This window comes from Pseudomonas fluorescens group sp., from assembly GCF_020093335.1.
GTDB lineage: Bacteria > Pseudomonadota > Gammaproteobacteria > Pseudomonadales > Pseudomonadaceae > Aquipseudomonas > Aquipseudomonas petroselini.
The window spans coordinates 1-57,671 of record NZ_JAIOKW010000036.1; the positions used below are offsets into that span (position 1 = coordinate 1).

The following is a 57,671-nucleotide window of genomic DNA, read 5'->3' on the forward strand; positions in this document are numbered from 1 at the left end:
CACCCCCGCCTCTCCGCCGCCGCCGTGCTCGGCCTTGCCGTGGGCCTCCTGGCGCCGGCCGACACCCTCGTCAGCAAAATCCTCATCGGCTGGAACGCCGGGGTCTGGACTTATCTGGTGCTGATGCTGTGGCTGACCCGCCGCGCCAAGGCCGAGGACGTGAAGCGCATCGCCGAGGTCGAAGATGAAAACGCCGGGCTGGTGCTGTTCACGGTGTGCATCGCGGCCATCGCCAGCCTGGCGACCATCACCTTCGAACTGGTCGGCAGCAAAGACCTGGCCACCTCCGAACGCCTGCTGCACTACGGCTTTACCGGGCTGACGGTGATCGGTTCATGGCTGCTGATCGGGGTGATTTTCAGCGTGCATTACGCCCGCCTGTATTACACCTGGGACGGCAAGGAGCCGGCGCTGCGCTTCGCCGAAGGGCTGCTGACCCCCAACTATTGGGACTTCCTGTACTTCTCCTTCACCATTGGCGTGGCGGTGCAGACCTCGGATGTAGGCGTGGCCACCCGGGGCATGCGCAAGGTGGTGCTGGGGCAATCGCTGATCGGGTTTCTGTTCAACACGGCGATCCTGGGTTTCTCGATCAATATCGCCGCCGGGCTGTTCGGCTGATGCTGCACAAACCTTCTAGACGCCCACCCAGCGCTGGGCGCTAATAGCCTCACGTATTTCGCCTCGGTGAATCATGGCCGCGCACAATTGGATCGATCTGTCCCAAGACGCCGACACCGGCATCGAGACCCTGCGCGCGCATTTTGAGGGTCATGCCTACGACCCCCATTGGCATGACAGCTACCTGATCGGCGTCACCGAACAAGGCGTGCAGCAATTCAATTGCCGCCGCACCCGCCACCACAGCGTGCCCGGCCAGGTGTTCCTGGTGGAACCCGGCGAACTGCATGACGGCGATGCGCCCACCGCTGGCGGCTTTACCTACCACATGCTCTACCTCGACCCACACTGGCTGGCGCGGGAAGTAAGCGCAGTGTTCGAAGAAGCACCGCAGGGCAGCCAGCTGAGTTTCACCAGCACCTTGACCAGCGACCCGCGCCTGGCCCTGGCCACCAGCCAGGCCTTCCGGACCCTGCACAGCGGCGAACTGCGCATCGTGCGCCAGCGCGCCATGGACCAATTGCTGGAACGCCTCACCGGCCAACTCTACTGGCGCACCCGCTACCGCGAAGACCCACGTCTGCCGCTGGTGGCGCACAAGGCCCGGGAATACCTGCATGCCCATCTGCAGGTTGACGTGGGCATGGACGAACTGGCCCTGGCCTGCGGCGTCGACCGCTTCCGCCTGACCCGCGCATTCAAAAGCGCGTTCGGCCTGCCGCCGCACGCCTACCTAGTACAGCTGCGCCTGGCGCGTGCCCGGCACTTGCTGGCCAGGGGTGAGCAACCGGCGGAGGTGGCGATTGCCCTGGGGTTTGCTGATCAAAGCCATTTAGGACGCTGGTTTGTGCGTGCCTACGGCCTCACGCCCGCCGCGTACCGCAAGCGCTGCTCAAATCTTCCAGACAGATGACACGCCGGGCAGTGAAGATCGACTCCATCGATTGGTTTTTCGGAGTCACCTGCCATGTTGTCATTTATGTTGTTCGCCTTTGTCGCCTCCATCACTCCCGGCCCTACCAATATCCTGGTGCTGAGTAACAGCGCGCGGTATGGATTGAAAGCCACGCTGCCCATCATTCTCGGCGCCTGCTTCGGGGCGGCGGGCCTTGTATTGCTGGTGGGGACCGGCTTGGGCCAGTCACTGGCGCACTGGCCCAACGTGCAAATGGCGCTGCAATGGATGGGGGTCGCCTGGCTGAGCTACCTGGCCTGCCAGATCTTCAGAGCGCCCGCACAGGCCATCGAAGTGGCTGCAAGCGAAAAGCCTCTTGGCCTGATCGGCGGCGCCAGCCTGCAGTTGATCAACCCGAAAACCTGGATGATGGCGCTCGCGGTGGTGAGTGTATTTGCCGGCCACGGTGCCGAGCACCAGAGCCAGGTGGTGTACTTATCCCTGGTGTTTTGCCTGATATCGATGCCCTGCCTGGGGACGTGGGCGCTGTTGGGTGCAGGCGCCTCGCGGGTGTTCCGGTCGGCCACCGCCATGCAACGTCTCAACCAAGGCATGGCCTTGCTGCTGTTAGTCGCGACTTGGTTGAGTGTGCTGGTCTGAACATACCGGTCATCTGGCATTGCCCTTCGTCTTCTTGACGACTTTCCTCATTTAATGGTCTCCTGAAACCGGTTTCAGTCATTCCAATAAAAAATAGAAGGTCGATGACCGTGAACAACTTTTCCGCCGCCCAGCGCAGCCGCGTGACCATGCTCGACGTCGCCGAGCACGCGGGCGTGTCCAAAGCCAGCGTGTCGCGCTTTATCGGCGATGACCGCGCCCTGCTCTCCGACGCCATCGCCCTGCGTATCGAACACGCCATCGAAGAACTTGGCTACCGCCCCAACCAGATGGCCCGTGGCTTGAAGCGCGGCCGCACCCGCCTGATCGGCATGCTGGTGGCCGATATCCGCAACCCCTATTCCATTGCCGTGATGCACGGCGTCGAAACCGCCTGCCGCCAGCACGGCTACAGCCTGGTGGTGTGCAACACCGACCGTGATGACGAGCAAGAGCGCCAGCACCTCGCCGCGTTGCGTTCGTACAACATCGAAGGGCTGATCGTGAACACCCTCGGCCATCACCTCGACCAACTGTTGGAACTGCAACGGGAAATGCCCCTGGTGCTGGTGGACCGCAAGGTCGAGCCGCTGCACAGCGACCTTGTCGGCCTGGACAACCCGGCAGCAGTGCGTATGGCGGTGGATCACCTGGAGCAACAGGGTTATCGCCATGTGCTGCTGGTGAGCGAAGCCCCCGATGGCACCAGCTCGCGGTTGGAGCGCCTGGACAGTTTCAAGGCCGAGATTGCCCGCCGCCCGGCACTGACTGGTGCGGTGCTGGAACTGGATGGCGAATTGGAAAATCGTCTGGAAACCTTTCTCGCCAACGCCGGCCCCAAGGCCCTGTTTTGCGCCAACGGCGTGGCGGCGCTGACCTGCACCCGAGCCCTGAAAAACCTGGGCTGCAACCTGTTCGAGGATGTCGGCCTGATCGCCCTGGATGACCTTGATTGGTACCCGTTGGTAGGCAATGGCATCACCGCCCTCGCCCAGCCGACCGAGGCCATCGGCGCCACCGCGTTCGACTGTTTGCTCAAGCGCTTGCGCGGCGACACTGAGCCGACCCGCACCTTGGATTTCTTGCCACGACTCATCATCCGAGGCTCAACCCAACTCCCCGTGGAAGTCGGGCTTGCTCGCGATGACGGTGCTTCAGGCAAGCACCTGGCCACCTGACACACCGCCATCGCGGGTAGGCCCAGCGCCCACTTGTTAATTTTGCGCACAAAAATGAAACCGGTTTCAGAGGTAAACAACAATGCATAAGTACCCCGTCTCCATCAGCCTTTCCAGCTACGGCGCCGACCTTGTCCGCCAGCAGGGCCAATTGAGTTTTGTCGCGCTGCTGACGGCCGCCGGCGCCCAACGTATCGAATGGCGTGAAGAATTGCTGACCGTCGAACACCCCCACGAACTGGCCCAGGCCGCTGCTGAGCAGGGTCTGGAGTCGGTGTTCTCATCGCCCCTGGAACTGTGGGTCGCCGGCCGCGCCCAACCGAATGCCGAGCTGGGCGCGACCCTGGACCGCGCGCAGGCCTTTGGTGCGCGCTGGCTCAAGGTGTCCCTCGGTTATTTCACCGACACCAATGACCTGGAAAGCCTGCACGCCCTGCTCAACCGCCACCCGGTCCGACTGCTGGTGGAAAACGACCAGACTTTGCACGGCGGTCGGATCGAGCCGATGCAGCGTTTCTTCACCGCAGTCGAGCGCCTCGGTTTACCGGTGAAGATGACCTTCGATATCGGCAACTGGCAGTGGCAGGACCAGTCCGCCCTCACCGCCGCGCGCCTGCTGGGCCGGCATGTGGATTACCTGCACTGCAAGGCCGTGGCGCGCCGCGCGGACGGCAAGCTGGTGGCCCTGCCGCCTGGCGCCACCGACCTGCATCTGTGGGAACAACTGCTCAAACACATGACTCAAGGTATTACCCGGGCGGTGGAATTTCCGTTGCAGGGCGATGACCTGGTCGCGGTCACCGCGCAGCAAGTTGCCGCCCTCGCCCTGCTGGGCCAACCCCGTGCGGAGAATGCGCATGTCTGAGATCGATATCCTCTCGTTTGGTGAAACCATGGCGATGTTCGTCGCCGAGCACACCGGCGACCTCGCCCAGGTCGGGCAGTTTCACAAACGCATTGCCGGGGCCGACAGCAACGTCGCCATCGGCCTGTCACGCCTGGGCTTCAACGTGGCCTGGCTGAGCCGGGTGGGCAATGACTCCCTCGGGCGTTTTGTGGTCGACACCCTGAGCAAGGAAGGCCTGGATTGCCGGCATGTGGCGGTCGACCCGTTGCACCCCACAGGCTTTCAGCTCAAATCCCGCGAAGACGCCGGAGACGATCCCCAGGTGGAGTATTTCCGCAAGGGTTCGGCGGCCAGCCACTTGTCCGTTGCCGCGATCAGCCCAGCCTTGCTGAAAGCCCGCCACCTGCACGCCACGGGCATTCCGCCGGCGTTGTCCGAAGCGACACGCGAATTGTCCGTCGAGCTCATGACGCAGATGCGCAAGGCCGGGCACAGCGTATCGTTCGACCCCAACCTGCGGCCATCGCTGTGGGCCAACCAGCAGACAATGATCCGCGAAATCAACGCCCTCGCCGGCCTGGCCGACTGGGTCCTGCCGGGGCTGGGCGAAGGCCGTTTGCTCACTGGTCTCGATGACCCGGCCGACATCGCCGCGTTCTACCTCGACCAGGGCGCCGAAGCCGTGGCGATCAAGCTCGGCCCGGACGGCGCCTACTACCGCACCCAGATGGACCAAGGCTTTGTCGCCGCCGTACGCGTGGAAAACGTGGTGGACACGGTCGGCGCCGGCGACGGTTTTGCCGTGGGCATGATCAGCGCCCTGCTGGAAAACCTCAGCTTCCGCGAAGCGGTACAGCGCGGCAACTGGATCGGCAGCCGCGCCGTGCAGAGCCGCGGCGACATGGAAGGCCTGCCCAAGCGTTCAGAGTTACCCAGTCGATCCGTTGCATAACTCACACCCTGTTGCCACAACTACAACAAGCTCAGGAGCAACCCCATGGACACCGTGAAACTCGCCACCCGCCGTTGGTGGTACATCATGCCCATCGTTTTTATCACCTACAGCCTGGCGTACCTGGACCGCGCCAACTACGGCTTCGCCGCCGCCTCCGGGATGGCCGAAGACCTGATGATCACCCCCGGCATGTCGTCGTTGCTGGGGGCCCTGTTTTTCCTCGGTTACTTTTTCTTCCAGGTGCCGGGGGCGATCTACGCGCAAAAGCGCAGCGTGAAAAAGCTGATTTTCGTCAGCCTGATCCTCTGGGGCGGCCTGGCCACCCTGACCGGTGTGGTCTCCAACGCCTACATGCTGATCGTGATTCGCTTCATGCTCGGCGTGGTCGAAGCCGCGGTGATGCCGGCGATGCTGGTGTACCTGTGCCACTGGTTCACGCGTGCCGAACGTTCGCGCGCCAATACCTTCCTGATCCTCGGGAACCCGGTGACCATGCTGTGGATGTCGGTGGTCTCGGGCTACCTGGTGCAGCATTTCAGCTGGCGCTGGATGTTCATCATCGAAGGCCTGCCGGCGGTGCTGTGGGCGTTTATCTGGTGGAAGCTGGCCGATGAGCGTCCAAAGGATGCCAAGTGGCTCAGTGACAGCGAAAAGCACAACCTGGAAACCGCCCTGGCCGCCGAACAGGTGGGCATCAAGGCGGTCAAGAACTACGCCGAAGCCTTCCGCTCGCCCAAGGTCATCATCCTGGCGCTGCAGTTCTTTTGCTGGAGCATCGGCGTGTATGGCTTTGTGCTGTGGCTGCCGTCGATCCTCAAGGCCGGCTTGCAGATGGACATGGTCGAAGCCGGCTGGCTGTCGGCGCTGCCTTACCTGGCGGCGGTGATCGGCATGCTGCTGGTGTCGTGGGGCTCGGACAAGCTGCAAAAACGCAAACGCTTTGTGTGGCCGCCGCTGCTGATCGCCTCCATCGCGTTCTATGCCTCCTACGCGCTCGGCGCCGAACACTTCTGGTGGTCCTACACCTTGCTGGTGATTGCCGGCGCGTGCATGTACGCGCCTTACGGGCCGTTTTTCGCGATTGTCCCGGAAATCCTGCCGGCCAACGTCGCCGGGGGCGCCATGGCGCTGATCAACAGCATGGGCGCCCTCGGGTCGTTCGGCGGTTCGTACCTGGTGGGTTACCTCAATAGCAGCACCGGCTCGCCCGGCGCTTCGTACCTGCTGATGAGCGGCGCGTTGATGCTGTCGGTGGTGCTGACGATTTTTCTCAAGCCCGGCGCCAGTGACCGCACGCCGGAGCCAAACCTGAAATTGAAGGTAAAGACCGCATGAAAAAGTCTGTCGTGTTGTACAAAAAACTCTCCGCGCCGCTGATGGCCCGCCTGCATGAGCAGGCCGAGGTCACGCTGATCGAAGCGCTGGACGACACCGGCCTGGCCAAACTGCGCGATGCCCTGCCTTACGCCCACGGGTTGCTGGGTGCGAGCCTACGCCTGGATGCGCAACTGCTGGACCTGGCACCGCAACTCGAAGCGATCGCCAGCGTGTCGGTGGGCGTCGACAACTACGCTATCGACTACCTGACGGCACGCGGCATCCTGCTCAGCAACACCCCGGACGTGCTCACCGAAACCACCGCCGACACCGGCTTTGCCTTGATCCTGGCCACTGCCCGCCGCGTGGTCGAACTGGCCGATATGGTGCGCGCCGGCCAGTGGAGCAAGAACATCGGCCCGGCGCATTTCGGCAGCGACGTGCACGGCAAGACCCTGGGCATCATCGGCATGGGCCGCATCGGCGAAGCCCTGGCCCAACGCGGGCATTTCGGATTTGGCATGCCGGTGATCTACCACAGCCATTCACCCAAACCGGCGGTGGAGGCCCGTTTTGGCGCGCAGTACCGCAGCTTGAACGACCTGTTGCAACAGGCCGACTTTGTCTGTCTGACGCTGCCGCTCACCGCGCAGACCGAGAAGCTGATTGGCGCCGATGAGTTCGCGCGGATGGGCCCGGAAACGATCTTTATCAATATCTCGCGGGGCAAGGTGGTGGATGAAGCTGCGCTGGTAGAGGCGTTGCAACAGCGCACGATCCGGGCGGCGGGGTTGGATGTGTTTGAGAAGGAACCACTGGATCACGATTCGCCGTTGTTGCGCTTGAACAATGTGGTGGCCACGCCGCATATCGGCTCGGCCACCCATGAGACGCGCGAAGCGATGGCCACGTGTGCGGTGGATAATCTGTTGCAGGCGTTGGCCGGGGAAAAACCGAAGAATCTGGTCAATCCAGGGGCCTGGGAGCAGTAGCGCTGACACAACACAGAGCAAATGTGGGAGGGGGCTTGCCCCCGATGGCGGTGTATCAGTCAACCAATGTCTAGCTGACACATTGCGATCGGGGGCAAGCCCCCTCCCACATTTTGACCCTATTTCGGGTCAGATAACGAACCTGGCCACCATCCCATTCAAATCCACCGCCAGCCGCGACAGCTCATGGCTGGCCGCGCTGGTCTGGTTGGCACCCGCCGCCGACTGAGTCGCCAGGTCGCGGATGTTCACCAGGTTGCGGTCAACTTCACGGGAAACCTGGGCCTGTTCTTCCGACGCGCTGGCAATCACCAGGTTGCGTTCGTTGATCAGGCTGATGGACTGCGTGATCTGCTCCAAGGCGACGCCGGCGGCGCGGGCCATTTCCAGGGTGCCCTGGGTGCGCTGGTTGCTCTGCTGCATGGACTGCACGGCTTCACCGGTGCCGTTCTGGATACCGGCGACCATTTTCTCGATCTCCTGGGTCGACTGCGCGGTGCGATGGGCCAGGGCCCGCACTTCGTCGGCGACCACCGCAAACCCACGCCCGGCTTCACCGGCACGTGCCGCTTCAATGGCGGCGTTGAGCGCCAGCAGGTTGGTTTGCTCGGCAATCGCGCGGATCACGTCCAGCACTTTGCCGATGTCACGGCCTTGGGTGGCCAGGCCTTCGATCATCGCCGCCGTGTTCTGCACGTCCAGGGTCATGGTCTGGATCGCGCCGACGGTTTCCATCACGCGGTCGCGGCCTTCGCGCGCAGCTTGGTTGGACTGCCCGGACGCTTCGGAAGTCGACACCGCATTGCGTGCCACCTCCTCCACGGCCGCCGTCATCTCGTTGACCGCCGTGGCCGCCTGGTCGATTTCATTGTTCTGTTGCTGCAAGCCTTTGGAGGCCTCTTCGGTGACCGCGCTCAGCTCTTCAGCCGCAGACGCCAACTGGGTGGCCGATCCGGCGATGTGCTGGATGGTCTGGCGCAAGTTGGCTTGCATGGTGGACAAGGCACTGAGCAACCGCGCCGGTTCGTCCTTGCCGTCGTCTTCGATGATTTTGCTCAGGTTGCCACCGGCGATGGTTTCGGCCACTTCCACGGCTTTGCGCAGTGGGGTGACGATGCTGCGGGTGAGCAACCAGGCCAGCAACACGGTGAGCAATGCGGCGGCCACCGAGACCACGATGACGCCGGTGATGGCGCCCTGGTAACTCTGCCCGGCTTCAGCGTCGGCTTGCTTGGCATCCGCCGCATTGAGGGCGATCAGTTTGTTCAACTGCTCGCCCATCTGGTCGGTGCCGTCCTTGATCCGTGTATTGATCAAGGCGCGCATTTCATCCACCTTGCCTTGCTTGGACAGCACCAGCATATCGGCCTGGGCCTTGAGGTAGTTGTCCAGGGTGGTGACAAACGTCTTGTACAGCGCCGCCTCCTCCGTCCCCATAGGCAACGCCGCATAGCCGGCCTGGGCGGTTTTCACCTTGTCCGCCAGCACGCCGATGCGGGTTTCGGCTTCCTGCAGGCCGGCGGGTTCGCGGTTGACCAGTACACGGAACGACAGGATGCGCAGGCGTAATACGTTTTCCGTGATGTTGCCGAGGAAGGTCACGCTAGGCAGTTGCGTGGCGCTCATGTCCACCGAGGACTGACGGATCTGCGTCATGCGGTTGACCGCAAACACCCCCAGTAAAATCACTAACAACGCAATGAAGGCGAAACCGAGAAACGCTCGAGGGGCAATATTCAGCTGACGGAGGGACATAGGCGGGGTGCTCTCAGAAATTGTGTTTGCGAGCGTCCCTGCCGCGAAACGATCCGTCAGCGTCAACGCGCTGCCCAGACCTTGGTCACCACTGTTGTCATTGGAATGTGGGCCTATAAGCGTTATCGGCCGGGCCTTGGATTTTGCGCAGGGGGTTTATAAATATTTATTTACACTTCTGAGCATAGGCAGTTTCTGGCATCCTGCGCCTCCCTTTTCTGACCCGAGCCCGCATTTTGTCTGACGCTCAAGCCCCCCGCCCGCGCTATAAATCCGACTTGATCTACGGCCTGGAAGACCGCCCGCACTTCACCGCAGCGGTTTTTGCCGCGTTGCAGCATGTGCTGGCCAGTTTTGTCGGCATCATCACCCCCACGCTGATCGTCGGTGGCGTGCTCGGCCTGGAAAGCGAAGTGCCGTACCTGGTGAGCATGGCGCTGTTTGTGTCGGGGCTCGGCACCTTCGTGCAGGCGCGCACGTTCGGTCCGATCGGCTCCGGGCTGTTGTGCCTGCAGGGCACCAGTTTTTCCTTTATCAGTGTGATTCTCAGCGCGGGCTTCATGGTCAAGGCCCGCGGCGGCGGCACCGATGAGATCCTCTCGACGATTTTCGGCATCTGCTTTTTCGCCGCCTTTATCGAAGTGGCGCTCAGCCAGTTCATCGGCAAGCTGCGCAAGCTGATCACCCCGGTGGTCACCGGCACCATCATTACCTTGATGGGCTTGTCGTTGATCAAGGTGGCGGTCACCGACATGGCCGGCGGCTTTGGCGCCAGCGACCTCGGCGCCGCGAGCAATATGGGGCTGGCGGCGCTGGTGCTGCTGACGATCGTGGTGCTCAACCGCTTCAACAACCCGTTCCTGCGCCTGGGTTCAATCGTGATTGGCCTGACGTTGGGCTTTGTTGTGGCCTGGCTGTTGGGCCGTGTGGACATGGCGGCGTTGCCCCAGGTGCCATTGATCAGCGTGCCGGTGCCGTTCAAGTACGGTTTCTCGTTCGACTGGGTGGCGTTTATCCCGGTGGCGGTGATCTTCCTGATCTCGCCCCTGGAAGCGGCCGGTGACCTGACCGCCAACTCGATGATTTCGCAGCAGCCGGTCAAGGGCCCGCTGTACATCAAGCGCATCAAGTCCGGCCTGCTGGCCGACGGCCTCAACTCGGCGATGGCCGCCACCTTCAACAGCCTGCCGATGGTGACCTTCGCCCAGAACAACGGCGTGATCCAGTTGACCGGCGTGGCCAGCCGCTACGTGGCGTACTTTATCGCCGGTCTGCTGGTGCTGCTGGGCCTGTTCCCGATGATCGGCGCGGTGTTGCAACTGATGCCCAAGCCGGTGCTGGGCGGCGCCACGTTGATCATGTTCGGCACCGTGGCCGTGGCCGGGATCAAGATCCTCGCCGAAGCCGGGCTGCACCGGCGCAATGTGCTGATCGTGGCGATCTCCCTCGGCATGGGCCTGGGTGTCGCCGCCGTGCCGGAAGTGCTGCGCGAGCTGCCCAAGGCGCTGCATAACATCTTTGAATCGCCGATCACCGTGGGCGCGTTCTGTGCAATCCTGCTGAACATTTTCCTGCCGGAAGAGTTCATAGAGCTGGAAGAAGATGAATTTGATCCGGAGTCCTCTACCCTCAAAGTCATGCAGGACCCGGACGTCACGAAATAGGAGCACTTTTAGATGCGCAAGCTCATGGTTCTATCGCTGTTGCTGCTGACCCTGAGCGCCTGCGCCCTGTTCCCCAACCGCGACCCGGTGAATATCAACGTGGTGGGCATCGAGCCCCTGCAAAGCCAGGACTTGGAAGTGCGCTTCGCCGTGAAGCTGCGGGTGCAGAACCCCAATGAAACGGCAATCGACTACAACGGCGTGGCCCTGGACCTGGAGGTCAATGGCCGGCCGCTGGCGTCAGGTGTGAGTGATCAGAGCGGCTCCATTCCACGCTTTTCCGAGACGGTTCTGACGGTGCCGGTCAGTGTTTCGGCATTCTCCGTGTTACGTCAGACCCTGGGCCTGAGCCAGACCCAAAGCTTGAACAACCTGCCCTACGTGCTGCGAGGCAAACTGGCGGGCGGGCTGTTCGGTACGATGCGCTTCGTCGACCGTGGGACGCTGGACCTGCCGAACACCGCGACGTGGTAAAGCCGCCTGAAATCGATCTTGTGTAACCTGTGGCGAGGGAGCTTGCTCCCGTTGGGCCGCGAAGCGGCCCCGGCTCTTTACTTGAAAGACTGGGACTGCTGCGCAGTCCAACGGGAGCAAGCTCCCTCGCCACAGGTACACTATTCGCCCTTAAGTGACTGGCATCAGGGCTTACCCCCCTCCCACATTTCGACCGTGTGTCAGTCAGTGACAAAGCGCACGCCCGGCTTGGCGCGCTCGTCCACGACCAACTCGAACACATCCGGCCGGGCGTAGTGGCCCACCACGTCATAGTCGTAACGCGCACGCACCAGGTCGTCCGTGTTGATCTGTGCCGTCAGCAGCCCGGCTTCGCCCTGCAACGGTCCGGCGAGGATGTCGCCCATGGGGCCGATGATCACGCTGCCACCAGCGATCAACGGGCGCTCAGCCGGCCAGTTGGCAACCTCGACGCCCAACGCCTGCGGCGATGCCTGCACCTGGCACGCACTCACCACAAAACAGCGGCCTTCATGAGCGACATGGCGCATGCTCACTTGCCACATCTCGCGCTCGTCCACGGTCGGCGCGCACCAGACCTCTACGCCCTTGGCGTACATTGCCGTGCGCAGCAGCGGCATCATGTTTTCCCAGCACACCGCACCGCCGATACGCCCCACCGCCGCGTCGATCACCGGCAACGTCGAGCCATCGCCCTTGCCCCAGATCAACCGCTCGGTGCCGGTGGGCATCAGCTTGCGGTGCTTGGCCACCAAGCCACCGATGGGTTCGAAGTACAACACCGTGCAGTAGAGGGTGCTGCCGCTGCGCTCGATCACGCCGAGTACCAGGCTGGCGCCGGTACGGGCGGAAAAACCGGCCAGCGCCTCGGTCTCCACGCCGGGTACGTCGATCGCGTTGGCAAAGTAGCGCGCATAGGCTTCGCGGCCTTCGGGCAGGCGATAACCCAGTTGCGTGCCGAAGCTTTCGCCTTTGGGATAGCCACCGAGCAGCGCCTCGGGCATCACCACCAATTGCGCGCCACTGCGCAGGATCTCCGCCTCGTAGCCAAGGATTTGCGCCAAGGTCTCGGCTTTGCCACCCGGCAACGCGCCTATCTGTAAAGCGGCCACAGTAGAAACAGGCATCACACACACTCCGAATAATAGGGTTGCCCATTCTCCGGCCAGCCTCGATCATGAATAAAGCCCACTTCAATGCTGAATGATATGAGCCACATGAATATCGCAAACGTTGACCTGAACTTACTGAAAACCTTCGAGGCCCTGCACGATGAGTCCAGCGCCAGTCGTGCGGCGCTGCGCCTGGGTGTGACGCAATCGGCGATCAGTGCCGGCCTGCGGCGTTTGCGCGATGTGTATGGCGACCCGCTGTTTGTGCGCACCGGCCGGGGCCTGGCGCCGACCTTGCGCGCCAATCAGTTGAAACCGGTGATCAGCGAAGCGCTGGACCGTTGTCGGCAAAGCCTGGCGATGATCGATCCACAGACCCCGCACTATCAGGGCCGCGCCGTGGTGGTGGGGTTGTCGGATGATTTCGAGATCGCTTACGGCCGCCGACTGATGGAGGCCATCGCGCAGCGCCTGCCGAAACTGCGGGTGATTTTCCGTCAGACCCACAGCCAGATCGTCGGCAACGCCCTGCTTGATCGCAGCCTGGATATGGCGATCACGGCGGGAGGTTTTGCCGAACGCCGGCTGAGTCGGCGGGTGCTGGGAGAAGGCGATTACGCTTGCCTGGTCGACCCCAACAGCCTGGCGCCGGGCCAGCAAGGCATCAGCCTGCACGAGTTCGTGACACGCGAGCATGTGCTGGTGTCGTCAGGCGGGTTTGTCGGGATTACCGATGAGGGGCTCGCGGCGCTGGGGCTGAGCCGCCAGGTGTGTGCGTCGACCAGCCACTTTGCCGCGCTGGCATTTCTGCTCAAGGGCAGCCAGGCAGTGGCGACCATTCCGGGGCATGCCGCCGAGGCCATCGCCAGCCTGACAGGCTTGCGCACACTGCCCTGCCCGCTGGCACTGCCGCGTTACCCGGTGGAACTGGGGTGGCTGACCCAGGCCCAACTGGATCCGATGCTGCTCAAAGTGCGCGAGGCGATTGTCGCCAGCTTTACTTCGCCGCCGCCATCAACTTGTTGACCTCACTGCGCACCATGTTGGAGAACTCCGGCGGCGACATGCCGTCCAGCTCCGCACGGACCCATTCGGCCCACTTGCCCTTGCGTTTGGCACGCTCGCCGAACAACCGCGCCGCCTCACCCTTGGCCTTGCCCAAGTTGGTTTGCCACAGGTCGTAGAGACGGGACTTTTCATCTTCCAGCTCGGCGCGTTCGGCGAGGGTCTTGTTGGCCAGATTGAAGCTCATGTTGAATTACCTGCTGCACAAATAGGCGACATCTTACACTGTAGGTCGAAATTTCTTGATTCGGATTGCAGCTGAAAAGGCTGCCGGGCAAAAAAACTGCAACTTTTGCCTCAGCCCGAGACTCCATTGTTCACTGCCACCTTTACCTGCAAGGAGTCACACAATGGCCCGTAAATCTGCCGCGCAAGCCGTCGAAGAACAAATCAAGGATCAAGCGTTCAGTGAGCTGACTGCACTGATCGAGGAATCGGACAAACTGCTCAAAAGCAGCGCCTCCCTGGTGGGCGAAGAAGGCGAAACCCTTCGCGAGCAGGTCGCCATCAAGCTCAAGCAAGCCCTGGACTCGGTGTCCAATGTGCGCGAGCGCAGCAAGCCTGTGGTCGATGCGACCGAAACCTACATCGGTGGCCATCCATGGCAGACCGTGGCCATTTCTGCAGGCTTTGGCCTAGTGGTCGGCCTGTTGTTGGGCCGCCGTAACTGATCCACGTTTGCCCGCGAGGGTGCCGCCCGGCGCCCTCGCGATCATGTGCATCATTCCCCCGCCAATCGGTACAAGTTCGCCACGTCTTCGGCGCCAATGGCGATCCCGTTTTCCTTGGATTTTTCTCGCTGGCGATGACGTCGGTCACCCGGCAGACGCTTGAGCCCCACGCCGTGCATCTGGCGCACCAATTCCTGGCTGCGTTCGGCAAAGCCCTGCCCGGCCGATTTGCTGGGGTCGATCAGAATCACCAGCTGTCCGGTCCACGGCGTCCTGGCGCCTGGGTGGCCTGACCAATCAAACTCGAACGAAAAATTACCCCCGGTCAGCGCTGCAGCCAGCAGTTCGACCATCATCGACAACGCTGAGCCTTTGTGCCCGCCGAAGGGCAGCAAGGCGCCCCCCTCAAGGATGGCTTTCGGGTCTTGGGTGGGCTGGCCGAGGCTGTCCACGCCCATGCCCAGTGGCAAACGTTCACCCTTGCGCGCGGCAATCTGCACGTCGCCGTGGGCGATTGCGCTGGTGGCCAGGTCGAACACCAACGGTGGCCCGTCGGCACGGGGCGCAGCGAATGCAATCGGGTTGGTGCCAAACAGCGGCCGGTCGGCGCCATGCGGCACCACGCAGGTCATGCTGTTGACCACGCTGAGCGCGACAAGGCCTTCTTCGGCAAACGGCTCGACATCCGGCCAAAGGGCGGCGAAGTGATGGGAGTTTCGGATCGCCAGCACCGCAATCCCGGCGCTGCGTGCCTTGTCCACCAGCAGCGCGCGCGCGGCGTGCAGCGCCGGCTGTGCAAAACCATTGGCAGCATCGACCCGCACAAACCCACTGGCGACGTCTTCAACGATGGGCACCGCCTTGCCGTTGACCCAACCACTGTCCAGCGTCGACACATAACCGGGGATGCGGAACACCCCATGGCTATGGGCACCGTCGCGCTCGGCGTTGGCGCAGTTTTCGGCCAATACCTGGGCCACTGTTTCAGAGGTGCCGTGGCGGATAAAGATCCGCCGCAACAGCTGGGTCAACTGCGCACTGCTGAGCCGCGTGAGCGAAGGTTCTTGATCCAAAGGCGATGCTGACATCTGTAGCTCCCGTTTAATTATTGGAATCGGCAACTGCGTACGAACAATCGGCACCCTCGATTAAACAGGGTTTCCCTCGCGGCTGTCGACCACCGCGCGCCGCGCGCACCAGACATATCTACTGCCGGGCCGCTGTACCGCGCTTTAGCCTCAAGACTCACCGGACGGGGCCGTCGCACCGTCTGAACGTCTTTAAGGAACGCCTCATGAGCCAGGTACAACCGCCTTACTTTTTTACCGAAGCCTTGCGCACAGGCTGGAAGGAACGCGAACGCGAACGGCACTTCAGCATCACCGCCAAGGACATCGGGTTTCTGCGCAACCTGTCATTCGCCACCGACGCCACGCGACGCGCGCAAGAACCGCCGATGATCGCCCAAGCCCTCTGGCTGAACAAAAACACCCCGTCGGCGCTGGAGCTGGCGGGCAGCTTCATGATGAGTTCGACAGGCGACTACACCCCGGCGTTTCTCTATACGCCCTACGGAGGTTTGGAGAAGTTCGATAACCGTGCACGCTTGCTCGTCGAGCTGACCGAACGACTCAGGGACGCCACACAAGCGGATGACCTGTTGCAGTTCATCGCGTTGGGCACACGCGCCGGCTTGATCCTGGACAACCGCCTGGTGCTGACGGCCGAGGATATTGCACAGGATGTTTTCCAGGCGCAAAAAAAAGCCCTGGACCACCAGCAAACGCTCAACCTGCAGGCGGTGCTCGCCGAGCTGGTTAAACTGCCCAGCCTGGAGACGATGCTTCAGGACCTGCTCAAAAGCGTGTTTCGCCCACTCCTGCCCACGCTCGATCCCAGCCGCGCGCGGGTCAACTTTTTCAAGGTGGGGCCCACCGACGGTGAACCTCGACAATGGGTCAATTCGCTGCCGATCACCGATGCACTGCTGTTGCGCTATCGTCAGCAGGCTTGGCCCGTGGGGCAGACACGTGAGTTTTTCCATCCCCAATACACCCCCGTATCCAAAGCACTGACCCCGTGGGAAAACGGCCTGGAACAGGCGTCACGGCAGTTGTCGTCGTTCTTGCAAAACACCTTGGAGACTTTCTGGAATACCGACACGCCACACGGCACCTCGCGTCGCACATTCCTGGCACAAACGATGGCGCACAAGGCCCGGATCGATCTACTGCTCAAACGCCAGGACGCGATCATCACCCCTGAAGAAGCGGATGAACTGGCCGCCCTGTTCCTCCCTGACGGTGTTCCGCGCGCCCAGGCCAGTGGCGGGCTGCGCTGGGAGACCGTGCGGTTCTGGGAACACGCGGCGCATGGTGTCGAGTTGACCAGCTGCGTGATGATTGGCAACGCCCACACCTGGTTTTACTCGCCGCCCAAAGGGCTGCAAGTGCTGGCCGACCACGCCGACCTGATCCAGACCTTGAAGGCGATGGTGAAGGCGCCCGCCTATGAAGACGATGTCTACAACTTTATGTCCCTGGAGGAGCGCCTGCTGTTTATCGGCTTTACCGAGCCTCAGGTCACCGGCAATCTCATCGTCGGCAACGTGTTCGAACACTTGATGGAACGCATCATTGATAAGCAGGTAAACAACCTGATCTATGTGCTCGGCCAGTTCCGTCGCGAACGCGGCGATATCAACCTCTCGGCGCTGCTGGACCATGCCCTGGACGTGCGCTTCATGGTCGACGACCGGCTTCTGGCGCTGGACAGCGCACAGCGCTGGACCACTCACTCCGTATTGGCCGACCCCACGCGGCCGGTGTCGGCCGCCGCCAAGCGCGCAGAACGGCTGTACAAACAACTGATTGATATCCCAAAGGCACTGGAAGACCTGATGAAGCCATTGCCCTCGGTCATGGACCCGCTGATCGATAACTTGAGACAGCGTGAGCGCCAACAGCTCGATCCGGCACGGGTATTCATCAATCGCTACGCTGACAGCGCCGACCAGCGTGCCGTGGCGTTGCCTCTGGAAAGCCAAAGCCTGGAGGATCACTTCATCGGCCGCCTGGCCGAAGGTCTCGGACCGGTTCCCGAGACCCGTCATTACGGCGTTTATCAGCCACGCAACGGCAATCATGCCGAGAAACTGTCCAACCTGGACGTCAAGGCCCTCAATCGGATGGTCGAGGGCGTGCTGACTCATTTTAAACACCAGGACATCGGCGACATTCCCCGTGCACGCCTTGAAAGCCTGTTGCCGCTGATGGGCGACATGATGTCCAAGGCAATATTGAGCCAGGCGCACCTGCGGCGCCTGAACAAGAGCTTGGACGCCAGGGACGAGTCGATCATTCAGGCCGTTTTTGACAGCGACACTCCCGACCGCCGTCGACGGGAGGACCTCCAAGGGTTCATCCCGGATGTCTACTGCGTCACCGTCGAACGTGAAGGGCAAAGCCTGCGCCACCGCTTGGCCAATTGCCTGATGCTCACCGAACGCGGCGGCCTGGACCACCATCACTCGGGCCGCGCGATTCTCTGGACCCCGGCGTGGGGCCTGGAAAGCTTCGCGTCCCCGTCGCTAGCGAAAGAACAACTCAAGGCGCGGCTGGAAGATCCCGACGCACGCCTGGCGCTCCTGGAAAACCTTGACCCGCGCCAACGCCTGCCCCATGCCAGATATACCTTGGGGGCGTTCTGGCTGATCACCGAGCCCATCAGTGAAAACCGCCAGCAGTCGTGGATCGACCACTACATCGCACAAAGGGCGCATTGGCTAACACAGAAGCCGACCGGCAAGGCATTCTTGAATCGTTTAGCCGTGCTTCCCGCGTCGCCCCTGGAGGGCGCCGCGCAGCTCGCGCATTATTTTGTCACGCAACGCTCGCTGCCGGCCTGGTTGGGCATGGCGCCACCTGAAGAGCAGCGCCACCATGCCGAGTTGCTGGAACAATACCGACGCAACACCCTGGATGAGAAAGACTACCTGTATGAGCTGTTCTCGTTGCGCCAGCATGTCCACGACACGCTCAGCGACATGCTGGTGGACTACACCCTTTACCCCGAAGACGTGTTTATAACGCCAACACTTGCGTTGGGGGGGCAGCGGCAGAACCTCGTCGATTACGCCCTGGCGCACATCAACGAGCAGGCGAGTTCCTTCACCGTGGAATCGGGCGCCAAGACCCTGACCGAATCGACTGTCCGCCAACTCCTCGCGAACTTGAAGATTGCCAAGGACGGTCAGGACCGTCTCAAGGAAAAAATGGAAACCGACCAACCGGGCGCCCAGGCGCGTGAGCGGCGTTTCGTCCAGCAATTGCCGTGGCAGCTGTTGCAACACGCCCATGCGCTGAAACTGCAGGAGCAGTTATCGGACGCCGGCTACACCCTGATTCGCCAGGTATTCGACATGCCGGACGCCATCGCGCGAGCCGCCGTCGACGGTGCCACGGCGAGTATTCGCCCCCTTGAAATGATTGCGACACCTCGCGCCAGCATCGCCAAGGCGCTGGGCCTTTATCTGATCAGTGCCGGCACCACAGGCCCGTTGATTCTCTATGCGCCGTACTACCCAAGCCACTGTTTCAAGGAGTTCGAGAGCACGGCGCAGTTTCTCAACCAACTGAATGTACCCGGCAGGCTGCAAGACTGGATCGTTGCCCACCTGCTGGGTGCGCACAAGGCCACGTATAAAAACCTGCTGGCGGGTACCAAAGGTGCGACATCGGAAATCACCTTGGCCAATCAGCCGATCAAGGGCCACGCCATCAAACAGCTGTACCAGGACAACCGGCAGGTGATGGGACGCATGCTTGAGCATCAGCTTGACCCTGATGGCCAAGACTTCTGGGACACCATCAAGCACCTGTTGAGCAGCGGCGTGCAGCGCGCGGCAAGGTTCTTACCGGGCAAACTGCAGCTACCCTTGCTGATCTGGCAGAGCTACACCCTGTTCAAGGACTCGGCCGAGGCACTGCAACAGCACCATTGGCAGGATGCACTGCGCTCGTTCATCTTCGGTGTTGCGCGAATGGCGACGGTGGAGCAATTAGTGCGCACGCCGGTGCCCAAGGCGCAACCGCCGGTGTTCAACGAGGTGGATGAACGCGACCTGAAAACCCCTGCAGCCCCGATCGCGCCAACGCTCACGGACATCGACGTGACAGACCCCAGGCGTACGCGCCTGCAATCCTACGAAGTCAACGATGTGGCCTTGGCGGACTTGCACATACAGCCGAAAACCGGGCTCTACGCCACCTCCGATGGCAAAGCGCTCTACGGCGCAGTGGAAGGTAAGGTCTACCCGATCAAACACGCCAAGCGACTGCGAATAGCCGGCAAAGCCCCCGGCAGCGACGGCCCTCTGGTGTCCAGTACCCGTCTGCAGCGTCTGGTCCTGGAGCCGCACAATCACAGGCTGCAATACGGCAAGGCGCTTTCGCGACTGGGTAATCGCTACGTGACCCGCTTTAACGCAAAGATGTTCTTGAACATCGAAGCGACGGGTATGGAAGAGATTCGCCGCCTGTATCCCACCAAGGCCATGCAGATCATCGAAGCGCTGGATCTGGCGCGTTTCTATGCGTTCAACGCCATGCACAACCTGGTGCAACTCAAGCAGCTGACACCCGGTACCCGCCTGGAGGGGTTCCTGAGGCAATTGTTCGACGCCGACAACATCGACGAAAGCATGCTGAAAAAAATGAGAAAAGTCCTGATCCCGGTGTGCAAAGCCCTGGTGGACCCCAGCCTTGATCTGTTGAACAGCTCACGGTTCGTGGTGGGCACCGGCAGTGATCCCTCTGAAGGCGTGATAGCGTTCGTCATCGCCAAAGACCAGAGCAAGCAAGTGTTTTTCACCGAACGGTTTTTTGATCAACAACTGCACCAATACACCCATTTATTGACCGAACCGTTCGACATTGACGGCCATGCGCGAGCGGCCACGCTGATTCACGAGTTCGCCCATCTCTACACGCCCGCCCACGATATCAGCACGGCTGAATCACGCCGGCCGTTCTCGGACCTGATCGAAATCTTGACCGTGACCGGCAGGCTCGCCCGCGACAGTTTGCAGCAGATACAGCGCGAAGCCCTGTCATTGGCCACCCCGCGTCACCAGCTGTTCTCACGCTGGAACGACTTCTCGGGCATGTGGGAGAGCTTCGACTCTACGGACTCCGATGACCCCATCTTCAAAGCCGTCCAAAAGTCCACGGGCAGTACGACTGTGGAAGATGCGCGCGACGCGTTTCTGGACAGCACATCACCGGACGCCCGCATTGACACGATTCTGTGCAACGCCGACTCCATCGCCCGTCTTATCTGTGAGATGGGACGCCATCTCGACCCTATACCGACGACACCTTGAACCTAGGAGACTGGACACGCCAATTAATGAGAATAAGTGCTATATGGCAGGTTTCAACCGCTGTCTCGCCTAAATTCGTTCAACATTGATGTGCAATCGCCATGACCGCTGTTCTCGTCACGGGCCCGTGAAGTTAGAATGTGGGAAATCAGGATGGGTCAATGCGCGAACAGTCTCTATCAGAAGCCGAATATGACGCGATCACCGATGCCGCTGCGCATTGGTGCATGCGCATGCACGCCGTTGACTGCACGGAGGGCGAACGTCAGGCGTTTACCCAATGGCACGATGCCCATCCGCTGCATGCCTTTGAATATGCGGCCATGCTCGAAATCTGGGACGTCGCCGACCACCTGCCACGCCAAGAACCTGCGCCAGTGGTGGTGCCCTTCAAGCCCCGCAGCCGGGCGCGTACCTACGCAGTGGCAGCGGCGATTTGCCTGGTCGCCCTGCCCCTCGCCGCTTTTACCGGCTGGGAAGCCGGTTGGTTGCCCAGTTCCTATGAGCGCTTCGACGCCACCACGGGTTTACGCCAGGTCACCCTGGGCGATGGCAGCCAGGTGGAGCTCAACCTCGGCACCGAGCTGGTCTACAGCAACTACAAGGACCAGCGCCGGGTCACGCTGAACAAGGGCGAGGCGTTCTTCAAGGTCAGCCATGACAACGCCCACCCGTTTATCGTGCGCGCCGGCAATGGCCAGGTACGCGTCACGGGTACCCAGTTCAACGTGTGGAAATACGAAGACCAGGTACGGGTGATGCTGCTCGAAGGCTCGGTACAAATCGCCAGCGACGCAGTACACGGCAGCGTGCCCCTCACGCCCGGCATGCAGGCCAGCTATCAGCAGGGTGACGCCACGCCTCGCGTGCAGCCGATCAACCCGGACGACACCGCACTGGCCTGGCGCCAGGGCAAGCTGATCCTCGACAACCTGGCCCTGGCCGATGCGTTGCCGCTGATCAATCGTTACCTGAGCAAACCGGTGATGCTGGCCGACGCCAGCACCGGGGCGATCCGCATCGGCGGCATCTACAACATCAACGAGGTCAACAACCTCGTGCCCTCCCTGCCCAAGGTGCTGCCGGTCTACCTGACCCAGAACCAAGACGGCAACCCCGTACTCAATTCCATCCCGCGTAAAGCCCCTAAAGGCTGAGTCTTCGCCCTCCGGCGTAGGCTTGCGCGCGCCCGAAGTGTCCGTTTTTTTTACACCTGCATGCCCTGAACCGCCCACGGTGAGCGCGTTCATCGTTTTGTCATGCGCGGTGTTTCAACGCTGATACAGGGAGGTGAAGCGGTTGTGCAGTGGCTGGGTAGCCTGGGCTTTAAGGGTCGCTGTCTCACGGCTGATACAGTGCGGCCATCATTTTGCCTCGCATTAAACGCAACCCATTGAATAACCAAGATAAATAAAAAGCGGCACGGCTTCTGCTCTCTCCCTTACAACGCTGTTTAGGGTCAGCGTGAAGAATAAGGAATGCCGCCGTGATCACACTCACTCAAGGTTCGATGAACGTACTGCTGGTCAGCTGTGTACTCAGCGCCAGCATCAGTCTTCCGACCCTGGCAGCTGACGGCGTGATCGTGACCGGCCGCGACGTACAAGGGCACATGTACGGTCGACCTTCATTCGGTAAAGACCCCTACCCCACCACCGCCAACGCCAATCCAAGCCACGAGATCCTTGGTTCCACGGGTGAGCTCAGTGACATGGACATCGGTGGCATCGCCAGCGGCTCGGGCATTACCCGCGCCATCCTGCCCAACGGAAACATTCCGGGCCTGAACAACACCCAAAACAGTGTCTCAACACTCGGTTCCGGCTCAGCCGCCGGTCACGGTGCCGGGGCTTCCGTGGGTGGGCAGATCAGCGATTCGATCCAGCGTGGCATGGCGCCCTTGAACAACATCGGCAGCATGATGGGGGGCAAATAATGAACCGTTCCCTGCTCCTTCTGGCCCTGCTGGGCAGTGCCTCGGCGATGGCCGACAACACCGCGGTGATCAACAACAGCGGCCAAGCCTACAACGGCAACGTGATGATCAACCAGGCGGCGGGCAACCAGCAGCAAACCGCCAACAACCGCGCCGTCGCACTCGGTGGTCAGGGCACCACCCGCAATATCCAGAACATGAACGGCAAGGTCGACCCCTCTCTGGCCGCCAAGGCAGCGATCGAGGGCACCTCTTTTACCAATGGCAACGGCATGTTGGGCATCAACCAGTCAGCCGGGGCCAATAACCAATCAGTCAATGCCGTGCGGATCAGCATCAACCCTGGTCCGCAAGCCATAGACGACAGCGTCCTGTTGCAACAGAACACGACGACGCTGGCAACCGACTCAGGGCTCACCCCCACCACTGGCAGCCGCCAGGTCGTGACAAGCGACCAGGCCTTCACAGGCAGCCGAGGAGTGATTCAGGTGAACCAGAGTGCTGGGGTGGGGAACCGAGTGGCTAACACCCTGGGCATCACTATCAAGTAACAGCTTGGTAGCACTGGCTAGACCGTACCAACACTTAACCAACTAATTAGAAGCAAGGAGAAACACCATGAAACCTCAAATGGCCCTGAAACCACTGGTTTTCGCTCTCGCCGCCCTGATGGCTGCTGCTGCTCAAGCAGGTGGTGGCTGGCATCCTGCGCCTCAACCAACCGGTGTGGTTGCCTCCGTGGTCACGGATGTACAAAACAGCGTCGGCAACAAGTTTGACGACACCAAAACCGAAAACAACGCCTCTGCCGATGGCTCGGTGACCGGCAATAGCGGTAACGTCGGTGTGAACGTTCAAGCCGGCAGCGGCAACCAAGCCGACAACTCTGGCGCGATTTCCAGCGCCAAAGGCGACTTCGCCACCGTATTTGCCGTGGTCGATGTGAATCAAAACAGCGGGCTGAACAACTTCGTCAACAAAGGCACGCAAAACAACGCCTCCCTGGACAACTCGGCTAACGGTAACTCCGGCAACCTGGGCTACAACGGCCAGGCCGGTCAAGGCAACCAAGGCAAAAACAACCTGGCGATCACCACGGCTGATGGCAAAAACATCGCAGCGGCCGCCAACACCGAGCAAAACTCGCTCGCCAACAACTACCTCAATACCGCGGCTACCGGGTACGGCCATCACGGCGGCAAACCTCAGTACGTGTCCAACAACTCCAGCCTCGACAACTCGGTTAACCGCAACTCCGGCAACGTGGGTGTGAACCTGCAATCCGGTGCCGGCAACCAAGGCAGCAACAGCCTGTCGATCGGCCAGGGTTGCAGCGTCTGCGCCAGCGGCGTGCGCTTCTGATCCAAAGGGGCCTTGGCAACAAGGCCCTTTTTTACTCCCTGTTTTTTATATCAGTAGCCAGCAGGTCACACGATCATGCGCCTCGCGACCCTCACCCTCCTGATGTTGCTCACCGGCCCTACATGGGCAGGCACCATGGCGATCTCCGCCATGCCTGGCGGTGCAGTCATCTACAAGAAGGTCGAGAGTATCCGTGAGCGCCGGTTCGCCAACCTGGTGGAACAGAAAACCGATTTCAGCTGCGGTGCTGCGGCACTCGCCACCATTCTGCGCCAGGGCTATTGGCTGGACGTAGACGAAGACCACGTCATCAAAGGCATGCTGGTCAATGCGGACCAGGACCTGGTACGCACCCAGGGCTTTTCCATGCTGGACATGAAGCGCTACCTCGAAAGCATCGGCATGCGTGCCCGGGGCTACAAGATCGGGCCAGACACCCTGGTGACCGTGAAGATCCCTGTGGTGGTGCTGCTGGAAATTCGTGGCTACAAGCACTTCGTGGTATTGCAGCGCGCGGACAAGGACTGGGTCTATATCGGCGACCCCGTGCTGGGCCATAAGCGCTATTCACACGACGACTTCGTCAAGGGCTGGAATGGCATCGTTTTCGCCGTGCTGGGTGAAGGCTACGACAAGGCCAATGCCTTGCTCGACCCGCCCACGCCACTGACCGCCAAGAACCAGTTGAATGAGTTCAGGCCCGTAGGCGATGCCGAGCTGATGGATTTCGGTTTCATCCAGAGCGACTTCTTCTAAAGAAGCGCAATAAGGGGCAGGACGCTCCAGGAGCGAAAGATGAACACTTCCCGTTGGCTGACGGTCTTGTGTCTGGCAGCCTCAATGCCCGCTTATGCTTCATCAGGGTTCAAACCGATCGAACTCAAGGATTCGGAAATGGCCGAGCTGCGCGGCCGCTACGTGATGCCGGGGCGGATCATCAGCTTCGGCATTGTCATGAGCAGCACCTGGACCAATGCCGTGGGTGACACCATCACCGGCAAAGCCAGCATGCAAGTCGATTCATCGACCATTACCCCCCAGTTTTATGTGCAGACCACCGGCTCGGCAGGCACAGGTACGAACCAGAATACCGGCACCGGCAACGTCACCGGAGGCGCTGGCCTGGGCACTGGCACCGGCGTGACACAAAGCGTGCGCACCGCCGGCGACGGCAACACGGCGTACAACAATGTCGGTATCAACGTCACTGAAAACGGCTTTGCGCCTTCCAATATTGTGCAATCGGGGCAAGTCTTGGTGGCCGGCGGTACGGTTACCGGCGACAGCGCGGCGGGCCGCGTAAGCGTATCGGCCAACAATGGCGGCTTGCAGATGGCGATCCAGGCCAACCATAACCAAGGCAATAGCCTCCAGCAGATTGGCGGCGGCCAAGTGCTGCAAGGCACGGTGTTGACCGGGAATACCAACTTCGTCAACAACATGACCCAGCTCAACGTGGTAATGGGCAATAACGGACTGAACAACCCGGCGTTGAACTGCAATTTGGATCAACTTAAAGGCCTACGCACTCTCGGTTATTGAACTACGCTGACCCTCGACACTTTCGCATTAGAAAAGGACGGCTTATTTCATGCATCGATCGTTATCGTTACGTGCGGTGGTCTGTTTAAGTACGCTCTTGCCAGCATCCATGCTGTATGCCGCGCCAGACGCCGATATCGAGACCCTCAAACAAGAACTCCTGGAACTCAAGCAGCGGTACGAAGTGCAGCAAAAAGCCCTGGCGGTATTGGAGCAAAGGGTACGCCAGGTTGAGGATCAACCGGCGACACCGGCGCCCAAGCGCCTGGCGAAATCCCCGGCAGACTTCCAGAAGGCCAGCGGTGCAACCGTCGCCGGTACCGGCGCTGCGGCCGCCTCGGGTGGTGCAGGCGGCGGCGGCAGTTCCTATGGTCAGTCTCTCAAGGACGATTCGGCGCCTGCGCAAAGCGTCAGTAACCTCTATAACGAGGCCAGCGGCTTTTTCGGCAATGGCAAGTTCAGCTTTGAAACCGGTGTCACTTATGCGCGTTACGACGCCCGCCAGTTGACGCTTAACGGCTTCCTGGCGCTGGACTCGATCTTCCTCGGCAATATCAACCTGGACCGGATCAAGTCGGACAACTGGACCCTTGACCTGACCGGTCGCTACAACCTCGATAACCGCTGGCAGTTTGATGTGAACGTACCGGTGATCTACCGCGAATCGACCTACCAGTCGGGCGGTGCCGGTAACAATGGCAACGCCACATCGGAAGAGTCGGTGACCCGCGACCCGACCATCGGCGACGTCAACTTCGGCGTGGCGTACAAATTCCTGGATGAAACCCCCACCCTGCCGGATGCGGTGGTGTCGGTACGCGTCAAGGCGCCAACCGGTAAAGAGCCCTTTGGCATCAAGCTGGTCAGGTCTACCGCCAACGACAACCTGTATGTCCCGGAAAACCTGCCTACGGGTAACGGTGTCTGGTCGATTACTCCCGGCATATCCCTGGTCAAGACGTTCGACCCGGCCGTGCTGTTTGGTTCGCTGTCCTACACCCACAACTTCGAAGAGTCATTCGATGACATCAGCAGTGACGTCAACCAGAAAGTCGGCGGCAAGGTCAGCCTTGGCGACAGCTTCCAGGTCGGCATGGGCGTTGCCTTCGCGCTGAACGAGAAGATGAGTATGTCGTTCTCAGTCTCCGACCTGATACAGCGCAAGAGCAAGCTCAAACCTAATGGCGGGGATTGGCAATCGGTGGTGTCCAGCGACGCCAACGCCGGCTACTTCAACGTCGGGATGACGATTGCCGCATCGGACAACCTGACGATAGTGCCGAACCTGGCGATCGGGATGACGGATGATGCGCCGGACTTTACGTTCAGCCTGAAGTTTCCGTATTACTTTTGATTGAGGAGGGGCTGCTTCGCCGCCCAACGCGGGCGGTGCGACAAGCCCGTTTACCACAACAAAGGAAAAGCCCCGCAACGATAAGGGTCGTTGCGGGGCTTTTCGGTTTACCCGCCCTAGCGGATCTGGTGTTTGTGCAGCAACCGGTAGAACGTGGGCCGGGACACCCCCAGCACGCGGGCGGCGACACTCAGGTTGTCACTGTGCCGGTTGAGCACATCGCACAGTGCCTGGCGTTCGGCGCGGTGCTTGTAGTCTTCCAGTGTAGCCATGGGCGGCGAAATTGCCTGCCGGCCCTGCAATCCCAGATCAACGGCTTCGATTTGGCGCCCTTCGGCCAGTACCAGGCCGCGGCGCACGCGGTTGGCCAACTCGCGGACATTGCCCGGCCAGGCGTGCTCGCCCATGGCGATCAGGGCGTCGTCACTGAAGCTGCGGGGGCGGCGGCCGGTTTCCTGGCTGTAGAACCGTGAAAAGTGGTTGGCCAACATCGCGACGTCGCCATGGCGTTCGCGTAATGGCGCGGTGACCACTTGCAAGACGTTGAGGCGGTAATACAAGTCTTCGCGGAAGGTGCCCTTCTCCACCGCGGCCTCGAGATCGACGTGAGTCGCCGCCAGTACGCGCACATCCACGGGAATCGGTTGGCTGCCGCCCACGCGTTCGATCTGCTTTTCCTGCAGAAAACGCAACAGATTGGCTTGCAGTTCCATCGGCAGATCGCCGATTTCATCGAGAAACAGCGTGCCGCCGTTCGCGGCTTCAATACGTCCGACCTTGCGCTGATGGGCACCGGTGAATGCCCCCTTTTCATGCCCAAACAGTTCGGATTGGATCAAGTGTTCCGGGATCGCCCCGCAGTTGATCGCCACAAACGGTTTGGCGTGGCGCTGGGATTGACGATGCAGGGTCTTGGCCACCAGCTCTTTGCCGGTACCACTGTCGCCACGGATCAACACCGGGGATTCGGTGGGCGCCAGCTTGGAGAGCAATTTGCGCAGTTCGCGGATCGGCCGACTGTCTCCCAGCAGTTCATGCTCGGGTTCGTCCACCGGCGTCTGACCCTTGCCCCGTAAGCGTGCCATGCCGAACGCGCGTCCCAGGGTCACCTGTACGCGGGCAACGTCGAAGGGCAAAGTATGGAAGTCGAAAAACCACTCGCAGACGAAGTCACCGACGTTCTGCAGGCGCAACACGTCCTGGCTGAGTACGGCGATCCATTCCGTGCCGCTGCGGCCGATCAGCTCCTTGACCGCTTCCGGACGCTCCAGATGGTAGGGCTGCAGGCGCAACAGGCCGACATCACAGGATCGGTCACCCACCGCTTCCAACGTACAGCTGTCGACGGCCCACCCCGCCGTCCGCAAACCGGGCAACAGACCGTGGCAGTCGTCACAGGGGTCAACCACTAGCAATCGACGTTGAACGGGGGGTCCACCCATGACTGTTCCTTGGCGTCAAAATTGTTAAAGTTATTTAGAAACAACAGTTTGTGACGTCTGCTGCTAACCCTAGCAAGGTCTTGACGCGGGGCTTGTACCGTTTCGCTATAAGTCTGGGCAAAAAGCCACTTTCGCGCGTTTACGCCAAAAAAGTTAGGCACTGCCAGAACTTTCATTCAGCTTTCAAAACAGCCGCTTACATGACGCCCATCACTAAAAGTTGAAAATAGTTGCTCTAACATGTGACCCGTACCCCGCCATCGTGCATCAGTACAAGTAACCCGCCGCACGGTCAGCCCAACCGCCGGCACTCACTTGAATGGGCAATGAGAGAGAACCCACATGAACGCCCCGCTCCGCATCAACGAAGCTCTTTTGATCGCAGACCGTGCTTTCCAACCCTTTCAGTGCGTGGCCTGGCACGATGGCAACGGCGCCCTGAGCCTGAGCGTCATCGACCGTACCAATAACCGTATCGGCAGCAAACAACTGTCGTCGAGTGCCTATACCGACCCGGCGCAACTGGAAAACTTGCTGTTGCAAGCGCGTGCCGAACTCGACAAAGATGGCCACCAGTTGCAGTCCTGGGTAATGCCAAAGTAAGTCGACCGTGTAACTTGCGCGCCATGTGTTAACGGCGCGCAAGTTCAGAGTTAGAACACGCGTCGCTTAAGGTGCCGCGAGAATAAACCGTTCGATTGCTTCGGCGGCGCCATCTTCGATGTTGCTGCCCGTCACCACACTGGCCTGGCGCTTGACGGTTTCTTCCGCCTGCCCCATGGCAATCGACAACCCGGCCACCTGAAACATCGCCGGGTCATTGCCACCATCGCCAATCGCCGCCGTTTGCTCCATGGGCACACCCAGGTGTGCCGCCAAGGTCTTCAAGGCCTCGCCCTTGTTGGCCAGCATCGCGGTCACGTCCAAGTACACCGGTTGCGAACGCGACACCTGGGCCAGCCCCTGCACCTTGGGTTGCAATCGCGCCTCCAGCTCTACCAATAATTGCGTGTTGTGACTCGCGGCGACGATCTTGTCGACCCGGTCCAGGTAGGGCTCGAAACTCTCCACCACCACCGGCCCATAGCCCAGGCCATTCGCCTCGCGCGGCTCCATCGGCCCTGACGGGTCACGGCGCAGCCAGTCGCCATCGGCAAACACCCACACTTCCACCTCCGGCTCCGCTGAAAACAGCGCCAGGGTAACCAGCGCCGCTTCCGCCGGCAGATGATGGGCAACCAGGATGCTGCCATCCGGGTTGATCAAGGTACCGCCATTGAAGCCCGCCACCGGCACATCGATCCCAAAGGTTTCGATCAGGTGCAGCATGGCCTTGGGCGGGCGCCCGCTGGCCAGGCTGAACAACACTCCGGCTTCGCGCAAGGCGCGCACCGCGTCGGCGGTGCGTTGGCTGAGGCTATGATCGGGATGCAGCAAGGTGCCGTCCACGTCACTGAGGATAAAACGGATGGGATGAATCGCTGCGTCACTCATCCGAGGCTGTGCCAGCTGCGGCCATCACGGGCCAGCAAAGCGTCAGCAGCGGCCGGGCCATCCTCACCCGCCTTGTAGGCCTGGATCCCGTCATCTTCCTTCCACGCATCGAGGAATGGCTGCACCGCACGCCAGCCGTTCTCGATGTTGTCGGCACGCTGGAACAAGGTCTGGTCGCCGGTCATGCAGTCGTAGATCAGGGTTTCGTACCCGGTAGACGGTTGCATCTCGAAGAAGTCCTTATAGGCAAAGCCCAACTGGATATTGGCCATGTCCAGGGTCGGCCCCGGCTTTTTCGCCAGCAGGTCGAACCACATGCCCTCATTCGGTTGGATCTGGATCTTCAAGTAGGTCGGCTTGAGCTCATCGACCTCGGTGTCGCGAAACTGCGCATACGGCGCGGGCTTGAAGCAGATGACGATTTCGGTGTCGCGCACGCTCATGCGCTTGCCGGTGCGCAGGTAGAACGGCACGCCGACCCAACGCCAGTTGTCGATCATCACCTTGAGGGCGACGAAGGTCTCGGTGCTGCTGTCAGGCGCCACGTTGGCTTCTTCGCGATAGCCCGGCAATTGTTTACCGCCAATTTCGCCGGCGGTGTACTGCCCGCGTACCGAGTTGGCCCGCGCATCCTCCAGGGACCAAGGGCGTACGGCGCCAATCACCTTGGCTTTCTCGCCGCGCACGGCGTCGGCGCCAAAGGCTGCAGGCGGCTCCATGGCCACCATCGCCAGCAGTTGGAACAGGTGATTGGGCACCATGTCGCGCAACGTGCCGGTTTTTTCGAAGAAATTGCCCCGTGTTTCTACGCCGACGGTTTCGGCGGCGGTGATTTGCACGTGGTCAATGTAATGGTTGTTCCAGAACGCTTCGAACAGCACGTTGGAGAAACGGCTGATCAGGATGTTCTGCACCGTTTCCTTGCCCAGGTAATGGTCGATGCGATAGATCTGCTTCTCGCTCATCACCTTGAGCAGGCTGGCGTTCAGCGCTTCGGCGGTGGCCAGGTCGGAGCCGAAGGGCTTCTCGATGACCACGCGACGGAAACTGTCGTCGGTCTCCGTCAGCAGGCCGGCACTGCCCAGGCGCTGCACCACGTCGCTGAAGAAGCGCGGTGCGGTTGCCAGGTAGAACACCGCGTTGCCGGTGCCGCTGTCGGCGATCTTCTTGCCGATGTCGACGTAAGTGCTGTCGTCGAGAAAATCGCCCTCGACGTAGCTGATGCCCTTGGCCAATTGCGCCCACAGTTGTGGGTCGAGGGCGTTATCCGCGTTGCCCTTGACCTTGCTCGCGGCCTCGGTACGAATGAAGTCCTCGAGTTTCTTGGCGAAATCGGCATCGCTGATGGCGTTGTGATCAACGCCGACAATGCGCAAGCCATCGGCCAGCAGCCCATCCCGACTGAGGTTGTACAACGCCGGCATCAGCAGGCGCTTTACAAGGTCACCATGGGCACCAAACAGAAACAGGGTGGTGGGCGGAGCGGGTTCGGCCTTGAGTTTCTTGCCGTTGGCGGTCATTTTTTGGAAGTCTCCACGTGACCACCAAAGCCGAAGCGCATGGCAGAGAGCATTTTGTCACCGTAGGTGCTTTGCTGGCGCGAGCGGAAGCGTGCGAACAAGGAGGTGGACAACACCGGTACCGGCACGGCTTGTTCCATGGCGGCTTCGATGGTCCAGCGGCCTTCGCCACTGTCGGCAACCGAGCCGGAATAGCCCTCCAGTTTCGGGTCGGTGGCGAGGGCGTCGGCGGTCAGGTCCAGCAACCAGGACGACACCACACTGCCACGGCGCCAGACTTCGGCGATATCGGCGACGTTGAGGTCGAAGCGCTGGTCTTCCGGCAGGTTTTCCGAGTTCTTGGTCTTGAGGATGTCAAAACCTTCGGCAAACGCCTGCATCATCCCGTACTCGATGCCGTTGTGGATCATCTTGACGAAGTGACCGGAGCCCGCAGGGCCGGCGTGGATATAACCCTGCTCGGCACGCGGGTCGGCGCTGGCGGAACGGTCCTTGGTGCGCGGAATGTTGCCCAGGCCCGGCGCCAGGCTCTTGAAGATAGGATCAAGGCGCTGCACGGTCTGGGCGTCGCCACCGATCATCATGCAATAGCCACGCTCCAGGCCCCACACGCCGCCGGACGTGCCGACATCGACGTAGTGCAGGCCTTTTTCAGCCAGGGCCTTGGCCCGGCGAACGTCGTCCTTATAGTTGCTGTTACCGCCGTCGATGATTGCATCACCGTCTTCGAGCAGCGTACTCAATTCATTGATGGTGTCTTCAGTGGGCGCGCCTGCCGGCAACATCACCCACACCGTGCGCGGTTTCTGCAGCCCGGTCACCAGCGCCTTGAGGTCGGCAACGCCGGTGGCGCCCTCTTCACTCAGGCCTTTTACAAATGCTTCGTTACGGTCGTAAACAACGGTGGTATGCCCATTGAGCATCAGGCGCCGTGCAATATTCCCGCCCATGCGGCCTAGTCCGATAATCCCCAGTTGCATGTGCTGATGCTCCTAACTACTAAAAAATGTGTGACATAGTTTATAGCGCAATGAGGCTAATGAGGGTTAGTCCAGAGCGGATCCGTGTAGTTTCATGACAAAAAAGTAGCCATCATTTCACCATCACGGCGATAAAAGTCACAGGACCGTCAAAAATAAAAAAGTTCCCTTGTTCCAAAAAAGAATTCAGAATTGCTTCCGACTGATGCCGAGAACCTCGAATCAAGCGTTCTGGCACCGCGATCTACCGGCTATTTGCGAGGTAAGCAATGAGCACAGCACAGATGACCCGCCCGCCACAGACCCTCTACGTCAACATCCGTCGTGATGAGTTGCGTCAGTTGAAGGACGAACGCGATCAACTGCAGCAGGAAGTCCTGCGCCTGCGTTCGCACATCATCCAAGCCCAGCTGGACCAGCCTTCCAGCGCCCAGCCTGCACTCTGCTAAGCCTCGTCACCACTTTGTAAGATAACGGCTACATAAATCTCACAAAGTTTTCACATGCCCCTCCCGATACTCCCGCCCGAAGGGCCACCCCATGCAAGGGTGGCCTCTGTTGCGTGCGCCCCTGCGCGTCAACTGAAAAATTATCGGGTTGGAGCGCTGGATGGCGATGTTCAAACGCAGCACCACGTCTGCGAAAGGCTTTGATTGGGCCGGTTTTGGCTGGTTGTTTCTGTTTTTCTGGTACTTCTCGGGTATTACCCAACTGCTGATCCAACTGACCGGCACCTCCGGTTTCAGTGGCTTTCGCCAAGCTTTTTTCATGAGTGCGCTGTGGCTGGCGCCGATGCTGCTGTTCCCTCGCCGTACGCGCCTGCTCGCCGCCTTGATCGGTGTGGTGCTATGGGCGTGCTCCATGGCCAGCCTGGGTTATTTCTTCATCTACCAGCAGGAATTCTCCCAAAGCGTCATCTTCATCATGTTCGAGTCGAACATCTCTGAAGCCGGCGAATACGCCACCCAGTATTTTGCCTGGTGGATCGTGCTGGCGTTCATCGCCCACACCGCCTTCGCCGTATTCCTGTGGACGCGCCTGCGCCCGGTCTACCTGCCTCGCGGCCAGTCGATGCTGGCAGCCGCAGCGATTGTTGTGGCGGTGGTGGGTTATCCGCTGGTCAAGCAGATAGCCACCAGTGACAACATGGAACAGGCCATCGATCGCTTTGAAACCCGTATCGAACCCGCCGTGCCGTGGCAGATGATCGTGGCGTACCGTCGCTACACCGAACAGCTGGACAACATGCAAGGCATGCTCACCAGCGCCAGCCAGATCCCGCCCTTGAAGAACCTCAAGGACAGCATGGCCGGCCAGCCGTCCACGTTGGTGCTGGTGATCGGCGAGTCCACCAACCGTCAGCGTATGAGCCTCTATGGCTACCCGCGCAACACCACGCCCGAGCTGGACAAGCTGCGCGACCAACTGGCCGTGTTCAATAATGTCATCACCCCGCGCCCCTACACCATCGAAGCGCTGCAGCAGGTGCTGACCTTCGCCGACGAAGAAAACCCGGACCTGTACCTCAAGACCCCGTCGATTGTCAGCGTGATGAAGCAGGCCGGCTACAAGACCTACTGGATCACCAACCAGCAGACCATGACCAAGCGCAACACCATGCTCACGACGTTCTCGGAACAGGCCGACGAGCAGGTGTACCTGAACAACAACCGCAACCAAAACGCCCGCCAATACGACGGTGACGTGCTCGCGCCCTTCTCCAAGGCCCTGGCCGACCCTGCCGAGCGCAAGTTCATCGTGGTGCACTTGCTGGGCACTCACATGAGCTACCAGTACCGCTACCCGCCGACCTTCGATAAGTTCACCGACCGCCAGGGCGTGCCGGATGGCGTCAGTGATGCACAGTTGCCGACCTACAACAGCTACGACAATGCCGTGCTGTACAACGACTTTGTGGTGTCGAGCCTGATCAAGGACTACGCCAAGACCGACCCCAACGGCTTCCTGCTGTACCTGTCGGACCACGGTGAAGACGTCTTCGACTCCGCCGGCCACAGCACCCTGGGCCGCAACGAAGGCAAGCCGACAGCGCCGATGTACACCATCCCGTTCATGGCCTACGCCTCACCGAAATGGCGCGAAACCCACGACTGGAGTTTCGCCGGCGACCTGCAACGCCCGTACAGCAGTTCGCAGTTGATTCATACCTGGGCCGACCTGGCCGGGCTGAGTTTCGATGAATGGGACCGCAGCAAGAGCCTGGTCAGCGACAGCTTCAAGCCACGCCCCTTGTTGATCGGCAACCCCTACGAGCGGCAGCAGAAAGGCTTGATCGACTTCAGCCTGATCAAACCGAAAAAGGCCACCACCGAGGTGGTACTCCAAGCACCGCTGTAACAGAAAGATAATAATCATTCTCGTTTAAGCCTAAAGTTCCACGCCTCCTTTCGTCTTTGAGCCAAGGCCTTCTCTTACTGAGAAGGCTGCAAAGACGACAAGGAGTCTTCCGCGATGTTTGCGCCCTTTACCCGTTCCATGACCTTTACCCTCGGCCTCTTCAGCGTGGTGGTGAGCCCGGACCTGCTGGCTGAAACCGACCCCGAAAGCTACACCCTCAAAGACAACACCCTCGAACTCGGTGCCACGCGCATCAGTGCCGACGGCCTCGGGGCTACCACCGAGCACACCGGGGCCTACACCACCGGTTCGATGAGCACCGCCACCCGCCTGAACCTGTCCGTCAAGGAAACCCCGCAGTCCATCTCGGTGATCACTCGCCAGCAAATGGATGACTTCAACCTCAACACCTTGACCGAAGTGCTGCGCCAGACCACGGGCATCAACGTCCAGCACAACGACTCCGACCGTGTGTCCTATTCGTCCCGTGGCTATGGCATCAACAACTTCCAGATTGACGGGATGCTCAACACCTTCGGCTACATGAAGTCGGATTCCGATACCATCATCTACGACCGCATCGAGGTGGTTCGCGGTGCCACGGGCTTGACCACCGGCGCCGGCGACCCGTCGGCCACGGTGAACATGGTGCGCAAGCGCCCCACCGCCCAGTGGCAGGCCAAAACCGGCATCAGCGGTGGCAGCCATGACAACTACTACAGCTACGTGGATGTCGGCGGCCCCCTGGCGTACGACGGCAAGCTGCGCGGGCGAACGGTGCTGGCCTACCGCGACAGCCAGTCGTTCCGCGACAACTACGGGCTGCAGCGGGCCGTCGGCTACGGCATTCTCGAAGGCGACCTATCAGACGATACCGTGCTGGCCGTGGGCTTTGATTACCAGAACAAACAGGTACAAGGCACTTCCTGGGGCACCGTGCCTTACTGGAACAGCCAGGGTGGCAAGGCCGGGCTCTCACGCTCCACCAATATGGCGGCGCACTGGAGTTCCTGGCCACTGACGGACAAGACCATCTTCGCCACCCTCGACCATCGCCTGGGCGGCGACTGGCATGTGAAGGCCGCCTACACCCATCGACAAAGCGACACGGATGGCAAGGTGTACTACGGCGGTGCGGGGTTCCCCAACGATGACCGCAGCGGCATGACGGCATGGGCAAGCCATATGCTCGGCACCTCGAGAATGGAGGCGGTTGACCTCAACCTCGCCGGCAGCTACGCGTTGCTGGGTCGCGAGCATGAACTGATGATGGGCTATGGCGAGGCCACGCAACGCGACGTCTCCCCCTTCATGCGCAGCAGCCTGCCTGCCAGCTACTACAGCATCGAAGACTGGAAACACATGGGCGGGATCGACAAGTTTGCCGACACCGTCACCGACCTCAAGGGCGAGCACAGCAGCAAGCAGCAGAAGGCCGGCTACCTGGCCACGCGCCTGAGCCTGACCGAGCGCTTACATGCGGTACTGGGCAGCCGTTACGGCAGTTGGGAACTGGTCAGCGCGGCGCCTGCCTATAACGCCGACAACCAACTGACCGCCGCCAACAAGACCCGCCAGACCCACAACGATATGTGGACGCCCTATGCCGGGCTGCTCTACGACATCACCCCGCAATACACCGTTTACGCGAGCTACACCGACATCTTCAAGCCGCAAAGCCTAAAGGACGCCAGCAAGAAATACCTGGAGCCCGTAGTGGGCAGCAACTATGAGGTGGGGCTCAAGGGCAGTCTGCTGGAGGAGCGACTGAACGTGGCGGCTGCGTATTTCTGGAGCACACAGGACAACGTCGCGGAGCGGGATGATTCGGTACCGCCGAACCCGACCACAGGCGAGGAGTACTACAAGTCCGGTGGTAAAGGTAACAAGGTGAATGGCTTCGAGCTGGAGGTGGCCGGCGAGGTGATGCCGGACTGGAACCTGACGGCAGGCTATACCTATACCCACTCGGTGAATGGCTCGGACAAGCGCAATAACACCGGCCAGCCGCTGAACCTGCTGAAGGTGTCCAGCGCCTACCGGTTACCGGGCTCATGGCGCAACCTGACGGTCGGCGGCGCCGTGAACTGGCAGAGCGAAATCTATGATTTCAGCAACAGGCCGACAGGCGCACGGGACAGCGACGGAAACCGGATCACCACGCGGGCGAAAATCACCCAGCAGGCCTATTCCGTGGTCAACCTGATGTCGCGCTACCAGTTTGACGAACATGTTTCGGCGTCGGTCAACGTCAACAATCTATTTGATAAAAAATATTACGAGCGCGTCGGTTTCTATAACGGCGTGTATTGGGGGGACCCACGTTCGATCACCTTGGCACTGGATTGGAAGCTGTAAGACTTTTTAACCAGGAGTTAACGAAATTGTTAACTTCTGGTCTTTTTTCGCGTTAATTCCTACTTAATAAACCGACTCCACACTCGCCCCATGAATCTGATCAAGGACAGAGCGGATACCGATCACTTTTAATGGGAACACTGCCATGAAACTCTCCACCTTGATGCTTGCCACCCTGATGACCCTGACCTCCGCCGCGGCCTTTGCCGAAGGCGGTTCGGAGCGCTCGAAGGCGTTCTACAACGACTTCGCGTTCATGCAGCAAAAGACCCACGGCACCGCTGAACAAACCGCGCAGGCCGATGGAAAAAACATGAAGAAAGAGGCGGCCGATAAATCCACCGCCGAGCAACAACCGAATACTTGATTCAACTGCGCATTTGATTTAACCGCACTGCCCTTTACCATTCCGCTCCTATGGCTAAGGTGAACTTGGCGCCATTTAATGGCGCCTTTTTTTTGCCACTTATTGATTAAAGTGGTTTGTTCCAGAACAACATGCGCCCATGGGCCGGATCAAATTTCGAGTCATCAAAGCCGAACTTTCGATACGCCGCTTGAGCCACATCATTGCCCTCCAGCACCTCCAAAGTGATCTTGCAGCAGCCCCGCTGCCGGGCGATTTCCTCGACCTTCTGCAGCATTTTCTGGCTCAACCCCAAACCACGAAAAGCACCCATCACCACCACGTCGTGGACGTTGACCAGCGGGCGGCACGCAAACGTGGAGAAACCTTCAAAGCAGTTCACCAGCCCCGCCGGCTCACCCCCCACAAACGCCAGCACGCTGAACGCATGGGGGCGCTTTGCCAGTTCACCCGGCAGTTGCTCCAGCAGGTCGGCGGGCAGGCTGTGGCCTCCGCCCATCGGGTCTTCGGCGTAATGGTTGAGCACATGGCCAATCGCTTCGGCATGCACGGGGTTGGTGTAGCTGGCTTGCAGCACCAGGATATCTGGGGTGTCCATTTCCATCCTCGATCACGATTACAAGGGAATCGCTCCCTGTGAGGGGCACGATTGTAAGCGTGGAGCAGGAGGCAGATGAAGGAGATTAACTACAAATATGCGCATGAAAGCGCGAAGGTTGACCCTTCGAAAATTCGCAATCAGCCGATTCCGAGGTTTTTTCGCACAGACGTCAGCCAAAGCGCTGCAATTGCATTTCTTGCAGACGGCTCAGTGTCCTGCGAAACGGGAATTCCAGATAGCCCTCGGTATAGAGGCTCTCCAAAGGCACCTGCGCCTCGATAAATAACGGCACTTTGCGGTCGTAGCACTCGTCCACCAGGGCGATAAACCGACGTACGCTGTCATCGTGCACCGACAACGCCGGCAATTCGCGATCACCGGCCACCACACGCAGGGCACCGTCTTCGGTGCCGCGTGCAATCCGGCCCGGGCGTTTCTGCGCGCTGAGGTTGGGCACTTCGCCCAGCAGGATCGCCTTGAAGCGATCGCACAACAGCATGAAATCCATTGCGGCCAGGGGCTGTTCGCACAGGTCGGCGTAGCGGCACCAGAGCACGGTGGCGCCGGACCGCACGGCGACGATGGAACGATGCCCCACGACAACCGGCCCGCTGTGGGTGGGCTGGCCTTCGGCCAACTGCTCGAACACGCCCGCCAGCGCCTCGGGCTGATTGACCCAGTAGCGCTGAATACCCGCGCCCGGGTGCAACCGGTGATCCTCCCCGCCGTCCACCGTGACCACTTGCATGTGCTGCTTTATCGCCGCGATCCCCGGCAAAAAACGCTCCCGGTTGAAGCCATCGGCATACAACTGATCGGGCGGTTGGTTGGACGTGCAGACCATCACCACACCCTCCTCGAACATCACCTGGAACAGGCGCCCGAGGATGATCGCGTCACCAATGTCATTGACGAACAGTTCATCGAAACACAACACGCGCACTGCCTGGCTCAGTTCCCGCGCCAAGGCCTGCAAGGGGTCGTGAGTACCGGTCAGTTGGAACAAGCGCTGATGCACCCACCCCATGAAGTGATGAAAATGCTGGCGGCGCGCAGGCACCCGCAGGCTTTGGTAGAACTGATCCATCAACCAGGTCTTGCCACGCCCGACCGGCCCCCACAGGTACACACCGGCAATCGGCGCCTGGCCGTGGTGCAGGGCATGGTGGCAGGCTTGCAGGGCATCCACCGCCTGGCGCTGGGCGTCGTCGGCAACGAAACCCGGTTGAGCAATGGCGTGTTGGTAGGCAGCGAGGGGCGAGTCGAAAGTCATGCCCGCCAGTATGACCTACAGGGAAATATCCAGCCGTGAAATCTTGCCCTGCGCATTCAACCGAAAGGTGTAGCGCAGCTCCAATGGGCTGCCGGGGAAATTGCCGGACACCACATTGCTGACCAACACCTTGCCGGTACGATGTTGCACCTTGAGCACTTCGACCCGTGGCTGGTAACGACGCCCGGTGTCTTCCATCCAGCGCGCAATGGCGGCGGTGCCAACACGGTGCTGGCCCTCATCGAACACGTTGGCATCCTCGGCAAAACACTCGGCGACAGCCGAAGTGTCACGGGTATTGGCCGCCGCGAGATAGGCCGCAATGGCCGGCGCCAACTCAGGGATAGACATGGCACAGCTCCTTTCTAGATGATTTGTGCGGCCATGCTAAGCCAGGGTTGTGTCAGTTTTTGTCAGGAGTAAACGGCGCGGACTCACTCTGCTCCATCAACTTGCGCCAGGCCCGCAGCCAGTCACTGCGGCGCCCCGGATAACGCTCACCGCACGCTTCGGCACTCGCCACACGGTCGGTACGAAAGGTGCGATAGGCGCCGCGTAACTCGCACCAGGCCACGATCACCCGCACCTCATTCAAGAACCCCAGGGCCAGTGGCCAGATCAGGCGTTGGCTTTGGGTCTGGCTGGCGTCCGCGTAATCGATGTGCAACTTGGCCTGGTGGCGGATGGCATCGCGAAATACATTCAGGGGCACACGGTTTTCCGGGTAGCCGAACCCTGGCGGACCGGGCAGCAGCGTCGGGTTGCGCAAGGCTTCCTGGGCGGCCGGGTCAAGCACGTCGGCGATTTTTGCCAGGGCATTGGCGGCGGCGCGACTGAGCACGTCATCGCCGCGCTGGTCCACATAACGCAAGCCGAGCACGATGGCTTCGGTTTCCTCGGCGTTCAACATCAAGGGCGGCAGAAACAAGCCGCTGCGCAGCACATACCCTACCCCCGCCTCGCCAAAAATCGGTGCGCCCAAGGCCGTCAGCTCAGCAATATCACGGTACAACGTACGCTCGGACACCTCCAACTGCGCCGCCAGCACGGCAGCGGTCACCGGACGTTTCTTGCCCCGCAGGGCCTGGAGCAAAGTCAGAAGACGAGTGGTACGCGACACAGGAATGCCTGCCGAAATAGGAAACGTGCCGCAGCTTAGCAGAGCCCCCTGTCAGAAAACGTCAGCAGTAAAAAAGCCCCTTGACCGCCTGCATTGCAGGCTGGGGTCAGGGTCAGGGTCTGCGAAAATAAAACACCCTGCGAAAGCTCAGCCCTCGCAGGGTGTGGGGGAGACCACCTCATTAAACGGCCTGGTGAACAGGCCGTTTTTTTATTCAACAATGCCGCTTACGCAAGGCTCTTGCTGACCACCTCAAACACATCACTCGACAACTCGCCGGACGCCAGAATGCGCTCCAGTTCCGCCTTCATCAGCGCCTGGCGGGCACTGTCGTATTTGCGCCAGCGGGTCAGCGGCGCCAACTGGCGCGAGGCGATTTGCGGGTTGAAGCTGTTCAACTGGATCACCAGGTCCGCCAGGAAGCGGTAGCCCGAGCCATCCGCCGCATGGAAGTTGATCAGGTTCTGCCCGGCAAATGCGCCGATCAATGCGCGCACCTTGTTCGGGTTCTTCAGGGTGAACGCCGGGTGCTCCATCAACGCCTTGACGCGCTCCAGCCCGCCCGGCAACGTGCTGCCGGCCTGCACGCTGAACCACTGGTCCATGACCAATGGGTTGTCCTTGAAGTTTTCGGCAAACACCGCCAATGCCTGGGCCTTCTGCGCTTCGAACGGCGAATTCACCAACACCGCCAGCGCGGTCAGGCGCTCGGTCATGTTGTCGCTGGTGTCGAACTGTTCCAGTGTCGCCGCCAACACGTCCGGCTTGCCGCTGAGCATCAGGTAAGACAACGCAATGTTCTGCAATGCGCGCCGGGCAAAGTGCTCAGCCGCCGCCACGTACGGCGTTTGCTTGGACAGCGCGCGATTGGCCTGGTAACGCAACCACAGCGCTTCATGCAGGTTGTCCGCCAGTTGCTTGCGGGCAAACTCACGAGCCGCATGGATGGCGTCCACATCCGCCACTTCGCTGATTTCAGTCAGGTAGGCTTCACCCGGCAGCGACAGCATTTCCGCCACCATCGCCTGGTCCAGACGCTCGTCGCTCAGCACACTGCGCAACGCAGTGATCAAGCGCTGATCCATCTTCAAGGCCTGGCCTTGTTGATGCTGGGCAACCAGTTCCTGCAACACCTGCACCGACAACTGCTGGCCGGCATCCCAGCGGTTAAAGCCGTCGCTGTCATGCTGCATCAGGAACATCAGTTGGTCACGGCTGTACGGGAAGCTCAGCTTCACCGGCGCCGAGAAACCGCGCAGCAGCGAAGGCAACGGCTGCTCCGGGATATCAACGAAGGTGAAGGTCTGCTCGGCCTCGGTCACGGAAATCACCCGTGATGTGGCACCCGCAGTCGCCTCGCCGGCCAGGCGCAAGGCAATACCTGCGCCCTGCCCGTCCAGCAAGCCCAGCTCCACCGGGATCACGAACGGCAGTTTTTCCACCTTGTCCGGGGTTTCCGGGCAGCTCTGGCGGAAGGTCAGGCTGTAGGTCTTGGCCGCGGCGTCGTAGGACTCGCTCACCGCCAGGCGCGGCGTACCGGCCTGGCTGTACCAGCGCTTGAACTGGCTCAGGTCGGCGCCGTTCGCGTCTTCCATGGCCTTGATGAAGTCGTCGCAGGTCACGGCCTGGCCGTCATGACGTTCAAAGTACAGGTCGCTGCCTTTGCGGAAGCCTTCGGCACCGAGCAAGGTATGGATCATGCCGACCACTTCCGAGCCCTTTTCGTACACCGTCAGGGTGTAGAAGTTGGAGATCTCGATAAAGCTGTCCGGGCGCACCGCGTGGGCCATCGGGCCGGCGTCTTCGGCGAACTGGTGGGTACGCAGGTACGCCACATCCTGGATACGCTTGACCGTGGCCGAGTTCATGTCGGCCGAGAAGCCCGAATCACGGAACACGGTGAAGCCTTCCTTGAGCGACAGCTGGAACCAGTCGCGACAGGTCACGCGGTTGCCCGACCAGTTGTGGAAGTATTCGTGGGCAACGATCGCCTCGACCCGCTGGTGCGCGGCGTCGGTGGCGGTTTCGGCGCGGGCCAGCACGGCGCTGGAGTTGAAGATGTTGAGGCCCTTGTTCTCCATGGCGCCCATGTTGAAGTCGTTCACGGCGACGATCATGAAGATGTCGAGGTCGTACTCGCGACCATAGGTTTCTTCGTCCCAGCGCATCGACTTCTTGAGGCTGGTCATCGCGTGCTGGCACTTGTCGATGTTTTCCGGCTCGACGTAGATGCGCAGCGCCACTTCACGGTCCGTCATGGTGGTGAAGGTGTCTTCGACACACCACAGGTCACCGGCCACCAGCGCGAACAGGTAGGCAGGCTTCTTGAACGGGTCTTCCCAAGTCGCCCAATGACGGCCGTCTTCGCCGGGACCGCTGGCGATCGGGTTGCCGTTGGACAGCAGGATCGGGTAGCGATGTTGCTCGGCGATCACCGTGGTGGTGAACGTGCTCATCACGTCCGGGCGGTCGAGGTAGTAGGTGATCTTGCGGAAGCCTTCGGCCTCGCACTGGGTGCAGAACATGCTGCCGGATTTGTACAGGCCTTCCAGGGCCGTGTTGGTTTCCGGGTGGATTTTTACCGTGGTATCAAGGGTAAAAGTCTCGCTCTTGGGATGCACCGTCAGGTGACTGTCGGTCAGTTGATAATCATCGGCCGTCAGTTCCTGATCGGCCAGGTTGACACTCAACAGCTCCAGTTGCTGACCGTCCAGCACCAGCGGCGGCAAACCGGCGCCGCGCTCAGGGTTGCGGCGCATCACCAGTTGCGCGTGGACCAGGCTGTGGTCCTCGAACAACTCGAAGGTCAGGTGCGTCTCGTCGATCAGGTAGTCCGGCGCCTGATAGTCCTTCAGGTAAATCATCTTCGGTTGTTCGGTGCGCATGGGTGGCATCCTTCTACTGATGCACGGCGAGCTGGTAGGCCGTGTACTTACGAATATTGATAACGCCGGTGTCGAAGATCAGGTATTGGCCCTTGATCCCCAGCAGCGTGCCTTCGGCTATCGGGTTCTTGTCCAGGTTGAAGCTGACGATCTTGGTCGGATACTGCTCGACCGGATAACGGATTTCGATCGGTTCAATGTCGGCAATCGTTTGGATGGCCTGCAAGCCAAAGCGTTCCTGCAGACTCACCAGGCCTTCGGCGCAGGAGGCGAACAGATCGTCACGCACCTGCTTGAGGTCGACCGATTGCGCATCGCCCTTGAGCAGCGCACGCCAGTTGGTCTTGTCGGCCACCTGGCTGCGGAACAGGTCCTCGACGAAGCCCGATTGCTGGCGGGTAGCCACGCGCATGATCGGCAACGCCTGGCTCGCCCCCTGGTCCAGCCAGCGCGTCGGCAACTGGGTGGCGCGGGTAATGCCGACCTTGATCCCCGACGAATTCGCCAGGTACACCACATGGTCGGTCATGCAGAATTTTTCGCCCCAGCCTGGATCGCGGCAGGTGCCGGCGTCGTAATGGCAACGCTCGGGGCTCATGATGCACAGGTCACACTGGGCCAGCTTGGTCATGCACGGGTAGCAATAGCCCTGGCTGAAGCTGGTCTTGGTCTTGCGGCCGCAATGGCTGCAATGAATGGCGCCGAGGTATTCCAGGCGCACGTGAGTGCCGATCAACGGGTTGACCGGCACCTCCGTATCGCCGAGGCGAAACGCGTATTGAACGGTCGGCTCACCGAGTTGCACCGACATCTTGCTGACTGCACCGCGACCAATTTCAATCAATGGATCGCATCCGACTTGAACAGGATGTTCGGCACGGTGGTCGATTTCGACTGGCATTCCTGCGGGCCCATGTAACCGGTGCGCTGCTCTTCCGGCAGGTTCTGGAGTTCCCAGGCGATCATCGCCTGCAACGACAGCTCGCGCTGCTCGGCGGTGAGCTTGCGGCCATCGGACCACTTGCCGATTTCCACGGCGAGCTTGAGGCTCTCGTAGATGTCCGGGGTGATGTTTTCGATCATTTCAGCAAAAGATGACATGTGAACAGCCTCTGAGGTTCAGCGAGTACAGGGTTGACGGGCCCGGCCCGTCAGAATTCCTTGGAGAGCTTGACCTGTACAAGCTCTTTGTCCAGCAAGCGCCGGAAGATCTGCGGCGCCGCGAAGGTGTAGGCGGCAAACGCCAGCCACAGCCAGTTGACCATCTCCGCCACTTGCGGATAGCCCTGGTCCGTCAGCGTAATCACTACAACACGGTAGACCACGAACATGCACAGCAGCAGGATGATGGCGCGGGTGGCGCTGCGCTCGTTCATCCAGCTATTGAAACGCCACCAGGTGCCGAGGAACACATTGCTGCGCGCCTTGACTGCCGTGAGCAGGTGCAGCGCGGCGACGTTGGTAGCGTTCTCCTGCAAGGCCCAGATCGCGTGGTCGCGGGCGCCATTGATATCCCCTTCACGCAACAACAGGTGACCGAGCACCACCACCGCTGCCGCATTCGCCGGGTCAGCCTGCAAGGCCTGCCGGGCGAATTGATACGCCTGGTCCCATTGGCTGCTGGCACGGTGGAACTGCGCCAGGGCCACCAGGTTGGCGGGGTCGTCGGGGCCCAGTTGCAAGGCTTTTTCCAGCGGCTCGCGGCTCTGCGCCAGGCGTCCGGTAAGCTGGTACAACTCGGCCTGGCAACGGTAATACGCCGGGTTCAGCGGCTCCATGTCCAGCAGTTGGCTCACGTGTTCCTGGGCCAGCTTGAACTTGCGCAAGGCAATCGCTACTTGCGCGGCGGCATAGTGGGACAGCGGCAGTTGCGCGTCGGCGGCCAGGGCCAGGTGCACCTCGCGCTTGGCGGCATGCACGCGGCACATGTTCATCAAGCAGATCGCCAGCAAGGCATGCGCCTCGGCGGAATGCGGATCGCTGGCCAGCAGTTGGCGCAGTGCGTCGATGGCGCCGTCATTGTGGTCAGCCTGCAGGCGCTGGTAGGCCAGTTGCAGCAGATAGTCGGTATTCATCAGCTCACCACCAGGTACCACAGGGTATACGGCAGCCATTTGACGACCATGCCTTTGAGCACGAAGCCACCAATCAACGCCAAGGGAAAACCAAAGCGGCTCAACTCGCCGCCGTAGTACTGGTAAATCTCGATGGTTGCGTTTTGCTGCATATACAGCAGGTAACCCAGGGTGAGTTTCCACACCACCAGCACCAGCAACGCGTATTGGATTTGCGCCTGGGTTTGCAGATAACCGGCACCCACCAGTTGCAGCAATACAAAACCGATCACGAGGCTGCCCAGCAGTGCCACGCCGGCCAGCACCCATTCGCGCACCCGCGTCGGGCTGCCGACGGCGATGGAGTTGAACACAAACCACGGCAAGCCCAGCCAGGCACCGCCCAGCATCAGGCCCAGCAGCGGCCAGAACGGCGAGACCGCCCATTTGGCCAAGGCGCCCGGGCGCGGTTCATCTTCGATGCGATACCCACCGTACTGCGCCATCAGCGACCCTTCCCGTGTTTGTCGAGGAAGGCCAGCACTTCGTCGTACTGGTTGCCTTCATTGGCATACCGCGCGTAGTTACGCGCCGTGGTCAGCCATTCCAGGGTGGTGGCGCGCACTTCTTTCAAGGCGTGCTTGAAATGCCGGTCACAGATCGACTGCTCGGCGCCACTCTCGATGGACGCTTCAATGGCCTCGTCGGCGGCGGTTTCCACCAGCTCGCTGAGGTCGGCGCCGGAGAAGCCCGAGGTGTTCTTGGCCAGGAAGGCAAAGTCGATGTCGTCAGCCATGGGGCGGCCTTTCATCATCGCCTTGAGCATCGCCTCCCGCGCCGGGCGATCCGGTGGCGGCACAAACAGTACGCGGTCAAACCGGCCGGGGCGGCGGAATGCCGAGTCGACCGACCACGGCACGTTGGTCGCGGCAAGGATCAGTACGCCGTGGTTGTCATTGGTAAAACCGTCCATCTCGGAGAGGAACTGGCTCACCAGCTTGGACGAGGTCGACTCGCGGGTATTGGCGCGTTTGCCACCGAGCGCTTCAACCTCGTCGAAAAACATCACCGCCGGCGCCTGGGCCCGCGCCTGCTCGAACAGCGCGTGCAACTTGCGTTCGGACTCGCCGATGTACATATCCAGCACATCGGAAATCGCCACGTTGAAAAACGTCGCCTTGCATTCCCCCGCCGTCGCGCGGGCCAGCATGGTCTTGCCACAGCCCGGCGGGCCGTACAGCAGCACACCGCCGCCGACTTTCTTGCGAAAGCGCTGGAACAGGCCCGGTTTCTGGTACGGCAGGATGATCTTTTTATGGATGGTCTTTTTCAGCTCATCCAGACCGCCGATATCATCGAAGGTCAGGGTTTCGTTTTCCGGCACCAGCAGGCGCACGACTTCGCTCTGGTCGGTGTCGTCATTGGAGATCACGCGCAGCCGCGGGCGGCCCTCGGCGCCTGGGAAGTCCACCACCGACACATTCAGGCGGCGCCACAACGCCATGTCTTCCAGGGCCGGGTTGGCGTCCACCGCTGCGCGGTATTCCACCTGGGCTTCCTTGAGGCGCTCCAGTGCCGCCAAGGCACGGGCCTTGAGCAGGCGCGCAGCGGGGTCTGCACCTTCGATCAAGGGCAACGCCTTCTGCGCTTGCCCATCGGCCAGCAACAGTTGCGCCGCCGCCAGCTTCAAGGCTGCGGCCTCTGGCCATTGCTCAAGGTCGGCCGGCAACAGCTTCAACCCGCGCGCGTGTTCGCCACGCTCAAGGCTGGCGCCCAGCAACAGGGTCAGCAGTGCGACGTTGCCGGGGGCAGCGGACAGCGCGGCCTCCAGCTGGTCGAACGTCGAATCATCCATGGAGGTTCCTCAAAAGTGCGGTTGCGGTGCGCAGGGGGCTCATGTGAGCACCTCCGGCCGCTCGACATCGACCCACACGAACTTGCGCGGGTCGAGACGGGTTTCCTGGTCCAGGCGGTACGCCACCAGCTTGCCGTACAGCACCGCGCTGTAGTCCAGGCAGGCCAGGTTGTCGCGGATCGGCGCCGGCTTGCCGCTGCGCCAGTAATGCCCGACGAACAGCAAGGGCTCATCGACGCCATAGCGCAGCAGGGAATTCTTTTCGGTGGACGACAACGGCGTACGCGCCACTGGCTCCGGCAAGGCGTCGGGCTGGAACACGATGTCGCCATAGGTTTTCGGGTCGTCTTCCCAGAACTTGGTGCGGAAGAACGAACGCGTCAGGCCGTCGCCACCGGTCAGCGTGAGGCCATCCGGCAGGCGCATATCGGTGCCGCGCAGCAGGCGGTCGAAGGCGTTGCAGGCAAAACTGCCCGGCACGGCGGCAGCCTGCAGGAAGTGCTGGTCGATGCAGCCGCCGGGGAAGGTCGCGCGCAGCGGCTGGATAAAGCCCTCGTCCCAGCACGCATGCACCACGCGGAAACGCCCGGCGTCGACAAACAGCGGCATGTCATAGAACCAGCCGAGGAAGTCGCGCCAATCGTCCGGGTGGTGTTCGAACTGGGTCAGGGTTTCCTGGATCAACCGCGCATGCCGTGGGCTATGCTCGCGCACAAACTGCTTGCCACTGCCTGGCGGCGCCGGTGTGCTCCAACCCAAGGCGTTGAATTCGTGGTTGCCCATGATGCACAGCGCCTGGCCGGCCTCAGCCATGTCGTGGACGATATGCAGCGCCTCGCGGATGCGTGGGCCACGGTCGATGATATCGCCGAGGAACACCGCCATGCGCGACGGATGGCGCCAGGTGCCGCCCTGCTTGTGGTAGCCCAGCCGGTCGAGCAAATGCTCAAGGGTATGGGCGCAACCGTGCACGTCACCAATCAGGTCGTAGCTACGCGCGGGATCGAGCATCAGTCGCCTCCACCCCCCAAGCGGCTGCCCCAGCCCAGCTTGGTGCGGCACACTTCGTAATAGTTGTGGTCCAGCGGATGGATCAACCGCAACTTCTGTGCCTTCTTGCTCACGGTGATGGTGTCACCGGGGGCGCAGGTAAAATGGTTCTGCCCGTCGCAGGAGACTTGCGGGTAGATCTGCATGTCTTTGGACACCACGATTTTCAGCTCACTGTTCCCGTCGACCACAATCGGCCGGCTCGACAACATATGGGGATACATCGGCACGATCACAATGGCATCCAGCTTGGGATGCATGATCGGGCCACCCGCCGAGAGCGCGTAGGCCGTAGAGCCGGTAGGCGTGGCGACGATCAGGCCGTCGGCCTTCTGGCTGCACACGAACTGGCCGTCGATATACAGCTCGAACTCGATCATGCGCGTCGATTTGCCGGGGTGCAGCACCACGTCATTCAAGGCGTCGCCCTGGCCGATGGCCTCGCCGTGACGGCGCACTTCAGCTTGCAGCAGGAAGCGGTTCTCCACCAGGTAATGGCCGTCGAGCACCTTGGCCACTTCGACTTCCAGCTCATCCGGGCGGATGTCAGTGAGGAACCCCAGGCTACCCCGGTTGATCCCCAGCACCGGCACATTGTGCCGCGCCAGCGCGCGAGCGGCGCCCAACAGGCTGCCGTCGCCGCCGACCACGATGACCATGTCGCAGACTTCACCGAGCATCTTGCGCGACGAGGTCTGCAGGCCGTGGCCCGGCAGGATTTCAGCGATGGTGTCTTCAAGGATCACATGCAGGTGGCGTTCCAGCAGGAATTTTTTCAGCCGGCGGACGGTGTCCAGCACCTGGGTACTGCCCAGGCGACCGATAATGCCGATATTGCGAAAGTGCTCCATGGGGCTCCTGCGGGATGTGGGGTGCGGCGAAAAAAGAACGATTATGGGCGAAAGGCTGCGTCAGGCAAAATCCTTTGTCGCCGTGAAGCCTTGATGACAATGGTTCTCGGCCCCCTGCACCGTCGTTAAAAGGCTATGCTCGGACCATGACTGTGTTCCCGGATCTGCACAACCTGCCCCGCCAGCTGCGCCACCCCGAAGTGCGCGACCTGGCGTGGGTGATGCTTGCCCCGCCGATGCTCGCGCAAACGCCGTGGCCGCAGCGCCACCCGCTGACCGGCAGCGACTGGGTGCAAGCGCCGCATCGGCTCGAACACTGGCTGCGACAATTGGACCAGGACAGCAGCGCCCTGCAGCAATGGCTGAACCTGTCACGCACCCGGCGCCTGGGCCTGTATTACGAACGCCTGTGGCAGTTCGCCGTGCACCATGCGCCGGGCGTGGAACTGTTGGCGGCCAACCTGCCGATCCGCCGCGCCGGGCATACCCTCGGCGAGCTGGACATGCTGCTGCGCGACCGTGATGGCGTGCATCACCTGGAACTGGCGATCAAACTCTATCTCGGGCCGCAAGACGGCAACGGCCAGGACACCGCGCAATGGCTGGGTCCGGGCTGCCATGACCGACTGGACCGCAAGCTCGCGCATCTGGCCCAGCATCAACTGCCGATTTCAGCGCGGGCGGAAAGCCGTGAGGCGCTGGAAGCGCTGGACATCCAACAATTCGACGCGCACTTGTGGCTGGGCGGTTATCTGCTGTATCCCTGGCCTGGCCAAGCCCAGCCGCCCGTTGGCGCCCATCCCCAGCATTTGCGTGGGCGTTGGCTGCATCAGCGTGATTGGCAGGCATTTGTCAGCGCCAGCGCACCGGGCTACTGGCAACCCCTGCCCCGGCATGCGTGGTTGGCGCCGGCGCATTACGCGGCGGATGAGGTGTGGAGTGAAGCGCGGATGCAGGGCTGGCTGGCCGACCTGGACCCGATGGCACCGGCGCAGTTGCTGGTGCGGCTGGTGCAGGTGGGTGAGGATTGGGAGGAAGCTGAGCGGTTATTCCTGGTGGCGGACCTTTGGCCGAATGTGCCGGGGGCTGGCTGAGTTTTTTGTAGTGAGTTTCAGGGCCTCATCGGGGGCAAGCCCCCTCCCACCGGTGAGCGCATTTCTCCTGTGGGAGGGGGCTTGCCCCGATAGCGGTTGCCCAGGCACTACAGCTGATCGATATGCCGATACTCCAACTGCAACCTGATCGCCAACTCCCGGGACCGACCTAGCCTGATCGGCCCACGCTCGATATCGACCAGCAACCCCGGGCACTCCAACAGCGGTAGGCCGTTAGTTTCCTTGAGTCGCCCGTCAGTAATCACCAGCAACCGCTGCCGCTCCGCCGGATATCGCGTGCGCCGTACCGCCAGCCATTCCCCGGCTTCGGTCAACGCCGCCAGCAATGGCGTGCCACCGCCCGCCCCCAACTGCTCCAGCCAGCCCGCCAAGCCCTTGGCTGCTTTCAATCCCTGTACCTGCCACTTCGGCACTGGCCCGCTCGCGGTCAACAACGCCATCCGTGCCCGTTGGCGGTAAGCGTCATCAAATAATTGCGCCAACAAGCCCTTGGCGTCGGTTAACGCCCGATGCCGCCGTGTAGACGCCGACGCATCGACAATCACCAGCCACAGCTCATGGGCCGCACGACTGCGCAGGTGAAACAGCAAGTCCTCTCGCGATTGCGGCCGACCACCGAGCAAAGTGCCCGGCCAATTGATCGTGCCTTGCTTGGCGCTGCGTGCCTTGCCGTGCCTGCCGCTGTCCAATCGCCCTGCCTTGGGCCGGGCATCCGCCCCCGCGTCAGGCCGGGGGCGAATGCCTAGGGCTTTTTTGGCCAGGCGGGCACATCCCGACGAGCGCCGGTGGGTAACGCCGGGGCGGGCATATCACCCCATTGGCCTTGGCCGGGCGAGGTGTCCGACGGTTTCGGTGCCTGGCCTTCAGGAGGCGGGCTGGACGGTGGCGCTTGCTCCTGACGGCGATGGCGCAGGGCAAACTCGGCAACGGCTTCGATATCTTCCTCGGCGATGGCGTTGGCCCCCCGCCATGCGGCATGCGCCCTGGCGCCTCGCAGCCAGACAAGGTCCGCACGCAGGCCGTCGACACCGGCGGCGAAGCACCGCTCGGTGATCTGCGCCAGCGCCCGGTCATCCAACTCGATACTGTCGAGCCGCGCCCGCGCCTGGGTACAACGTTCGCGCAAGGCTGCTTGAGGCTCAGACCATTGCACGCAGAACACCGCGGGATCGCTGTCGAAATCCAACCGCCGACGGATGATCTGCCCGCGCTCGGTCGGCAAGGTCTGCCCGCTCAACGCCACGTTGAAACCAAAGCGGTCGAGCAGTTGCGGGCGCAGCTCGCCCTCCTCCGGGTTCATGGTGCCGATCAGCACAAACCGCGCCGAATGGCGATGGGAAATGCCGTCGCGCTCGATCAGGTTGGTGCCGCTTGCCGCCACGTCCAACAGCAGGTCCACCAGGTGATCGGGTAGCAAGTTGACCTCGTCGACATACAACACGCCGCCGTCAGCCTTGGCCAATACGCCGGGTGAAAATTGCGCACGGCCCTCGCCCAATGCGGCGTCCAGGTCCAGTGTGCCCACCAGGCGCTCTTCGGTGGCGCCCAACGGCAAGGTCACGAACTGTCCGCTGGCCAACAGGTCCGCGAGGCCGCGCGCCAGGGTCGACTTGGCCATGCCGCGTGGGCCTTCGATCAGCACGCCGCCGATCTTTGGGTCGATGGCGGTCAGGCACAGCGCCAGTTTCAGGTCGTCGGCGCCGACCACGGCGGACAGCGGGAAATGGGGAATATCAGTCATGCGAATTCTCTTTAAATCCTGCCTGTGGTGAACGGGCTTGCCCTGTGGTGAGCAGGCTTGCCCTGTGGTGAGCGGGCTTGCCCCGCGCTGGGCGGCGAAGCCGCCCCCCCTGCGATACACCGCGTTATACCTGAAAAAATGAGGCGACCTTGTCAGGGCCGCCTCGCAGCCCAGCGCGGGGCAAGCCCGCTCACCACACAAAAAACCAAATACGTGTTAGCTGTCTTCTTCTATATCCAGCAACAGGTTTTCCAACGCTTCACGGTACGCCCCCGGCTCTTGCCACATCCCACGCTGCTGGGCTTCCAGCATGCGTTCGGTCATATCGCGCAGTGCATCCGGGTTGTGCTGTTGCACAAAGGCCCGGGTGTCGGGGTCGAGCAAATAGGCGTCGGCCAACAAAGCGTATTGGTGATCGTCAATCAGCGCGGTAGTGGCGTCGAACGCAAACAGGTTGTCCACGGTCGCCGCCATCTCGAACGCACCTTTATAGCCATGGCGCTTCACGCCTTCGATCCACTTGGGGTTGGCGGCGCGGGAACGGATCACCCGGTTCAGCTCTTCCTTCAAGGTACGGATCTTCGGCAGGTCCGGCTGGCTATGGTCGCCATGGTAGCTGGCGGCCTTGTCACCGCTCAGGGTTTCCACGGCGGCGAGCATGCCGCCCTGGAATTGGTAGTAATCATTGGAATCAAGCAGGTCGTGCTCGCGGTTGTCCTGGTTCTGCAAAACGGCCTGCACCTGGCTCAACCGCTGGGCGAACTGTTCGCGGGCGGCGGTGCCCTCGTCGGCGCCGCCATACGCGTAGCCGCCCCAGTTCAGGTAGACCTCGGCCAGGTCTTCGCGGCTCTGCCACAGGCGCCCGTCGATCGCGCCCTGCACACCCGCGCCATAGGCGCCAGGCTTGGCGCCGAAGATGCGCCAGCCGGCCTGTTTCGCCGCAGCCTCTGCGTCCAGGCCGGACGCCAGCAACGCCTCGCGCTCACTGCGCACCTTGGCCGCCAACGGGTTCATAGCGTCCGGTTCGTCGAGCGCGGCCACCGCCTGCACCGCTGCATCGAACAGGCGGATCAGGTTAGCAAAGGCATCCCGGAAGAAGCCGGACACCCGCAGCGTCACGTCAACGCGCGGCCGGTCCAGCAAGCTGATCGGCAGAATCTCGAAGTCATCCACGCGCTGGCTGCCCGTCGCCCACACCGGGCGCACGCCCATCAGTGCCATGGCCTGGGCGATATCATCGCCACCGGTACGCATGGTCGCGGTGCCCCATACCGACAGGCCGAGCTGGCGCAGATGGTCGCCATGGTCCTGGAGGTGTCGCTCCAGGATCAGGTTGGCCGACTGGAAACCGATGCGCCAGGCGGTGGTGGTGGGCAGGTTGCGCACGTCGACGCTGAAAAAGTTGCGTCCGGTGGGCAGCACATCCAAACGCCCGCGACTCGGTGCACCGCTGGGGCCAGCGGGCACGAAACGGCCGCCCAAGGCGTCCAGCAGCCCGCGCATTTCCGCCGGCCCACAGGCGTCCAGGCGTGGCGCCACGACGATACGCAGGCTTTCGATCACGGCTTTCACGTCTTCCCAGCCGGGCTCTTCCAACTGTTCCAGCGGCCCTTCCAAGGCCTGCTCGATCAACCGCGCCGCGTACAGCTCCAGGCGCTCGCGGGTATCACCGGCAGTGCGCCACAACTGAGCGTCGATCTTCTGCAACACCTCGGGACGCCGTCCGGTCCAGGGTTCGGCCAGGGCGCAGTCCAGCGGGTCGAAACCCAAGTCAAACGCCTTGGCCAGCACCCGCAGCACACTCGACTGCGGGCCACGGCCATCGCCACGCGGGATGCGCAGCAAAGCCAGCAAGGTGTCGATACGCAAGCGGCCGGCGGGCGACTCGCCAAAAATGTGCAGGCCGTCGCGGATCTGCGACTCCTTCAGGTCGCACAGGTAGGTGTCCAGGCGCGGCAGCCACACGGCCGCGTCGGCATCGCTCTCCAGCTCCAGCTCCTGGTCGATGCGGGTTTCACGCACCAGCGCGAGGATATCTTTCTGCAACGCCAGGGCGCGGCGCGGGTCGAGCAATTGCGCTTCGTAATACTCGTCGGCCAACAACTCCAGGTTGCGCAGTGGGCCGTAGGTTTCGGCACGGGTCAGCGGCGGCATCAGGTGATCGATGATCACCGCCTGCGTGCGCCGCTTGGCTTGGGCGCCCTCGCCCGGGTCGTTGACGATAAACGGGTAGATATTCGGCAGCGGCCCCAGCAGCGCGTCGGGCCAGCAGTTCTCCGACAGGCCCACCCCCTTGCCCGGCAGCCATTCGAGGTTGCCGTGCTTGCCCACATGGATCACGCCGTGGGCGCCGTAGGTATGGCGCAGCCAAAAGTAAAACGCCAAGTACGCGTGAGGCGGCACCAAGTCCGGATCGTGATACACCGCGCTGGCGTCCACCTGATAACCCCGCGCCGGTTGGATGCCGACAAAGGTCAGGCCCAGGCGCAGGCCGGCGATCATCATGCGACCGTCGCGGCACATCGGGTCGTTCTGCGGCGGGCCCCAGCGTTCCAGCACCGCCTGGCGATTGGCCTCGGGCAAGCGCTGGAACAGCACCTCGTAGTCATCCAGCCCCAGGCTTTGATGGCACGGGCGCAGGTCGAGGCTGTCCAGGTCGTTGGTGACACCGCCCAACAGGTCGTGGATCAACGCCGTGCCGCTGTCGGGCAAGGTGTCCGGCAGCGGATAGCCTTCAGCCTGCAGGGCACGCAGGATATTCAGCGCGGCGGCCGGGGTATCCAGGCCCACGCCGTTACCGATCCGGCCGTCGCGGGTCGGGTAGTTGGCAAGGATCAGCGCAATGCGTTTATCCGCATTCGGCACCCGCGCCAGCTCGACCCAACGCCGCGCCAGCTCAGCGACAAAATCCATGCGTTCAGGTGCGGCGCGGTAGCACACCACATCCGACTGGCTGCGCTCGCTGCGCCAGGCCAGGTCCTTGAAACTGATCGGCCGGCTGATAATGCGCCCGTCCAGCTCCGGCAAGGCAATGTGCATGGCCAGGTCACGCGGGCCGAGGCCTTGCTCGCTGGCTTCCCAGCCGGGCTGGTTGTCCTGGGCGCAGATCGCCTGGATCACCGGGATATTGCGGCGAAACGGACGCAGGTGCGGCGCTTCGGGGCTGGACTGGGCAAAGCCGGTGGTGTTCAGGATCACCGCCGCACCGACCTCATCCAGCCAGTCCTCGACCACCGTCAGGCAGCCCGGTTCTTTCAAACTGGCCACCGCCATCGGCAACGGGTTGAGGCCCGCCGCCTGCAAACGCTGGCAGAACACGTCGATAAAACCGGTATTGGCCGCCTGCAAATGCGAGCGATAAAACAGCACCGCCGCCACCGGCCAGTCAGCGTTCCAGTCGGCCTGCCAATCGGTCAGACGGGCATTGGCGTGACGAGGATGATAAATCGCCGTGCGCGGCAGGGTGTGCGGCGCTTCCCAGGCGTAGTCGCGGCCCAGGTAACCACTGGCCAGGCAGCGATAGAAATCCAAGGCATTGCCCAGGCCGCCCTGGCGCAGGAACTGCCAGAGGCGATCACGCTCTTCTGCGCCCACAGTACTCAAGGCGCTGAGCTCCGGGTCCGGGCGATCATCCCCCGGCACCAGGATCAACTGCACGCCACGCTCGGCCAACTCCACCAAGCGCTCGATGCCGTAGCGCCAATAACCGATGCCGCCATGCAGCGAAATCAGGATGACCTTGGCGTGGCGCAGCACCTCATCGACGTACAGGTCGACCGAGGCATGGTTCTGCACCTGCATCGGGTTGGCCAGGCGCAAGCTGGGGTAGTCGTCGGGCAACTGCTGGGCCGCTTCGGCCAGCAGCGCCAGGCTGGAATCACCGCTGCACAGGATCACTAGTTCAGCGGGGGTTTGGCCAAGGTCGGCAATATTGTCGTCCGAGACAAAACCACCGGGCTGAGTCCTGAGCAGGTGCATGGGTTAAACGCTGAGGGCTGCGCGCAGTTGCGCTTCGAGACCTGCCGCGTCCAGGTCCTGGCCGATCAGCACCAGGCGCGTGATGCGCGCTTCGTCGGCGCCCCACGCGCGGTCGAAATGCTTGTCGAAACGCGTGCCCACGCCCTGGATCAGCAGACGCATTGGCTTGTTCGGGATCGCGGCAAAACCTTTGACACGCAGGATGCCGTGCTGCACCACCAATTGCGTCAGGGCGTCGAGCAGCAGCGCTTCGTCGGCTTGCGGCAGGTCGATGGAGATGGAGTCAAACGCATCGTGATCGTGATCGTCTTCACCGTCGTGGTGATGATCGTGATGGCTGTGGCGACCGTCGATATGCTCTTCGGAACCAGCGCCCAGGCCGATCAGCACGTCCAGCGGCAGGCGACCGCTGCTGGCTTCGATGATCTTCACCGCCGGCGGCAGTTCTTCGGCGACTTCCAGGCGCACGCGGGCCAGGTCTTCGGCGCTGATCAGGTCGGCTTTATTGAGGATGACCAGGTCGGCACTGGCCAACTGGTCGGCGAACAGCTCGTGCAGTGGCGATTCGTGGTCGAGGTTCGGGTCGAGTTTGCGCTGGGCATCGACCTGGTCCGGGAACGCGGCGAACGTGCCGGCGGCCACGGCCGGGCTGTCGACCACGGTGATCACCGCGTCAACGGTGCAGGCACTGCGGATTTCCGGCCACTGGAAGGCTTGCACCAGGGGTTTTGGCAGGGCCAGGCCGGAGGTTTCGATGAGGATATGGTCAAGGTCGCCGCGACGGGCGACCAGTTCGCGCATCACCGGGAAGAATTCTTCCTGCACGGTGCAGCACAGGCAGCCGTTGGCCAGCTCGTAGACGCGGCCGTTGGCTTCTTCTTCGGTGCAACCGATGGAGCACTGCTTGAGGATTTCACCGTCGATGCCCAACTCGCCGAATTCATTGACGATCACCGCGATGCGACGGCCCTGGGCGTTGTCGAGCATATGGCGCAGCAAGGTGGTTTTGCCCGAGCCGAGAAAGCCGGTAACGATGGTGACGGGAAGTTTGGCCAGTGTTTTCATCGGATGCCCTTGGGGGCGGGCATACGGGACGATAGGCCCTGCGACGGCGCGCAGCAGCGGATTTCGTCACCGGATCACCCCGCCCGGTTGAAGTGGAAAATCGGTTACGAGGCAGGTCTCCTGGCTTGGGGCTTGCGGGTCTTGCGACCGGCGCTGGCTGCGCCTTCCCGCCTGGTGGCAGTGGCGTGGCAGTCAGATGAACCCTTTACAGTTGCGGGGGCAGCCGCGGCTTGGACCGCGTTCCCTTCTTAGCTTCGGCCTGGGCCGAAGAACCTCGAGGGTGCAAGGCTACGCAGTGCTTGGGGGATGGTCAATGATGGGGTTGGGTTGAGTACATATCCATTGCTGCGGTAACGGCTGATATGGGTTCCGCCCTTACGGCGGGTCACTTTGGAAAAGAGCCCCAAAGTAACCAAAGGGCTCTTGCCCCAACACTCGGCACCTCGCCTAGGCTCGGTGTGCCCGTAATCCGACAGGGATTTGGGGGGCCGCCGCCCCGCGCCATCCATGGCGCGGGGCGGCTAAACCGGCATCCCTGCCGGTTTACCCCCCAAATCCCTGTCGAATTCCGGCCAGCGTGTTTAACGGGGCGCCTAAGATCAAGATCAAAAGCAAAAGCACAGCGGCCTGACAGCCGGCTTGAGTGGTATAGAGCAAAGGCAAACGCGGCGGCCTTAAAGCCGACCGGAGTTGCGTCTGTCGATCGCGGTCCAAATGTGGGAGGGGGCTTGCCCCCGATTGCAGTGTGACAGCCACAACTGCATCAGCTGACACACCGCCAT

At 61.5% G+C, this 57,671-nt stretch carries 50 protein-coding genes and 1 riboswitch; of the genes, 26 read left to right on the forward strand and 24 right to left on the reverse strand.

Annotated elements, in window-relative coordinates; genetic code table 11:
- From K7431_RS25105 to K7431_RS25140, 8 genes are all read left to right on the forward strand, one after another.
- The coding region (locus K7431_RS25105; protein WP_224265954.1) for a DUF1345 domain-containing protein at positions 1-621 on the forward strand (621 nt) is incomplete at its 5' end.
- A 73-nt stretch (positions 622-694) separates the two neighbouring features.
- A complete protein-coding gene (locus K7431_RS25110) occupies positions 695-1,534 on the forward strand; it encodes an AraC family transcriptional regulator (RefSeq protein ID WP_012723906.1) in 840 nt (279 codons plus the stop codon).
- A gap of 54 nt (positions 1,535-1,588) precedes the next feature.
- Complete coding sequence (locus tag K7431_RS25115) at positions 1,589-2,176, forward strand: LysE family translocator (RefSeq protein ID WP_012723905.1); 588 nt, start codon at positions 1,589-1,591, stop codon at positions 2,174-2,176.
- 110 nt (positions 2,177-2,286) lie between these two features.
- Positions 2,287-3,354, forward strand: coding sequence for a LacI family DNA-binding transcriptional regulator (locus K7431_RS25120; RefSeq protein WP_085983649.1), 1,068 nt, complete (start codon positions 2,287-2,289; stop codon positions 3,352-3,354).
- 82 nt (positions 3,355-3,436) lie between these two features.
- Complete coding sequence (locus K7431_RS25125) at positions 3,437-4,219, forward strand: sugar phosphate isomerase/epimerase family protein (RefSeq protein WP_012723903.1); 783 nt, start codon at positions 3,437-3,439, stop codon at positions 4,217-4,219.
- Positions 4,212-5,153, forward strand: a complete 942-nt coding sequence (locus tag K7431_RS25130; protein ID WP_012723902.1) for a sugar kinase — start codon at positions 4,212-4,214, stop codon at positions 5,151-5,153. The genes K7431_RS25125 and K7431_RS25130 overlap by 8 nt, the downstream gene beginning before the upstream one ends.
- A gap of 45 nt (positions 5,154-5,198) precedes the next feature.
- Positions 5,199-6,491 (forward strand): MFS transporter, encoded by a 1,293-nt coding sequence (locus tag K7431_RS25135; protein ID WP_012723901.1) that lies wholly within the window; start codon positions 5,199-5,201, stop codon positions 6,489-6,491.
- Positions 6,488-7,465, forward strand: a complete 978-nt coding sequence (locus tag K7431_RS25140) for a 2-hydroxyacid dehydrogenase (protein WP_012723900.1) — start codon at positions 6,488-6,490, stop codon at positions 7,463-7,465. The genes K7431_RS25135 and K7431_RS25140 overlap by 4 nt, the downstream gene beginning before the upstream one ends.
- A 129-nt stretch (positions 7,466-7,594) precedes the next feature.
- On the opposite strand, the gene K7431_RS25145 is transcribed toward K7431_RS25140, so the two are convergent.
- Complete coding sequence (locus tag K7431_RS25145; protein ID WP_012723899.1) at positions 7,595-9,220, reverse strand: methyl-accepting chemotaxis protein; 1,626 nt, start codon at positions 9,218-9,220, stop codon at positions 7,595-7,597.
- A gap of 236 nt (positions 9,221-9,456) precedes the next feature.
- Between K7431_RS25145 and K7431_RS25150 the strand changes: the two genes are divergently transcribed.
- Positions 9,457-10,884, forward strand: a complete 1,428-nt coding sequence (locus K7431_RS25150; RefSeq protein ID WP_012723898.1) for a nucleobase:cation symporter-2 family protein — start codon at positions 9,457-9,459, stop codon at positions 10,882-10,884.
- Between the two features lie 12 nt (positions 10,885-10,896).
- Positions 10,897-11,358: an LEA type 2 family protein gene (locus tag K7431_RS25155; protein ID WP_012723897.1), complete on the forward strand. Its 462-nt coding sequence runs from the start codon at positions 10,897-10,899 to the stop codon at positions 11,356-11,358.
- A 200-nt stretch (positions 11,359-11,558) separates the two neighbouring features.
- Here the strand turns inward: K7431_RS25155 and K7431_RS25160 are convergent, their stop codons facing one another.
- Positions 11,559-12,485: a carbon-nitrogen hydrolase family protein gene (locus tag K7431_RS25160; RefSeq protein WP_043205259.1), complete on the reverse strand. Its 927-nt coding sequence runs from the start codon at positions 12,483-12,485 to the stop codon at positions 11,559-11,561.
- Between the two features lie 90 nt (positions 12,486-12,575).
- Between K7431_RS25160 and K7431_RS25165 the strand changes: the two genes are divergently transcribed.
- Entirely contained in the window at positions 12,576-13,496 is a 921-nt protein-coding gene (locus K7431_RS25165; protein ID WP_043206226.1) for a LysR family transcriptional regulator, read from the forward strand.
- Here K7431_RS25165 and K7431_RS25170 read toward each other — a convergent pair.
- Positions 13,468-13,722 (reverse strand): hypothetical protein, encoded by a 255-nt coding sequence (locus tag K7431_RS25170; protein WP_003190904.1) that lies wholly within the window; start codon positions 13,720-13,722, stop codon positions 13,468-13,470. The two genes, K7431_RS25165 and K7431_RS25170, sit on opposite strands and share 29 nt — an antisense overlap.
- 163 nt (positions 13,723-13,885) lie before the next feature.
- Between K7431_RS25170 and K7431_RS25175 the strand changes: the two genes are divergently transcribed.
- The gene (locus tag K7431_RS25175; RefSeq protein ID WP_010172915.1) at positions 13,886-14,206 is read left to right on the forward strand and encodes a DUF883 family protein; all 321 of its coding nucleotides are present in this window, start codon (positions 13,886-13,888) and stop codon (positions 14,204-14,206) included.
- Positions 14,207-14,256: 50 nt separating this feature from the next.
- On the opposite strand, the gene K7431_RS25180 is transcribed toward K7431_RS25175, so the two are convergent.
- A complete protein-coding gene (locus tag K7431_RS25180; RefSeq protein WP_012723894.1) occupies positions 14,257-15,294 on the reverse strand; it encodes an Ldh family oxidoreductase in 1,038 nt (345 codons plus the stop codon).
- Between the two features lie 206 nt (positions 15,295-15,500).
- Between K7431_RS25180 and K7431_RS25185 the strand changes: the two genes are divergently transcribed.
- The 8 genes from K7431_RS25185 (at position 15,501) to K7431_RS25220 (ending at position 26,782) form a co-directional block, all read left to right on the forward strand.
- Positions 15,501-20,588, forward strand: coding sequence for a dermonecrotic toxin domain-containing protein (locus K7431_RS25185; RefSeq protein WP_012723893.1), 5,088 nt, complete (start codon positions 15,501-15,503; stop codon positions 20,586-20,588).
- A 161-nt stretch (positions 20,589-20,749) separates the two neighbouring features.
- A complete protein-coding gene (locus tag K7431_RS25190) occupies positions 20,750-21,745 on the forward strand; it encodes a FecR family protein (RefSeq protein WP_043205257.1) in 996 nt (331 codons plus the stop codon).
- A 329-nt stretch (positions 21,746-22,074) separates the two neighbouring features.
- Positions 22,075-22,524, forward strand: a complete 450-nt coding sequence (locus K7431_RS25195; RefSeq protein ID WP_012723891.1) for a hypothetical protein — start codon at positions 22,075-22,077, stop codon at positions 22,522-22,524.
- Positions 22,524-23,075 carry a hypothetical protein gene (locus K7431_RS25200; protein WP_012723890.1) on the forward strand — a complete coding sequence of 184 codons (552 nt, stop codon included), beginning with the start codon at positions 22,524-22,526 and terminating at the stop codon, positions 23,073-23,075. Before K7431_RS25195 ends, K7431_RS25200 begins: the two co-directional genes overlap by 1 nt.
- A 67-nt stretch (positions 23,076-23,142) precedes the next feature.
- The gene (locus K7431_RS25205; protein WP_012723889.1) at positions 23,143-23,886 is read left to right on the forward strand and encodes a hypothetical protein; all 744 of its coding nucleotides are present in this window, start codon (positions 23,143-23,145) and stop codon (positions 23,884-23,886) included.
- A gap of 75 nt (positions 23,887-23,961) precedes the next feature.
- Entirely contained in the window at positions 23,962-24,642 is a 681-nt protein-coding gene (locus tag K7431_RS25210) for a C39 family peptidase (RefSeq protein WP_012723888.1), read from the forward strand.
- Positions 24,643-24,681: 39 nt separating this feature from the next.
- A complete protein-coding gene (locus K7431_RS25215; RefSeq protein ID WP_012723887.1) occupies positions 24,682-25,428 on the forward strand; it encodes a hypothetical protein in 747 nt (248 codons plus the stop codon).
- Between the two features lie 49 nt (positions 25,429-25,477).
- Positions 25,478-26,782, forward strand: coding sequence for a hypothetical protein (locus K7431_RS25220; RefSeq protein ID WP_012723886.1), 1,305 nt, complete (start codon positions 25,478-25,480; stop codon positions 26,780-26,782).
- Positions 26,783-26,898: 116 nt separating this feature from the next.
- Here the strand turns inward: K7431_RS25220 and K7431_RS25225 are convergent, their stop codons facing one another.
- Positions 26,899-28,224, reverse strand: a complete 1,326-nt coding sequence (locus tag K7431_RS25225) for a sigma-54 dependent transcriptional regulator (protein ID WP_012723885.1) — start codon at positions 28,222-28,224, stop codon at positions 26,899-26,901.
- A gap of 342 nt (positions 28,225-28,566) precedes the next feature.
- Here K7431_RS25225 and K7431_RS25230 point away from each other — a divergent pair, with 342 nt between their 5' ends.
- The gene (locus tag K7431_RS25230) at positions 28,567-28,827 is read left to right on the forward strand and encodes a hypothetical protein (RefSeq protein ID WP_012723884.1); all 261 of its coding nucleotides are present in this window, start codon (positions 28,567-28,569) and stop codon (positions 28,825-28,827) included.
- Positions 28,828-28,893: 66 nt separating this feature from the next.
- On the opposite strand, the gene K7431_RS25235 is transcribed toward K7431_RS25230, so the two are convergent.
- From K7431_RS25235 to gnd, 3 genes are read right to left on the reverse strand one after another with little or no spacing between them, the layout of a single operon-like run.
- Entirely contained in the window at positions 28,894-29,718 is an 825-nt protein-coding gene (locus K7431_RS25235) for a Cof-type HAD-IIB family hydrolase (RefSeq protein WP_012723883.1), read from the reverse strand.
- Positions 29,715-31,238 (reverse strand): glucose-6-phosphate dehydrogenase, encoded by a 1,524-nt coding sequence (gene zwf / locus K7431_RS25240; RefSeq protein WP_012723882.1) that lies wholly within the window; start codon positions 31,236-31,238, stop codon positions 29,715-29,717. The genes K7431_RS25235 and zwf overlap by 4 nt, the downstream gene beginning before the upstream one ends.
- On the reverse strand, positions 31,235-32,218 hold the full coding sequence (gene gnd, locus K7431_RS25245; protein WP_012723881.1) for a phosphogluconate dehydrogenase (NAD(+)-dependent, decarboxylating): 984 nt from the start codon (positions 32,216-32,218) through the stop codon (positions 31,235-31,237). The genes zwf and gnd overlap by 4 nt, the downstream gene beginning before the upstream one ends.
- A gap of 269 nt (positions 32,219-32,487) precedes the next feature.
- On the opposite strand from gnd, the gene K7431_RS25250 reads away from it, so the two are divergent.
- The 4 genes from K7431_RS25250 (at position 32,488) to K7431_RS25265 (ending at position 37,301) form a co-directional block, all read left to right on the forward strand.
- Positions 32,488-32,667 carry a DUF6026 family protein gene (locus tag K7431_RS25250; RefSeq protein ID WP_012723880.1) on the forward strand — a complete coding sequence of 60 codons (180 nt, stop codon included), beginning with the start codon at positions 32,488-32,490 and terminating at the stop codon, positions 32,665-32,667.
- Positions 32,668-32,827: 160 nt separating this feature from the next.
- Positions 32,828-34,576 carry a phosphoethanolamine transferase CptA gene (locus tag K7431_RS25255; protein WP_043205255.1) on the forward strand — a complete coding sequence of 583 codons (1,749 nt, stop codon included), beginning with the start codon at positions 32,828-32,830 and terminating at the stop codon, positions 34,574-34,576.
- Between the two features lie 114 nt (positions 34,577-34,690).
- Positions 34,691-36,934, forward strand: a complete 2,244-nt coding sequence (locus tag K7431_RS25260; protein WP_012723878.1) for a TonB-dependent siderophore receptor — start codon at positions 34,691-34,693, stop codon at positions 36,932-36,934.
- Between the two features lie 145 nt (positions 36,935-37,079).
- Complete coding sequence (locus K7431_RS25265) at positions 37,080-37,301, forward strand: hypothetical protein (RefSeq protein ID WP_012723877.1); 222 nt, start codon at positions 37,080-37,082, stop codon at positions 37,299-37,301.
- Between the two features lie 106 nt (positions 37,302-37,407).
- On the opposite strand, the gene K7431_RS25270 is transcribed toward K7431_RS25265, so the two are convergent.
- The 12 genes from K7431_RS25270 to K7431_RS25325 form a co-directional block, all read right to left on the reverse strand.
- On the reverse strand, positions 37,408-37,899 hold the full coding sequence (locus K7431_RS25270) for a GNAT family N-acetyltransferase (protein ID WP_012723876.1): 492 nt from the start codon (positions 37,897-37,899) through the stop codon (positions 37,408-37,410).
- A gap of 172 nt (positions 37,900-38,071) precedes the next feature.
- Entirely contained in the window at positions 38,072-39,175 is a 1,104-nt protein-coding gene (zapE, locus tag K7431_RS25275; RefSeq protein ID WP_012723875.1) for a cell division protein ZapE, read from the reverse strand.
- Between the two features lie 15 nt (positions 39,176-39,190).
- Positions 39,191-39,526: a nuclear transport factor 2 family protein gene (locus K7431_RS25280; RefSeq protein WP_012723874.1), complete on the reverse strand. Its 336-nt coding sequence runs from the start codon at positions 39,524-39,526 to the stop codon at positions 39,191-39,193.
- A 52-nt stretch (positions 39,527-39,578) separates the two neighbouring features.
- A complete protein-coding gene (locus K7431_RS25285; RefSeq protein ID WP_012723873.1) occupies positions 39,579-40,295 on the reverse strand; it encodes a helix-turn-helix transcriptional regulator in 717 nt (238 codons plus the stop codon).
- A 227-nt stretch (positions 40,296-40,522) separates the two neighbouring features.
- Positions 40,523-43,180, reverse strand: a complete 2,658-nt coding sequence (gene pepN / locus K7431_RS25290) for an aminopeptidase N (protein ID WP_043205254.1) — start codon at positions 43,178-43,180, stop codon at positions 40,523-40,525.
- Between the two features lie 13 nt (positions 43,181-43,193).
- On the reverse strand, positions 43,194-44,024 hold the full coding sequence (locus tag K7431_RS25295; protein WP_012723871.1) for a DUF2797 domain-containing protein: 831 nt from the start codon (positions 44,022-44,024) through the stop codon (positions 43,194-43,196).
- On the reverse strand, positions 44,021-44,281 hold the full coding sequence (locus K7431_RS25300; protein ID WP_012723870.1) for a YeaC family protein: 261 nt from the start codon (positions 44,279-44,281) through the stop codon (positions 44,021-44,023). The genes K7431_RS25295 and K7431_RS25300 overlap by 4 nt, the downstream gene beginning before the upstream one ends.
- A gap of 50 nt (positions 44,282-44,331) precedes the next feature.
- Positions 44,332-45,255, reverse strand: coding sequence for a tetratricopeptide repeat protein (locus K7431_RS25305; protein ID WP_012723869.1), 924 nt, complete (start codon positions 45,253-45,255; stop codon positions 44,332-44,334).
- Positions 45,255-45,740, reverse strand: coding sequence for a hypothetical protein (locus tag K7431_RS25310; RefSeq protein ID WP_012723868.1), 486 nt, complete (start codon positions 45,738-45,740; stop codon positions 45,255-45,257). Before K7431_RS25310 ends, K7431_RS25305 begins: the two co-directional genes overlap by 1 nt.
- A complete protein-coding gene (locus K7431_RS25315) occupies positions 45,740-47,089 on the reverse strand; it encodes an ATP-binding protein (RefSeq protein ID WP_012723867.1) in 1,350 nt (449 codons plus the stop codon). The genes K7431_RS25310 and K7431_RS25315 overlap by 1 nt, the downstream gene beginning before the upstream one ends.
- Before the next feature lie 39 nt (positions 47,090-47,128).
- On the reverse strand, positions 47,129-48,103 hold the full coding sequence (locus K7431_RS25320; RefSeq protein ID WP_370636180.1) for a metallophosphoesterase: 975 nt from the start codon (positions 48,101-48,103) through the stop codon (positions 47,129-47,131).
- Positions 48,100-48,990, reverse strand: a complete 891-nt coding sequence (locus K7431_RS25325; protein ID WP_003190745.1) for an NAD(+) kinase — start codon at positions 48,988-48,990, stop codon at positions 48,100-48,102. The genes K7431_RS25320 and K7431_RS25325 overlap by 4 nt, the downstream gene beginning before the upstream one ends.
- A gap of 146 nt (positions 48,991-49,136) precedes the next feature.
- Here K7431_RS25325 and K7431_RS25330 point away from each other — a divergent pair, with 146 nt between their 5' ends.
- A complete protein-coding gene (locus K7431_RS25330) occupies positions 49,137-50,084 on the forward strand; it encodes a DUF1853 family protein (RefSeq protein ID WP_012723865.1) in 948 nt (315 codons plus the stop codon).
- 107 nt (positions 50,085-50,191) lie between these two features.
- Here the strand turns inward: K7431_RS25330 and K7431_RS25335 are convergent, their stop codons facing one another.
- The 4 genes from K7431_RS25335 to cobW all read right to left on the reverse strand — a co-directional run bounded on the left by K7431_RS25335 (position 50,192) and on the right by cobW (position 56,889).
- Positions 50,192-50,794, reverse strand: a complete 603-nt coding sequence (locus K7431_RS25335; RefSeq protein ID WP_012723864.1) for a vWA domain-containing protein — start codon at positions 50,792-50,794, stop codon at positions 50,192-50,194.
- A gap of 53 nt (positions 50,795-50,847) precedes the next feature.
- On the reverse strand, positions 50,848-51,846 hold the full coding sequence (locus K7431_RS25340) for an ATP-binding protein (protein ID WP_012723863.1): 999 nt from the start codon (positions 51,844-51,846) through the stop codon (positions 50,848-50,850).
- Positions 51,847-52,062: 216 nt separating this feature from the next.
- Complete coding sequence (gene cobN, locus K7431_RS25345) at positions 52,063-55,824, reverse strand: cobaltochelatase subunit CobN (RefSeq protein WP_012723862.1); 3,762 nt, start codon at positions 55,822-55,824, stop codon at positions 52,063-52,065.
- A gap of 3 nt (positions 55,825-55,827) precedes the next feature.
- A complete protein-coding gene (cobW, locus tag K7431_RS25350; RefSeq protein WP_012723861.1) occupies positions 55,828-56,889 on the reverse strand; it encodes a cobalamin biosynthesis protein CobW in 1,062 nt (353 codons plus the stop codon).
- A gap of 93 nt (positions 56,890-56,982) precedes the next feature.
- Positions 56,983-57,181: riboswitch (cobalamin riboswitch) on the reverse strand.
- Between the last annotated feature and the right edge of the window lie 490 nt (positions 57,182-57,671).

What these genes read in the sequence shown, in the direction of transcription:
- K7431_RS25325 (WP_003190745.1), bottom strand. Translation starts at nt 48,990, where the DNA reads ATGGAGCACTTTCGCAATATCGGCATTATCGGTCGCCTGGGCAGTACC.
- K7431_RS25160 (WP_043205259.1), bottom strand. Translation starts at nt 12,485, where the DNA reads ATGCCTGTTTCTACTGTGGCCGCTTTACAGATAGGCGCGTTGCCGGGT.
- K7431_RS25225 (WP_012723885.1), bottom strand. Translation starts at nt 28,224, where the DNA reads ATGGGTGGACCCCCCGTTCAACGTCGATTGCTAGTGGTTGACCCCTGT.
- K7431_RS25260 (WP_012723878.1), top strand. Translation starts at nt 34,691, where the DNA reads ATGTTTGCGCCCTTTACCCGTTCCATGACCTTTACCCTCGGCCTCTTC.
- K7431_RS25300 (WP_012723870.1), bottom strand. Translation starts at nt 44,281, where the DNA reads ATGTCATCTTTTGCTGAAATGATCGAAAACATCACCCCGGACATCTAC.
- zapE (WP_012723875.1), bottom strand. Translation starts at nt 39,175, where the DNA reads ATGACTTTCGACTCGCCCCTCGCTGCCTACCAACACGCCATTGCTCAA.
- K7431_RS25265 (WP_012723877.1), top strand. Translation starts at nt 37,080, where the DNA reads ATGAAACTCTCCACCTTGATGCTTGCCACCCTGATGACCCTGACCTCC.
- K7431_RS25270 (WP_012723876.1), bottom strand. Translation starts at nt 37,899, where the DNA reads ATGGACACCCCAGATATCCTGGTGCTGCAAGCCAGCTACACCAACCCC.
- K7431_RS25230 (WP_012723884.1), top strand. Translation starts at nt 28,567, where the DNA reads ATGAACGCCCCGCTCCGCATCAACGAAGCTCTTTTGATCGCAGACCGT.
- K7431_RS25255 (WP_043205255.1), top strand. Translation starts at nt 32,828, where the DNA reads ATGGCGATGTTCAAACGCAGCACCACGTCTGCGAAAGGCTTTGATTGG.
- K7431_RS25215 (WP_012723887.1), top strand. Translation starts at nt 24,682, where the DNA reads ATGAACACTTCCCGTTGGCTGACGGTCTTGTGTCTGGCAGCCTCAATG.
- K7431_RS25145 (WP_012723899.1), bottom strand. Translation starts at nt 9,220, where the DNA reads ATGTCCCTCCGTCAGCTGAATATTGCCCCTCGAGCGTTTCTCGGTTTC.
- K7431_RS25200 (WP_012723890.1), top strand. Translation starts at nt 22,524, where the DNA reads ATGAACCGTTCCCTGCTCCTTCTGGCCCTGCTGGGCAGTGCCTCGGCG.
- pepN (WP_043205254.1), bottom strand. Translation starts at nt 43,180, where the DNA reads ATGCGCACCGAACAACCGAAGATGATTTACCTGAAGGACTATCAGGCG.
- K7431_RS25165 (WP_043206226.1), top strand. Translation starts at nt 12,576, where the DNA reads ATGAATATCGCAAACGTTGACCTGAACTTACTGAAAACCTTCGAGGCC.
- K7431_RS25175 (WP_010172915.1), top strand. Translation starts at nt 13,886, where the DNA reads ATGGCCCGTAAATCTGCCGCGCAAGCCGTCGAAGAACAAATCAAGGAT.
- K7431_RS25185 (WP_012723893.1), top strand. Translation starts at nt 15,501, where the DNA reads ATGAGCCAGGTACAACCGCCTTACTTTTTTACCGAAGCCTTGCGCACA.
- K7431_RS25125 (WP_012723903.1), top strand. Translation starts at nt 3,437, where the DNA reads ATGCATAAGTACCCCGTCTCCATCAGCCTTTCCAGCTACGGCGCCGAC.
- K7431_RS25250 (WP_012723880.1), top strand. Translation starts at nt 32,488, where the DNA reads ATGAGCACAGCACAGATGACCCGCCCGCCACAGACCCTCTACGTCAAC.
- K7431_RS25280 (WP_012723874.1), bottom strand. Translation starts at nt 39,526, where the DNA reads ATGTCTATCCCTGAGTTGGCGCCGGCCATTGCGGCCTATCTCGCGGCG.
- K7431_RS25140 (WP_012723900.1), top strand. Translation starts at nt 6,488, where the DNA reads ATGAAAAAGTCTGTCGTGTTGTACAAAAAACTCTCCGCGCCGCTGATG.
- K7431_RS25235 (WP_012723883.1), bottom strand. Translation starts at nt 29,718, where the DNA reads ATGAGTGACGCAGCGATTCATCCCATCCGTTTTATCCTCAGTGACGTG.
- K7431_RS25310 (WP_012723868.1), bottom strand. Translation starts at nt 45,740, where the DNA reads ATGGCGCAGTACGGTGGGTATCGCATCGAAGATGAACCGCGCCCGGGC.
- K7431_RS25190 (WP_043205257.1), top strand. Translation starts at nt 20,750, where the DNA reads ATGCGCGAACAGTCTCTATCAGAAGCCGAATATGACGCGATCACCGAT.
- K7431_RS25210 (WP_012723888.1), top strand. Translation starts at nt 23,962, where the DNA reads ATGCGCCTCGCGACCCTCACCCTCCTGATGTTGCTCACCGGCCCTACA.
- K7431_RS25315 (WP_012723867.1), bottom strand. Translation starts at nt 47,089, where the DNA reads ATGGATGATTCGACGTTCGACCAGCTGGAGGCCGCGCTGTCCGCTGCC.
- cobW (WP_012723861.1), bottom strand. Translation starts at nt 56,889, where the DNA reads ATGAAAACACTGGCCAAACTTCCCGTCACCATCGTTACCGGCTTTCTC.
- K7431_RS25180 (WP_012723894.1), bottom strand. Translation starts at nt 15,294, where the DNA reads ATGTCAGCATCGCCTTTGGATCAAGAACCTTCGCTCACGCGGCTCAGC.
- K7431_RS25170 (WP_003190904.1), bottom strand. Translation starts at nt 13,722, where the DNA reads ATGAGCTTCAATCTGGCCAACAAGACCCTCGCCGAACGCGCCGAGCTG.
- K7431_RS25155 (WP_012723897.1), top strand. Translation starts at nt 10,897, where the DNA reads ATGCGCAAGCTCATGGTTCTATCGCTGTTGCTGCTGACCCTGAGCGCC.
- K7431_RS25205 (WP_012723889.1), top strand. Translation starts at nt 23,143, where the DNA reads ATGAAACCTCAAATGGCCCTGAAACCACTGGTTTTCGCTCTCGCCGCC.
- K7431_RS25330 (WP_012723865.1), top strand. Translation starts at nt 49,137, where the DNA reads ATGACTGTGTTCCCGGATCTGCACAACCTGCCCCGCCAGCTGCGCCAC.
- K7431_RS25220 (WP_012723886.1), top strand. Translation starts at nt 25,478, where the DNA reads ATGCATCGATCGTTATCGTTACGTGCGGTGGTCTGTTTAAGTACGCTC.
- K7431_RS25135 (WP_012723901.1), top strand. Translation starts at nt 5,199, where the DNA reads ATGGACACCGTGAAACTCGCCACCCGCCGTTGGTGGTACATCATGCCC.
- K7431_RS25340 (WP_012723863.1), bottom strand. Translation starts at nt 51,846, where the DNA reads ATGACTGATATTCCCCATTTCCCGCTGTCCGCCGTGGTCGGCGCCGAC.
- zwf (WP_012723882.1), bottom strand. Translation starts at nt 31,238, where the DNA reads ATGACCGCCAACGGCAAGAAACTCAAGGCCGAACCCGCTCCGCCCACC.
- K7431_RS25110 (WP_012723906.1), top strand. Translation starts at nt 695, where the DNA reads ATGGCCGCGCACAATTGGATCGATCTGTCCCAAGACGCCGACACCGGC.
- cobN (WP_012723862.1), bottom strand. Translation starts at nt 55,824, where the DNA reads ATGCACCTGCTCAGGACTCAGCCCGGTGGTTTTGTCTCGGACGACAAT.
- K7431_RS25115 (WP_012723905.1), top strand. Translation starts at nt 1,589, where the DNA reads ATGTTGTCATTTATGTTGTTCGCCTTTGTCGCCTCCATCACTCCCGGC.
- K7431_RS25305 (WP_012723869.1), bottom strand. Translation starts at nt 45,255, where the DNA reads ATGAATACCGACTATCTGCTGCAACTGGCCTACCAGCGCCTGCAGGCT.
- gnd (WP_012723881.1), bottom strand. Translation starts at nt 32,218, where the DNA reads ATGCAACTGGGGATTATCGGACTAGGCCGCATGGGCGGGAATATTGCA.
- K7431_RS25130 (WP_012723902.1), top strand. Translation starts at nt 4,212, where the DNA reads ATGTCTGAGATCGATATCCTCTCGTTTGGTGAAACCATGGCGATGTTC.